Source organism: Brevibacillus sp. FSL K6-6036, from assembly GCF_037964015.1.
Lineage (GTDB): Bacteria > Bacillota > Bacilli > Brevibacillales > Brevibacillaceae > Brevibacillus > Brevibacillus borstelensis.
The window spans coordinates 87,501-143,873 of record NZ_CP150173.1 but is presented as its reverse complement, the minus strand read 5'-3'; the positions used below and the strand labels follow the sequence as shown (position 1 = coordinate 143,873).

The following is a 56,373-nucleotide window of genomic DNA, read 5'->3' as shown; positions in this document are numbered from 1 at the left end:
CGAACGGGTTTCCCGTTATCCACCACAGCAAAGAAAACAGCATCACTTTTCCCACGGTCTCATTCCTTTGCGTCTCAGATACTCTTTCTACCTACTAAACTATACGAAGTTTGCAAATAGGTTGTCAAATCATGGCAAAAAAGAGGACGACCTTCAGCCAGGTGTCCTCTTTTCCGATTCAAGAGAGCCGGGCTTTGGCCCGCTATCCCTTCAAATATTCGTTTTCTTCTTTTTCGTCACGCGGCACCGGTACTTCGCCGATTACGGAGTAGAGCGTAGCCGCCTCTTCCTTCCGCGGATTTTCCTTGATGTCTTCCACCTTTACCACCACGATCTTCTGTCCGAAGCGGATAGCCAGCTTGTCGCCGATTTTTACCGAGCTGGATGCCTTGGCCGGGCGGTCATTGATCTCCACACGCCCCTGGTCGCACACGTCTTTAGCCAGTGTCCGCCGTTTGATCAATCTCGATACCTTGAGGTATTTGTCCAGTCTCATTTCTATTTCTCCCCTCGTCCCATGCGTTTTGCTTCCTCCCACCACTTATCCATCTCTTCGAGGCTGGTGTCGTCGAAGCTGCGTCCCGCTTCTTGCAGCTTTTTCTCGATGTAGGCAAAACGGCTGGTAAATTTCCGGTTGGTCAGGGCCAGCGCTTCTTCCGGATCAAGCCCGAGGAAACGGGCCAGATTGACGACCGCAAACAACAGATCGCCCAGTTCACCGGCGCGCTCTTCTTCCGGCGCTGTCCGCAGCTCCTGATATTCCTCTTCGATCTTTTTGTACACATCAGCGATATCGTCCCAATCAAAGCCGACGTGGGCTGCTTTTTTCTGCAGCTTGTAGGCGTACATCAGGGCAGGCAAATCACGGGGGATACCAGCCAGCTTGGACTGTCGGTCCGGATCGATCCCTTTTGCCGCTTTTTCCTGTGCCTTGATTTCCTGCCAGTTGGCCAACGCCTCTCCGGCATCATCGGCGCTCTTGTCGCCAAAGACGTGCGGATGGCGGCGAATCAGCTTCTGGTTTAGGCCGGCCACGACGTCATCTACCGTGAAATCCCCCTCTTCGGCAGCCATCTGCGAATGGAGCATGATTTGCATCAAAAGGTCGCCCAGCTCCTCGCACATGGCGTCCGGATCTCCATCGTCAATCGTTTCCAAGACCTCGTAAGTCTCTTCGATCAAATTCTTGCGGATACTCTGGTGGGTCTGCTCCCGATCCCAAGGGCAGCCCTCTGGACTGCGCAGCGTGGCGACAATGTCCTTGAGGAAAGAGAATTGCCGGGACAATACAGCTTCATCCTTGGCCTGCGGTACGTAGACCAGCGTCAAATTGCCGAAGTGATCGAGCCGGTCGAGCTCGTACAGCGGCACCGTATCGATCCGCTCCATATCTTTGACGCCTACGGCCGTCGCTACCGTGACCGGATACTCGTCCGGCAGTACCTCCATCAGCGTAAGCTTGACCTCGGAGGCAACCAGCTTATCGTACACCTGTGCAATGATCGTATGTAAGCCGGGGTGCACCTGACCGGCTTGCAGAGCCGTACCATCCAGCAGGGCAAATCCCTCGATCGGATCGATGCGCAGCCGAGCGAATAGCGGGTCCAGAAAGCTCTGTCCGCCCCCAATTTCGATTTGAACGCCGCGGCCAGGCCCCTCTTCCAGCAGCAGTTGAACTGTCCGCTCCGCGACCAGCGGATGCCCGGGAACCGCATACACGATCTCTTTCTCCTCGACTGCTTTGGCCAGCAGTGTTTCTGCAATCTCTGCATATACCTGGTCAAAGCTGCCGTGCCGCTCGTATATATCGTCAAATGCAGTGTACGCAACCTCCCCCGCCAGCTGCGCTAAAACAGGATGCTCACTGGTCCGTACATACAGGTGGCCGGCTTCTTTGAGAGTGCGATACAGACCGTACGGCAGCTGGTCGAGATCGCCTGCGCCAAGGCCAACAACGTTAATCGTACCTTTTGGATTCATAAAGGCGCGTAGCCTCCTTCTTTCAAGTGAACTATTTGCGCAAAAGGTTGAAACGAACGAGCAAAGAGGCGATGCGCTCACCCTTTGGCAAGAAGCGGATGTCGGCCAACGTCAGACCGCCTGTTTTGAGCAAAGCGACTAGATAGACTGCGCCCCCCGCCGCAACAGCAACCAGGCCGACGATTGTATGGAGTATCCGATTGGATCCGACAACGCCCTCCAGCAGGAAAAGCATTCCCCACTCTACGACAAGTACGACAACGGCCATCGCCAAGACCGATAAAAACGGTCTCCACGCGATCCGCTTGAGTCCGATCCGGGCTCCGGTATATTTCCGCACAGCCAGTACATTCAATCCCATCGCCACAAAATACGCCAGCACTGTCGCGGCGGCAGCCCCGGAGATGCCCCAGAACGGCACCAGAGCCAGGTTGAGGACCAGCTTGACCATCACGCCGATAAACAGGTTGCGGGCAGGCCTCATGACTCGCCCGAGTCCTTGCAGGATGCCCGCGCTGGCAATGCTCAAGGTAGCAAACAGGATCGTAAAGGATTGAATCGCCAAGGCCTGAGTGCCTTTATCGTCACCGTACAGCATGACGTTGATCGGTTCGGCCAGCAGCGCCAAACCGAAGGAAGCCGGCAGACCGAGCAAAAAGGTCAAGCGGATGGCGACTTCCGACCTTCCTGCAATAACCCGCTGCTGCCGCTGGGCGACAGCTTCACTGATCGCAGGGACAAGCGCGAGCGACAGGGAGGTGGCAAAGAACGTTCCGAATTGAATCAGCGGTTGACTGCGGTCAAATGCCCCTTTTAAAAGCTTGGCCACATCTTCGTGCATGCCGCTCCACTGCAGCATATTGACGACGGTCAGTGAATCGACCAGGGGAACAAGCGGAAGCACCAATGCCCCCAGGCAAATTGGCAGAGCGTAATAGAGCAAGCTCCGAATCACCTGACGGTTGGACCAGCTTGATCGACTGGCCTGGTCCTCATCGGCCACGGATAACGGTCCCGTCTGCTTGTCCTTTTTCCAGTACCACAGCAGAACGAGAACAGCTGTAACCGCTCCGGGAAACGCCGCAAATACAGCCCCTGTCCCGGCCAGATACGCATCCTGGTATACATTCATCGCCCAGAATGCTGCAATCAGGATAAAGATGACCCGAACCAGCTGCTCCATCACTTGGGACACACCGGTTGGCATCATGTTTTGATGTCCTTGAAAATAACCGCGCAAAATAGCTACCATCGGTACGAGCGGAAGCGACCAGGCGACTGCCTGCAGCGGCTGAGTCAAATGTTCATCACCCATAAACCGCGCGATCAGGCCCGCTCCACCGTATAGCAACGCAAAGAAAAAGAGACCGAGAATCACCAGTGTTATACTGGCTACGCGAAACGCCTTGCGCGCACCCGCTGCATCACCGACAGCGATGCGCTCGGAAACGATTTTGGAAATGGCGATTGGAAAGCCCGCTGTAGCTAAAATCAACAAGGTCGTATATAACGGGTACACCTGCATATACACATACAAGCCGATGTCACCGGCAATGTTTTGGTACGGAATCCGGTACACCGCACCCAGCAGCTTGGAGACAAGACCGGCCGCTCCCAAAATCGCGGCGCCTTTCACAAATTGTACGGATGCCTTTTCTTGAGCCATGTGTGTGAACGTTCCCCTCTCCAAACACAAACTGCGTACATTATACCACAACCATCTCTCCACAAAAAAATCTCAATACACCCCGGACCTTTGCGGAATTAGCTTGTATCGACCCTCTTCTTCAGTGTTGCAAAACACTCGCACGCGCATAGAAAAAACAGCCCCGCATCGAGGCTGTTTTGGGTCAGGCTATTGCTCCATTTGCTTGGCCAGGAAACCTGCTGCGGTTTCAGCCATTTTTGTTTCCAGATCGCCCATTTTCGTCGTCTCGCTTTTGGTGAGGAGAATAACCGAGCCGATCGGGTCGCCGCCAGCTACGATCGGGGAGACCACGAAGGAACCGTAGTTCTCGCTGTAATCGCGACAGATTTCGTAAGTACCCGCGTTTTTCTCCAGACGCGTTTTTCTCTCCTCCAGGCATTTCTCCACAATGCTGCCGATTGCTTTCTCCATGTACTCTTTCTTGGATGCACCCGATACAGCAATGACGCTGTCGCGGTCGGAAATCAGCACGGTATGGTTCAAGCTCTCATACAGAGAGTCCGCATATTCCTTGGCGAAATCACCCAGTTCGCCGATCGGGGAGTACTTTTTCAGGATGACTTCCCCATCGCGATCCACGAAAATCTCAAGCGGATCACCTTCACGAATGCGCAGTGTACGGCGAATTTCCTTTGGTATCACGACCCGACCGAGGTCGTCAATTCGACGAACAATACCAGTTGCTTTCATGTCATGTTGCCTCGCTTTCCTGAGAAGTGGGTTGTGAATAAGTTGGTGGTTAGCTGTATTTTTTCCTCAGATTCTCATTTTAACTACGGACCTTTGGCTGCAACATTTTCCAGCTTGTTTCTGTACTCTCCCCCGGGCGGTAGCGAGTGACTATAGTATTCACCCGGACTTCAAATATATGCGAGAAAACGAAAAAACAGGGAACCCTGGGGGCCCCTGTTTTGCCGCTTAAGACGCTGGTTTTGGCTGTGGAATATTGTACTTCGTAATCAGCTTGTCCAGCTCTTCTTTGTTAAATTTGTCGTACTCCTGCTCCAGCATTTTATTTTGCAGCTCAGACTTCATTTCCTCGAATGTTCTTTCCTTGCGGCTTTCCACTTTCATGATGTGGTAACCGTAAGAAGTCTTGACCGGCTCACTGATCTGGTTGAGCGGCAGCTTCAGTGCCGCTTCTTTGAATTCCGGCACCCACTGGCTTACTTCGGCGTTTTCGTACAGACCGCCAGTTTCCTGGCTGCCTGGGTCGTCCGTGTTTTCCTTCGCCAGCTTCGCAAAGTCCTCGCCCTTTTTCAGGCGGGCCAAGAGGTCGTTGGCCACTTTCAAGGCTTCCTCTTGGTTGTTGTTGTGCTTTTCAAAGGAAACCAGAATGTGGCGGACGGAAGCAACGGTAATAGATTCTTTGTCCAGGCCTTGGTATTCCTTCTTCAGCTTGGCGTCATCAATGCCTTTTTTCAGCACAGCCATGGAATTGTTAATCAATGCCATTTGCTTGACGACTGTGTCCTTGTCGATAGCTTCCTTTTCCATCAGCTTGGCAAACTTGGACTCGTCTTTGCCGAGCAATCCCAAGTACTGTCCTTTGAGATTTTCAAAGGTCTTTTCCGCAAGCTCTTGAGACTCTTTTTCCATCGCTGCATCTGCCCGGGAAGCGAGAATCTTCGTAGCCGTATACTCACGGGCAAAGATTTTCAGCGACTCCTGATCGGCACTTTCGATCATAGCCCCTTGCATCGGGTTCAAGAAATTGATCACACGCAGGAATGTCTCGAATTCTTGCGCGGTCAACTTTCCACCCTGATACTCCACAATAGCGGTTTTGGGATCAACCGAATATGGCAGCGTAAGTTTTTTAAACTGGTCGAGCACATCATCAGACTGGGATGCCTGTTCGCCGTTGTTCGCAGGTTGCTGTGTTTGATCAGCCGGCTTCGCTGCGGAATCCTTTTCCGCTGCTGTACCACACCCGGTCAACAGAGATACAGCCAGTACCGCTGATGACAATAAAGCAACAGATCGTTTCATTTTGGTTCTCCCTTCTCAAGGAAAGCCCGTAAACCGTCAGGACACGGGTCTTTCCGTATTGGTGTCTTTACGCACCAAATGAAATTGTCGGAGCAGCTTTTCGACGAGCTGTATACCCTCGTCTTCTCGTAACCCCTTTACTTTAACAGTTATGGTGATCTGTTGTCCACCCGACAAGCCTACCCGTCTGCTCCAATTGCTGGCAAGAGCGAACAGCGCACCGCCGTCAATGTTGTTGTTCTGGCTCGGGTGAAAGACCAGTTTGATCTCGTCCGGATTTTTTTGGCTGATCTCGGTAATCCGATGCTCCAGGGCATATACCCGCAATCGGGAGATGGTCAGCAGGTTCTCAACCGGCTTGGTCAACGGTCCAAAGCGGTCCAACAGCTCTTCCGCCAAATCGTCCACATCCTCCAGTGACGAGACGGCGACGAATTTTTTGTACATCTCGATTTTTTGCCGGCTGTCGGTGATGTACATGGACGGGAGATACGCATCGATTTGCAGGTTGATCTCCACCGGAGAAGCCGCTTCCTGCTTCACTTCCCCTTTCAGCTCATCGATTGCGTCTTTCAGCATCTGACTGTACAGGTCAAACCCGACAGAGTTGATAAAGCCATGCTGCTCGGCCCCGAGCAGATTCCCCGCACCGCGAATGGACAGGTCGCGCATGGCAATTTTGAAACCGGAGCCCAATTCGGTAAATTCCTTGATGGCCTGCAGACGCTTTTCCGCCACCTCTGTCAGCACCTTATCCCGCTGGTAGGTGAAGTACGCGTAGGCGATCCGGTTGGAACGTCCGACACGTCCGCGAAGCTGGTACAACTGGGACAGACCCATCTTGTCCGCATTGTGAATAATCAGCGTGTTCACATTGGGGATGTCCACCCCTGTTTCAATAATCGTCGTACTTACCAGCACATCGTAGTTGCCTTCCAAAAAGTCGAGGATGACCGTTTCCAGCTCGCTTTCGTTCATCTGTCCGTGAGCTACCGCGATACGCGCATCGGGAACCAGCATGGAAATTTGCTCGGCCATCTGCTCGATCCCCTGGACCTGATTGTAGAGGAAAAATACTTGTCCGCCCCGGGCCATTTCCCGCTCGATCGCTTCCCGAACAAGCGCCGGGCTGTACTCCATGACATAGGTCTGTACCGGAAAGCGATTTTCCGGAGGTGTTTCGATGACAGACAAGTCGCGCACACCGAGCATCGACATGTGCAAAGTCCGCGGGATCGGTGTGGCCGTCAATGTCAGAACATCGACATTGGTCTTCATCTGCTTCAGCTTTTCTTTGTGGCTGACCCCAAAACGCTGTTCCTCGTCGACGATCAGCATGCCCAGCTCGCGGAACTGAATGTCCTTGGACAAGAGGCGATGCGTCCCGATGACGACATCGACCGTACCTTCCTTCAGCCCTTTCATCGTCGCGTTTTGTTCCTTGCGGGAACGGAACCGGCTCAATACCTCCACCCGTATCGGGTAGTCGGCAAAGCGTTCGCGGAAGGTTTCGTAATGCTGCTGAGCGAGGATCGTTGTAGGAACCAGCACGGCGACCTGCTTGCCGTCCATGACTGCCTTGAAGGCTGCACGAATGGCCACCTCTGTCTTTCCGTAGCCAACGTCTCCACAGACCAGACGATCCATCGGACGCCTTTTCTCCATGTCGGACTTGACCTCGGCAATGGCCCGAAGCTGGTCAGGCGTCTCCTGGTACGGAAACATTGCTTCAAACTCGCGCTGTTCCGCAGTATCGCGGGAAAAGGCATGGCCGACCGCTGCTTCGCGCGCGGCATACAACTTGATCAAATCCTCGGCGATGTCTTTTACGGATGACTGTACCTTTGTTTTGACGCGCTTCCATTCGCTGCCGCCCAGGCTGTAAATCTTCGGCTGGCTTTCCTCGCTGGCGACGTATTTTTGAACATGGTCAATCTGCTCGATCGGAACAAACAGACTGTCGCCGCCCGCGTATTGAATATGAAGGTAATCTTTATGAATTCCGAGTATTTCTTTCGTTTCTATCCCTAAATACTTTCCGATCCCGTGATTGACATGAACGACGTAGTCTCCCGGTTTCAGCTCCAGGTAGTTTTTGATCCGCTCCGCGTTGGTGATCGCCTTTTGCACCTTGCGCGCTTTCCGCTGCTTGGCAGTAAAGACCTCGCCCTCCGTGATGACGACCAGCTTGTTTAACGGAAGCTCAAAGCCCGTTTGCAGATTCCCCAAAATAATGGTCGGCCTGCCCGGCGGAACGGCTTCCACCTCATCCGTCAGCAGATCGGCTTCCATCTCGTAATCGTGCAGCACACGCTCCAGCCGCTTTGCCCGCTCCAGATCGGCAGCCACGAACACGATCTGGTCCTGCGACTTTTTCCAACGGGTCAGCTCTGTTTTCAGAACATTCATTTGCCCATGGAAATTTTGCATGGTGCGGCAGGTCAGGTTGACGATGTTTTGCGGCTGGGTCTTGGGGGACTGACGCAGAAACAGCGACAGATACACAATTTGGCGCTTCTTGGAGGCGACGGTCTCGTCATACGAACGGGACAAGGTCAAATTCGCCATGAACTCCCCTTCGGCAATTCGGCCAGTCAGCCACTCTCCTTCTTCCTTTTGCAGTTGTGCAGCTGTATCCAGCACACGCGACGGTTCGTCCACGATCAACAGCGTGTCGGACGGCATGTAGGAAAGCAGCGTATCGTTCGCCGGATAAATAACGGAGATGTACGAGTACAGATGGGCAAAGCGCTGTCCCTGCTTCAGGCGCTCAACGTCTCCGCCGATGTATTCCACCACTTTTTCTTTTGCAGCCCCATCCTTCAGCTTGGCGACAGTCTCTCCCAGCTTCTGCTCCAGGCGGACAGCCGATTCCTGCAGCAGTGCTGTGGAGGCGATCATTTCTTTCGCCGGGCCGATGGTATAGGATTGGATCGATTCCAGCGAGCGCTGTGTAGCCATATCAAAGGTACGGATCGAATCGATGTCCACGTCAAACAGCTCGATTCTCACCGGCCATTCCGAATCGATCGGGTACAGGTCGATAATTCCGCCGCGCACGCTTAACTCGCCTTTTCTCTCCACCATGTCCACTCGCTCATATCCGAGCTCGATGCATCGGAGCAAAAAGGCGTCAATGTCCAATTCTTCTCCTACGTTCAGTTCGATTTGCGCTTCCTTCCAGACATGAGGCGGAACAGCAAGACGGCGCAAACCGGCAAACGGCGCAACCAAAAAACCCGTAAAGCCTTTGGCCAAACGGTTGCATACATGAATGCGCTGTGCCAGGATATCGGGACTCGCGATCGCCAGCTCCGATCCGATCAACTCGTTTCCAGGGTAGAGCAAGACGTCATCTGGAGGAACGAGCTCGATCAAATCCTCGTACACCTTTTGCGCCTGAAACATGTTATGGGTAATGACGCAGACGGGACGGTCGCTCATTTGCTTCAAGGCGACCATTAGCGCTTGTCGCGCAGAGCCAGCCAGTCCGGAAACGAGCTGCTCGTGCAGCCCTCTTTCCAGACCAGCGACGATTGTCCCGACATTGGCGTCCTGTTTCATCGGGTTAATGATGACTTGCATTCACTAGTCCCCTCTCAGGTTTTTCTGTGTCGAAAATCTGGTTTCGCCAAAATCGGCAGTGCATTGGATTTTCCTTTTGCGGGCGGTCGGCGAGGCAGATCAGATGCTGACCATGCCGCCACCAGTCGACCATGCGAAAAGAAGCCTTAGCTCATCAAGCCAAGGCCTTGTATTTGCAAGCCTTCGAAAGCGTTTCCCCTTTATTGAAGCGGGTTGCCAACAAGTGAGAGCTCCGGGTTTAATTGCAGCGCGTCGCGGCAATACCCGCACGTGATGCTCACAACCGTGTCTCCCCCTAGTTCTTTGGATATTATAAGAGCACGCTCTTCTGCGGTCAAGGAGTTCAACCCCAGTTGTTCTTCCGTCACTCTGGTTTCGTCAAATTCCGCAATCCTCGCTCCACAGCAGCGGCACTCGTAACGAATGCTCATTCACGCATACCCCCCAGTCATTCCTAGGCTTAGTATGACCGGGGGAGTGGAAAAACATACTAACGTGTCAACTCTTGTAGAACAGGCGAGAAAAGCCTTGCCTACCCTTGTTTTTTGGAGACGTTGTACTGGTTCATCACTTTTACAAACGGTTCTTTTGTCCACATCGCCGCTGCCGCAGCAGCCAGATCTGCAGCTTCATCGATCAAGGGGCGCTCTGCCGTAGAAAACGGATGAAGGACATAATCGCTGACGCTCCGTCCCGGCTCCGGACGACCGATGCCGATTTTGATTCGTTTAAACTCTTGTGTACCCATATGCAAAATCAACGATTTGATTCCGTTGTGGCCGCCGGCGCTGCCTTTTTCCCGCAAGCGGAGTTGTCCGGGCGGCAGGTCCAGATCGTCGTAAATAACGACGACATCTTCCGGAGTGAGCTTGTAAAATTTCAAGATTTCCGCGATGGATTCGCCGGAGAGATTCATGTACGTCTGCGGCTTTACCAGGAGCACCTTTTCCCCTTCGATCCGTCCCTCGCCGATGAGTGCGCGGAACTTGTTTTGCACGACGGGAATGCCCCATTTGTCATTAATCTTATCTATGGCGATGAAACCGGCATTATGTCTTGTATCTTCATATTTTTTGCCGGGGTTGCCCAGTCCGACGATCACTTTCACGCTTGTTCCCTCCTCGTTCTTCTCTTCATTGTACTAAATTATAGGGCGGAACAAAAGGAACGGGGGTGCCTTTTCATTTGCGCTTTGGCCGGGACTTTGGGGGGAGGAGATGAAAAAGGGAGAAAAATGCTCGGGTTCGGTGGGACACGTGCATGGGGTCGGCCTGTCCGGCTTTCTTTCCCAAGCGGAACCGCGTCCAAAAGCAGCCTGTTCGGGGATGTTTCTCAGAGTTGGACGCGAAAAACGGTTCCGCTTGGAAAAGAAAGCCTGGGAGGTGTCCCAAAGACCCTCGCTTTTTTCTCCCTTTTTCATCTCTACGGCTATTCCTTTTACCGGAGCTTTATTAGCAAATTCAAAGGAGAAATAGAAGGATAGGAAAAGAAAACAAACCTTCAATCCCACTGCACAAGCGGGTCGAAGGCTTGTTTTCTTTGTTCATTGTTCACCGGTAATTTTTCATTATTCGTTGTTCTATACTTTCTTCGCTTCCTCGGTCTGGGCCTTGGCATCCTCAGAGACCGCTTCGGCAGCCTGCTCGGCGTCGATCGATTCATCTGATTTTGCTTTCACAGGCAGGACACTGATGACGACTTCCATCTCGTCCAATGCCAGATCGACTGTCGTAGGAATATCCAAGTCTTTTACGAGGACGACATCTCCGATCTGCAGTCCGTCGACATTGACTGTGAACGATTCGGGGATGTCGCCGGGGAGGCAGGATACCTCCACGCTGTGGCGCACCAGGGTAGCGACGCCCAGCTCGGGATCTCCCGTCATCAGAATCGGTACCGTCGTATGAACCTTCTCATTCATATTGATTTGCTTGAAGTCGGCGTGCAGGATGTTTCCCATCACAGGATGGCGCTGCAGCTCGTAAACCATCACGGTATGCTTGTTTCCGTTTATGACCAGTGTAAACGGTTTGTTTGTCGTCTGCTGGCGAAGGGCTTGGTCGAGGACACGTCCTTCTACCTGAATCGACAGGTTGGGGGTTTCCGAACCGTAGATCACCGCAGGAATCCATCCCTTTCGCCGCAATTCATTGTTCGTCTTCGCGGTCTCTCCCTTGCGACGGATCATCGCCTGAATTGCTTCCACAAAAAAACCTCCTCTGGCAGCTAGATTAGAAGTTTCTTCCTTCTAGCTTGTCCAGTGGAGGTCTTTTCCATCCCCATGCAGTGTTCAACGCCTAGATCACGTCAGGCTTCTAGTCAAACAGCTTGCTTACGGAAAGTTCTTCGTGAACGCGGATAATCGCTTCCCCAATGATAGGCGCAACCGACAGGACCTTGATTTTGTCAATCATTCGATCCTGGGTCAACGGAATCGAATTGGTTACGACCAGCTCGCTGATTTTGGAGTTGGCAATGCGTTCGATAGCCGGGCCGGACAAGACCGGATGCGTGCAGCATGCGTAAACATCTTTTGCACCCGCCTCGATCAAGGCACTTGCCGCCAGTGTAATCGTACCGGCCGTATCGATGATGTCATCGATGATGATCGCCGTTTTGCCTTCAATGTTACCGACAATGTTCATAACTTCCGCGACGTTTGGTTCCGGACGGCGCTTGTCAATAATCGCGATCGGAGCCTCCAGACGCTCTGCGAGTCTGCGGGCGCGCGTGACACCGCCGTGGTCAGGGGAGACGACAACAATGTCCTTCAGCCCCTTCTCGGAAAAATACTTGCCCAAAATGGGTACACCCAGCAAATGATCAACCGGAATATCAAAGAATCCCTGGATCTGGGTCGCGTGCAAATCCATCGTGATGACACGGTGAGCACCGGCTGTTTCGATCAGATTGGCTACCAGCTTGGCAGTAATCGGATCGCGGGCGCGCGCTTTGCGATCTTGGCGAGCGTAGCCGTAGTAAGGAATAACCACGTTGATGCTCTTTGCCGAAGCGCGTTTCAAGGCATCCACCATAACCAAAAGCTCCATCAGGTGCTCGTTTACAGGAGCAGATGTCGGCTGAATGACGAATACATCACAACCCCGAACACTTTCGTTCAATTTGATTTGACACTCGCCATCACTGAAGCGAATGGCCTCCGAATTGCCCAGAGGAACGCCAATATGCTCGGCAATCTCTCTTGCCAGCTCCCGATTTGCATTACACGTAAAGACCTTCAGTTTGGGGTCGCGGTAATTAGCCATTATCTTTCAAGAACCTCCCGTTGTTATTCCTTTTTGCTTTTTCGCGGCAGTTTGTTCGCGTATCCTGGTTTGTTCACCTGACGCTCGCGGGCAATCGCCAAGGCGTCGTCCGGCACATCCTGATTGATCGTCGAGCCGGCGGCTACGTATGCGTTTTTGCCCACGGTCACCGGCGCCACAAGATTGGTATTGCATCCGATAAAGGAACCGTCCTGCACGACAGTCTTGTGTTTGACAGCGCCGTCATAATTTACCGTAATCGTGCCGCAGCCAATGTTGACACCTTCGCCAATTTCCGCGTCGCCTACATAGCTGAGATGGGGGATTTTCGTTCCTTTGCCGATTTTTGCGTTTTTCAATTCGACAAAATCGCCGATCTTCGTCTGGGGACCAATTTCTGTTCCCGGCCGTACATAAGCAAACGGGCCGACTGTAGCCTGCTCATCCACTTTTGCGTCTACCAGCACCGAGTATGAAATGGTAACCCCGTCAGCCACTTTGGTATTGCTCAGGTCAGCTTGCGGGCCAATGACGCAATCGCTGCCGATGGTTGTCCCTCTGCGAAGATACGTACCAGGCTGGAGAATCGTATCGGAACCGATTGTCACATCCGCCTCGATGTACGTGGACAGAGGATCAATGATAGAAACGCCGTTTTTCATGTGCCGAACAGCGATTCGCTTGCGCATGTATGCTTCCGCTTCCGAAAGCTGTGCCCGGTCGTTGACGCCCATTGTCTCATCGGGGTCTGCGGCTTCGAAGGCAACAACCTTCTCGCCGGCTTGGCGCAGAATACCAATGCAATCTGTCACATAGTATTCTCCTTGCACGTTATCATTTTTCACCTGGGCCAGCGCATTCCATAATTTTTGGTTGTCAAAACAGTATATTCCCGTATTAATCTCTCTGATTGCCCGAACCTCGTCAGACGCATCCTTGTGTTCAACGATTTCCATCACTTCTCCGGAATCGTTGCGGACAATACGCCCGTAACCGGTTGGATCCGGAAGGACAGCGGTCAATACCGTTGCGGCTGCCTTCTGGTCTTCATGGAAATGCAAAAGAGCGGTCAACGTTTCCTCTGACAACAGAGGTACGTCTCCGTACAAAATAAACGTAGTTCCTTCTTTCGCCTGTAAAAACGACGCTGCTTGCTGCACAGCATGTGCCGTTCCCAACTGTTCTTTTTGCAATGCGTATGCGACACGCTCGCCTAAAGTGGCCTGAACGGTGTCGGCACCGTGACCAACGACGACAACGACATCCTCCACCCTCATGGAAGCCAGTGTATCCACTACATGCTGGACCATCGGCTTTCCGCAAACAGGGTGCAGAACCTTGTACAGCTTCGATTTCATCCGTGTTCCTTGGCCTGCCGCCAATACCACGGCATGGATCTTAGACATGTCAACCCTCCAGCGTAGAAGTTCCACAATGACTATATCTTAAATCATATAAGGATTTCAAGATAATAGGCGCAGTATTCTATTTTCGTAACAAATCAACGACTCGCTTTTGCCACGTTTGACGCCTGTTTGCACCTATCTTATGATGGAAAGGGAAAAGATGACAAATGAACGCAAGGCAAAGGAGGATGGATGCGATGAGTGCCGGCGTGTACATCTTGACGGGCTATCTTGGCAGCGGAAAAACGACGCTGCTGCAAAAGCTGCTAGCCTATCTGCGCAAGCAAGACGGACAGGTCGTCGTGCTGATGAACGAAATGGGCGAAGAAGATATCGACGGGGAACAACTGCAAGGCTACGGCTTTCCCGTAAAAAAGCTGCTGGACGGCTGCATCTGCTGCTCCATTCAAGGCGAGCTGACAGAAGGGCTGCAGGAAATTCTCTCCACGATCAACCCCGACCATATCCTGATCGAAACTACCGGGGTCGCTGATCCCGTAGATGTCGTCGATGCCCTGACGCACCCCGAGCTTTACGACAGGATGGAGCTGAAGGGCATTGTCAGCGTCGTGGACGCTTCCCGCTTCCGGGACCTGAACTCCCGCTTCCAATCGAAAAGCTCGCTCGTAAAAACAGTCCGCAATCAGGTGAAATACGCCGACTTGCTTCTATTAAATAAAAGCGATCTGGTCGCACCGGACGCTCTGGAAAAGGTAAAAGCGAAGTTGGTCGAGCTAAACCCATACGCTCCCATTCACGTCACCATACAGGGCGATATGGACCTGGATCAATTGCTGCAGGTAAAGAGAATCGCCGAGAAGGTCGCTTCCGAACGGGCCGACGACCGGACGAGAGGTCCTTTTGTGCAAAAAAGCATAGGCAAAATGTCTGCAATTGAAAAGGTCAAGCAATCGCTAGGACTTTCTGCTTCCGAACCTTCTTTGTACAACAGCATCGAAACATTTTCCTACCATTTTACCTATCCTGTAGATCCAGAAAAATTTGAAGATTTTCTCTGGGACCTGCCGAAAAATGTGTACCGGGCAAAAGGCTACGTGCTGTTTAAAGGGCGGGATGAGCTGATCTCGTTTCAGCATACCGATAATCAGGTCCATTTGTTCCCCTTTGAAAATTTTGGCCCCAAAATGGTAGCGGTCTTTATCGGCGAAGGATTGGACAAGGAAAAAATCATCCGGGATCTAGAAGCTTGTTATGAATAAAACAAGGCACCCTGTCATAGGACGGGGTGCCTGTTTTTCATTAGTTACGCGCCTGCTTCGATGGTGCTCTCTTCTTCCTGACCTACACGCTCGTACTCACTCAGTACAGCAGCTTGGATCTTTTCGCGTGTCGCCGAGGAAATCGGATGAGCGATATCGCGGAATTCCCCGTCTGGGGTACGCTTGCTCGGCATAGCTACGAACATGCCATTGTTTCCGTCAATTACACGGATATCATGAACCACGAATTCATGGTCGATGGTAATAGATGCAATGGCTTTCATGCGACCATCCGTATTCACGCGGCGAAGTCTGACGTCTGTTACTTCCATCAAGTTCACTCCCTTTATCTATAAAAAGCGTTTAGGAGTATTTCCACGCACTGGGTAAATATTCCTGCTACGTTTACCGAAATTTTGCAAAAAAAACTATAATTTTATCCAGCATACTCCAATTACTAGCAAAAAACAAGCCCGACACGCGAGTTGTGTCGGGCTGTCGTAGCTATTTTTGTCTTGTCTGTCCGTTATTCTCCCAGGTACGCAATCACTTCGATTTCCACCTGTACGTCGCGCGGGAGCCTTGCGACTTCTACTGTAGAGCGGGCTGGCTTGTGATCCCCAAAATATTCGCCATACACTTCATTCAGGCGTCCGAATTCGTTCATATCTTTGATGAACACCGTTGCCTTCACTACATCGGAAAGCGTCAATCCCGCCTCAGCCAAAACGCCTTTGATGTTGGCAAAAACCTGGTGAGTCTGCTCCACGATGTCGCCTTCCACCAAGGTACCGTCCGGACGAAGCGGAATCTGGCCGGAAGCAAACAGGAAGGAACCTGCCTTTACCGCCTGGCTGTACGGCCCGATCGCTGCCGGAGCCTGATTTGTCGAAACAAAAGAGATTGCCATGCCCTTCTACTCCTCTCTATTTTTGAAAATAACTGCCCAATTCCAGTTCGATCTGCTTGCCTTTGATGTCTACTTCCTGAAGCTTTGCCAGAGAGACGTATTCATCTACGAGTCTCTCGGATACGTCTGCCGTTTCCACAAGGACACCGCAGCCGACCACTGTAGCCCGGAACTCCTGCAAAAGATCGATCATGCCGCGAACCGTTCCTCCCGCCTTCATAAAGTCGTCCACGATCAAAACGCGGGACTGCTCAGGCAAGGCGCGGCGAGCCAGCGACATGGTTTGTATCCGCTTGCTGGAACCGGATACATAATTGATGCTCACAACCGAACCCTCGGTCACCTTGTTGTCTCTCCGGACGATGACAACCGGTACATTCAAATAGACGGCCGTCGCATACGCGAGTGGAATCCCCTTGGTCTCGACGGTCATGACCAGCTCGACGTTCTTGTCCGCAAAAGCGGAAGCGAACAGCTTGCCGATTTTCGACATGGTCGCGGGGTCGCCCAATATATCTGACATGTACAAGTATCCGCCGGGCAAGAGACGTTCCGGATTGCCCAAGTGGCCGATTAAATTGTTCATGAAGGCAAGCGCATCGTCCGTCTTGACCTTGGGAATGTACTTGACTCCGCCGGCCGCTCCCGCCACTGTTGTCAATACGCCTACACCCTGGCTTTCAAACGCTTCTTTAATGATCGACAGGTCCTCACTAATAGACGATTTCGCAGCCCCGTACTGCTCAGCGAACACGGTAAGCGGAATCAGCTTGTGGGGCTCGGCAAGCAAGTGCTGCGTCATATCGACAAGACGGGCACTTCTGCGCAATTTCTTCATGTTTCTTCCTCCAAAAAACCGAATATTATGGTGCTAATGTATCATTTCCATACGTGTTTGTGCAAGCATTTCCCCTTTCAGGGACACCTAACATACGGGCCACAAACACATCTTTTACAAATCCACGCAAGGCATTGTAGATGCGATGCACTTTTGCTTCCTTTTGGACAAGGGCGAAAACGGTAGGGCCGCTGCCTGACATCAAGACTCCGTCCGCTCCCGATGCCTCCATCAGGTCCTTGATCTGCCGTACCTGCGGGTGCATATTCAACGTTACTTCTTCCAGCACATTGCCCAAAGTGCGGCACATCAGGGAGAAATTCTGCTCCTGTATCGCACGCAGCATGTTTTCCGTGGAGGGATGGCGCTCAATCCCCTTCACGCGCAAATTGCCGTACACATCTGCCGTGGAAACGCCGATCGGCGGCTTCGCCAGGATGACCCAGCACGGGGGAGGCGGCGCCAGATGGGTAATCTGCTCTCCGCGTCCACGGGCCACTGCCGTCCCGCCATAGACGCAAAACGGTACGTCTGAGCCGATCTCCGCTCCCACCTCTGCAAGCTCGTCCAGGCTAAGCCCCAAATTCCAAAGAAGGTTTAGCCCTCTGAGCGTTGCCGCAGCATCGCTGCTTCCTCCTGCCAGCCCGGCAGCGACGGGAATTTGTTTATCTATGTACAAATGCACCCCATAGGGCACCTGATAGCGTTCCTTCAGCAACAGCGCCGCCTTGTAAGCGTGGTTGCGAATGTCATCCGGTACAAAGCTTGCCGAACAATCAAGTGAAATGCGCCCGTCATCGCGCAAGGTCAGATCAACCCGGTCCGCCAAGTCTACTGTCGTCATCACCATTTCCACTTCGTGATAGCCGTCAGGGCGTTTGGCCAGTACATCAAGAGTAAGATTAATTTTGGCGGGCGCTTTGACCGAGATACGCACGTTGTTCACCTCTGCCTACGATCTGTTTTCCTAGTCTCTTATTGTAGCACAGGGGTATTCTGCCTTGCCAGTAGAGGGGAAAATAACCATACTATTCGCACCAAATACAGTCCGGCAGAAAATAGTCTTTATCGGGCCAAGAGTTTGGCACAAAAGAAAAGCCGGGTCTCCCCGGCCTTCCCTGTCAACGAGTGTCTGTGGTATTTTGCTTCGCTAGCGCTTCTTCGGCAATCTGAATGGCGCGTTTCACCAGATTTCCGGCGTCACGCGTAGTGATGCCGCCCCATCCCTCGGTTTTCACTGTATCGTAAAACCCCAGTTCCTTGGCCAGCTCCAGCTTGAACTCATCAGACATAATGCCTCGTCTGCGACCCATAACACCCTCCCTTTCTCGTTGACAGGCTTAGTATGTACGGCGGAGAAATCGAGTAGGAGGGGGCGACTAACCCCCGTCCTCTCACACCACCGTACGTACCGTTCGGTATACGGCGGTTCACCAAGCTTGACGAATTTGAGAATATCGTTGCACTAAGCTTTTCAGCCCTTGTTGTTGCCAGTAGGCAATGCCGAGGGCTTTGTGTATATGCGGAGATTTTGTGGTACGCCATGCACCCTTGCGGGTATTTGCAATTTCAATGGCTTTTACGTGAGATATGCCAAGAGAACGAAGTTCTCGATATCTGGTTCTCACGCGTTTCCACTGCATCCACAAACAAAGACGGAGCCTGCGCCTTGTCCATTCCTCAATGGATTGTAGAATGCCCTTCGCGTCTGCAAGGGCGAAATATCCAATCCAGCCCATGAGGTACTGATTTATTCTTTCAATCCGCTTCTCCATCGAGATGCTCCACACCGGATTCGTGATCGTGCGGATTTTCTCTTTTAGCTTGAGGAGGGATTTGGGGTGGATGCGAATCCTTGTCTGTTTTGCAAAGGTAAAACTAAAGCCCAAGAATTTTCGTTTCCATGGTCGGTCTATCGCGCTTTTCTCCTCATTTACTTTTAGCCTTAGTACCTTCTCCAAGTGGTTTTGAATACTCTTCTTTACTCGTTCCCCTGCCCGTTTTGTTTTCACGTAGATATTACAATCGTCTGCGTAGCGGCAGAAACGGTGGCCTCTCTTTTCGAGTTCCTTGTCCAAATCATCAAGTAGGATATTTGCCAAAAGTGGGCTTAACGGCCCACCTTGCGGTGTTCCTTCACTTGATGTTGTACAGACGCCATTTATCATGATCCCCGCATTCAAGTAGGAACGAATCAGTCTTAAAATTCTCTTGTCCTGAACTTTTCGAGCCACACGGCTCATTAGAATATCATGATTTACGCGATCAAAGAATTTCTCTAGATCGATGTCCACCACGAAACGATATCCTTCGGAGATATACGCTTGCGCTTTCCTTACTGCCATGTGAGCGCTACGTTTTGGACGGAACCCATAGCTAGATTCCGAGAAGGTGGGGTCGAAGATCGGCGTTAACACTTGGAGGATGGCCTGCTGAATAAAGCGGTCTACCACGGTGGGAATGCCTAATAACCTTACACCACCGTCAGGTTTCGGGATTTCGACTCTGCGAACAGGTGAAGGTCTATAGGTTCCCCTTTCCATCTTCTCGCGGATGGCTTGCCAGTGTTCACGTAGATAATCGCGTAGTTGTTCGGTTGAAACACCATCGACTCCACCGACACCTTTGTTTTCCTCCACTCGTTGGAGTGCCATCCGTAAGTTTTCCCGTGATAAGACTTTTTCCAGCAAATCCATAATGATGTTCCTTCCTTCGCACATGCGGACTCCGTGCTTGCTGTACGATACTCAGCCCTCTTTTGTACCCTCGGGGCTTCACCCCTGCTCTTCAAAAGTAGTTCCTTGACAGAATTCTGCTTCGACGTACCGTATCAAAAGACATGGATCGCATGCTGACTTGATGTTCGGCCCTTCCCCATTCAAGCGTCCTCTACTCGGGTACTATGGCCTCTGCTGACTTCTGCATGTTCAGCGTCTCCTTACGGAGACGGTTACCAACAGTTGAAGGCGTTTCATGCAGACCTCCCCAGGTAAGAACGATAACTTTCATCCCATGTACCTGCCCAAGTTTACTACTGTATCCCTTGGCTGTATGGGGCTTTGTCTTGTTTGGCAGACTCGCCCGGATACAACAGCCTCAAATTGGGTTCGTGTACCTCAGGTCGGGATTTTGCCGCCGGCTTCCTTCAGATTCGACCTCGCGGTCGACACCCTTGCCTTGAGCTAACGGTTGGTACAGCCAACCCCCGTTCGGGACTTTCACCCTATAGCTATCGCCCATGCTGGGCGCACCAAAAAAAACAATAGAGCCGAAAATGGCTCTATTGTTGAACAAAAGTAATGCGAATGTGCTCGTTCTCTCTGCAGACAGTCAACTCAACGGTTTCCGTCAAGATGTCAGCATAGCTGTATGAAACTCGTTCGAACAATTGGTCGTCATCGAGCTTTACTACGAATACTGATGGGTATGTTTCTTCGAGGATGCCCGTCCGCTCGACGGTCTTGCGTCGACCGCCATTGGCTTTTAGTAGGATGCGTTCGCCAATGTGCCCGTCTAAACTGCGCTTAATGTCAAGTAACGCGTTTCTTGCCATTGTTCCATCCACCTCGCTTGATCCCATTATAACAGCATACGCTTATTTTGTCAAAGAAATAAAAAATTATAGCAATCCGGCCGAGTTTTTGTCAACGGCCTTTTTTTCGATAAATGCGTTGATATTTGTCGATTTTTCCTACATTCCCAATATAACACCAAAAATCCCCTGCTTTTGCTGATTTGTCGCAAATAGCAGGGGATTTTTCGCTTGTTATTTACCCAGCAATTGACGTCGAATAATCTCGTTTGCCAGGCTTGCATATTCATCGATCGACAAAGTTTCGCCTCGGCGGCTCGGTTCGATCCCAAGGTCGCTTAGCATCTGTATCACTTCGTCTTTTCGCTGTTTATCAAACAGCCCGCTCATTAAATTGTTCAGCAGCGTTTTACGGCGCTGGGCAAAACATGCCCGAACGACCCGGAAGAAGAAATTCTCATCGTCTACCTCCACGGGAGGACGGTCCCGGATTTTCAGTTTGATCACTGCCGAATCAACATTGGGTCGAGGAATAAAAACGCTGGCCGGAACGATCATCGCCACTTCCGTCTCCGCGTAAAACTGAGCAGCTACGCTCAGCGAGCCGTAATCCTTGCTCCCCGGCTTTGCCGCTATCCGCTCAGCCACTTCCTTTTGAATCATGACAACGATGTTCTCCAGCGGCAATCGGCTCTCCAAAAGCTTCATCAATATCGCCGTGGTCACATAGTAGGGCAGATTGGCTACTACGCTCACCTTTTCATACCCGCTTAGCTTGTCCCGCGCGAGAGCAGCAAGGTCCAGCTCCAGCACATCACCATGTACGACCTCTATGTTGTCATAGGGGGCCAGCGTATCCTCAAGGATCGGCAACAGCCGCTGGTCGATCTCGATGGCGAGGACATGCCCTGCGGCTCTCCCCAACTGCTCGGTCAGCGCACCGATACCGGGGCCGATTTCGATGGCAGCCTTCGAGCTGTCCAGATCGGCCGCTTCCACGATGTTATGGAGGATATTCGTGTCGATCAGAAAGTTTTGTCCCAAACTCTTTTTAAAAGAGAAGCCGTATTTCTCCAGAACCTCTTTCGTTCTGGTCGGTGTTGCGATATCTTTCCCTGAGGCGTGCATCACGACTTCCCCTCCTCCTGATCTAGTGCTTCTATCGCTTTGAGAAATTCCTCACGGCTTATCTGAAACGCATTGAGACGGGAGAGCATCTGTTTGGCATTGGCGTAGCCGATACCGAGGCTTTCCCCCAGCTTGATACGCCGTTCCTTGGAATCAGCCCCTGAGGTAAGTCTGTAGGCCAGCATGTCATCGGCAGTGATTTCTCCTGCACTTTCCGCCATCTCGGTCCGGACGTCGCTCAGCGCGCGGATAATCGTCTCTACCGACGCATTTTCCACGCCGATATCGTCTTTCTTTGTTCCGTCCGCTTGGGTGATAAAAGCATGCTTGCAGCCGGGTACTGCCTTGCTGATGATTTTGCGAATCCGCTCTCCCTGGTAATCAGGGTCGGTAAAGATAATAACGCCGCGCTTGGATTGAGCAAGGCGAATCTTTTCGATCGTTTTTTGATTGATGGCAGATCCGCCTGTTTCGATCGTATCTGCGTTGACTGCCCGCTTGATGGCAGCTGTATCGTCTCGTCCCTCTACGACGATGACTTCCTTGATCTTCATGTCGATGCTCCCGCTTTCATAAAATGTCGAAAACGACGGTTTTGAGGATAGTCAAAACAGTTATAGTTTGCGCCAAAAAAACAGGAATTCCTTCGTTTTTGGGTGAAACATTTTCGGCTCGCTTTCGTCTTACTTAATAACTCAGCTTAACACAACCCCGCCGGATTAGGAAACTCGGCTGCGAAAGCTTTCAACGAAGCTTTTTGCTATCTGCGATCAGGTCGATGATAAATAAAGAAGACAGGAGCATGGCTCCTGTCCTATGGCTTGTGCGGCCCGATGATATAGACAGTTCGGTTTCGCTTGCGTCCAAACTGAACCGCGTCCGCCTCGGTCCCGACGAAAACGTCGATTTTCGCGCCTTTGATCGCTCCACCTACGTCTTCTGCACGACGGTATCCGATGCCGTCAATAAACACCCACCACCCGAGCGGAATGACTTTCGGGTCAACCGCGATCGTGTGCCCTGCTTTTGCCTTTACGCCCGTAGCTGTACGCCCGTAGCCTGGCGAGCTTGGATGTTTGCCTCCACCTGCCGGTGAATAGGCGGTCAAAGTAACCCCGTTCAGGACCTGTTTTGGCCGGAACACTTTTCCGCCCCGGGAGACCATCCCCGCTGCGGACGCTACGACTCGATTCGATTTGTCATCGATTTGAACAGCAACGGCTGTTCCTACCGCTACAATTCGATCTTTCTTTGGTGTGATTACATCTCGCTTGATCAGCTCACGGGAAACTTCCTTTCCGTTTTCCGTGATGACTTTATAATGACCGATGGCTTTTCCCTCTTGGCCCTCTTGCATGACGCGCGTCGTCCCTTTTGACAATACGGGATCGTTTTTGCGCAGCTCCTGGAAGGCCAGGCGCTCCTCTTGCTGCACGACTTTCTCTTCGACTCGGGTAACGACGATTGTCGTCTGTTTGGAAAGTGAGTCTGTGAGAGCCGGTTTTACCCGGTCCTGCTTGCCTAATGCGATGCCAGCCTCCTGCAGAGCTCCAGCTACATCGCGCTTTAGCGTTTTTACTACTTTGGTCTGCCCGTCCACCTGGACCGGAATTGTCCAGCGTGTATGTAAGGTAATGGTTGTTCCGTCTTTTATTTTCGCGTGAATGTCTGGTTGTAGTAGATCATCTTCCGTTACCGTGATGTTTCGTTCTGCCAAAAACTGTTCGACGGTCGAGGCTTTGGTTCCCACTTTGCGGGTATCTCCGTCCATCGAAAACGTGATCTGTTTTGGCTGGGTTGCTTGGGCAGAGAAATAGCCAATCATGGGAACGAGCACCAGAGCCAGGCTGCCGAGAACGACAATCGCCCGGTTCTTTTGCCTTTCCCACACCGTGCGTAACTCCATTTCCCACACTCCTTTTTTGCTGAAAAGCGTAAAGCTTTTCGAGTCTAGCCAGGCAAGGGTTGATGAAATCGCACCAATATTTTGGAAATTGGCCAGTTCTGAACAAGGTCGGATTTGATTGTATTCTACTTTTTTCTCTTTGTCAAATTCCCCCTGCCGGACTGAGGATTTGATTGCTACCAGCCTAGCATTAACCGTTTGGCGAATGGAAGCGGGTTTCTGTCGAGGGTGCATGTCGATTCCGCAATAATCGTTCGACACATACTTTAATGCTATGCGGGATGTCCTTTGGAAGAACAGGTTTTTTGTTTCTGCTTCTAGCAAAAAGCGCACCTGGCTTTTGCAAAACCCGGTAGCAGCAAGCGTTTACGGCATCCGATTGCACGTGCCTTTTTCACGAAAAAACGAGCCTGCCCCCAGGGGACAAGCTCGTTTCATTTGTTTTTTGCCTCGACTGTCAATCCAGCCGGAACAGCCTCCGAGCATTCTCGGCAGTCTGTTTGGCCATCTCCTCGTACGTCATGCCATGGATGTTGGCCATCTCTTCGCAGACATAACGGACATAGCCGGATTCGTTTCGCTTTCCGCGGAACGGGTGCGGCGTCAGATACGGACAATCGGTCTCGATCAGCAGGCGGTCAAGCGGCACTTTCGCCGCCACTTCCTTTGGCTGCTTCGCGTTCTTAAACGTGAGCGGACCGCCAAAGGAGATGTAGAAGTTCATATCCAGTGCCATTTTTGCCGTTTCCCAGCTTCCGGAGAAACAGTGCATGATGCCGCCGACCTCAGCCGCCTTTTCCTCTCTCAGGATCGTGATCACATCCTGATGAGCGTCGCGGTTGTGGATGATGATCGGCAGGTTCACCTTCCTGGCCAAACGGATTTGCTTGCGGAACACCTCCGCCTGGACGTCCTTGGGTGAAGTGTCCCAATAGTAATCAAGTCCCATTTCCCCGAGACCGAGCACTTTGGGGTGACGGCTCAGCTCCTCCAGCCATTCCAGATGTTCGTCTGTCATGTCTTTGGCGTCCTGCGGGTGCCAGCCTACGACCGCATAAATGAAATCGTGCTTCTCAGCCAGCTGCAGGCAGGTGGGAATCGTTTCTGCATTGAACCCGATGTTGACGATCGTGCTTACGCCATTTTCCCGGGCACGTGCGATCACCTCTTCGCGATCTTCATCGAATTCCGGGGCGTTGAGGTGCGCGTGCGTTTCAAATAACACGTGTGCGTCCTCCCTTTCCTTATTTCACAATTGCTCCGTTTGGCATGGTCGGGTCTACAGTCGCCAGCGTCAGCTGATCTCCGACGGATGCCGCCAGAATCATGCCCTGGGACATTTCCCCACGCAGCTTGACCGGTTTGAGATTGGCCACGAGGATTACTTTTTTCCCAACCATCTCTTCCGGCGTGTAGTACTTGGCAATGCCGGAGACGACCTGACGTTTTTCGTAGCCCAGATCCAACTGGAGAATCAAGAGCTTATCCGCGTTTGGATGCTTCGCGCATTCGACTACCTGTGCAACGCGAAGCTCGACTTTGGAAAAGTCGTCGATGCCGATCTCTTCTTTTGCGTCCGCCGGTTTTTCTGCAGCTTGTGCCTCGGTTTGGTTCGTTGCTTCACTCACGGTTGGTTCTCCTTTCAATGCGTCCTGCTTCTTCTTGTTTTCTTCTGCCTGACGGCGGGCTTCTGCTGTCGACTCGTCGATGAAAGCCAGCTCCGCCTGTACATCCAGGCGCGGGAACAGCAGCTCTTTGCGGCTGACTTTGCTTCCAGCCGGAAGGCCTCCCCAGACGCCAGCCGACTCCCAGCTGCATGCCTCCGGTTTGTCGAGAATGCCCAATTGGTCCCAAATTTTCGCAGGTGTTTTGGTCATGTACGGCTGAATGAGGATAGAGCAAATCCGGATGCTTTCCACCAGGTTGTACATGACTGTCGCCAGCCGTCCTTTGGTTTCGTCAGACTTGGCCAGATTCCACGGCATGGTCTCGTCAATGTATTTGTTGGCACGTCCGACCAATTCCCAGATGTGGGCGAGAGCGTTGCTAAAGCGCATTTCATCCATATGCTCTTCCACCAGTGCTTTGGTCCTGGTCGCCAGACTGATCAGGCTGTCGTCAGGCTCTCCCTTGTCCTGCGGTGCGGGAACGACGCCGTCAAAGTATTTTTCAATCATCGTCGCCGTACGGCTGAGCAGGTTTCCGATGTCATTGGCCAGATCGTAGTTGAGTCGTTGAACAAAGCTTTCCGGGGTGAAGACGCCGTCCTGTCCGAATTGAATCTCGCGGAGCAGGAAGTAGCGAACACCGTCCGAACCATAGCGGTCGATCAGCAGCTTCGGATCGATCACGTTCCCTTTTGATTTGGACATTTTGCCATCGGGCATAAGCAGCCAACCGTGGCCGAACACTTTTTTCGGCAGCGGCAGGTCAAGCGCCATCAGCAGGATCGGCCAGTAGATGGTATGGAAACGAAGGATGTCCTTCCCAACCAGGTGAACATCAGCGGGCCAATAGCGCAAATATTTGCTGTCGTCATCGGACAGATAGCCGAGCGCGGAGATATAGTTGGTCAATGCGTCAATCCAGACGTAAATGACGTGCTTCGGATCGCTCGGAACCTTGATTCCCCAGTCAAATGTGCTGCGGGAAACGCTCAGATCCTGCAGACCCGGCTTGAGGAAGTTGTTGATCATCTCGTTGCGGCGGGTTTCCGGCTGGATGAAATCAGGATTGGCTTCGATGTGCTGCAGCAGTCTGTCTTGATACTTGGACAGGCGGAAGAAGTAGTTTTGCTCCTTCACTTTTTTGACCTCACGCCCACAGTCCGGACAGAAATACCCTTTGTCTGTCTTGCATTGTGTCTCCGTCCAGAAGGCTTCATCCGGCACACAGTAATAGCCCTCGTACTCTCCCAGATAGATGTCTCCCTGGTCAAGCAGGCGTTGGAAAATTTTCTGGACGACCTCTTTGTGGCGAGGCTGGGTGGTGCGAATGAAATCGTCATAGGAAATATCGAGCTTTTCCCATAGATCGCGAATCCAGTCGACGATCGGGTCGATGAACTCCAGCGGCTGTTTGCCGTCTTCTGCTGCTCTCTCCTGCAGCTTTTGCCCGTGCTCGTCCGTACCCGTCAAATAGTAGACATCATAACCGCGCAGTCTTTTGTAGCGGGCCATGGCATCTGCCGCAATGGTCGTGTAGGCGTTTCCGATGTGCAGCTTGTTGCTGGGATAATAGATCGGCGTCGTAATGTAATACGTCGGTTTCATAAGACAAGTGCCCCCCTTGATAAAATAGTAAAAGCCCGCCCCGGATTGGGACGAGCTTTGATCTCGTGGTACCACCCAAATGCTCCGCCTTCTCGCGAATGGCGGACTTGGCAAGTCAGTGCTGCTGACTTCACCTGTAACGTAGGCTTACGTCACGAACTACTGGTGCCAAGGTGCCCGTTCATCCGTGAAACTCAGGGTCCATGTTCGGCTTGGTCGCTTATACCGGTTCGCAGCTACCCCGGCTCTCTGTCATAAGTTTGCAAGCCTACTCTTCCCGTCATGGTCGATCATTTATGCTTCTTTACTATTCTATTGTACACATTGGGTTTTGTTTGTAAACCATTGCCTAGAAACAATCGCGCCTGCCTACTCTCTCGAAAATTTGCATCAGTTTGTCGAACAACAAATGGATATCATCGAAATTTGTCGAATAATATCCTTGGCATTCGACATTAACTGACTGCTTTCCCCCACAAAAATCCCAGTTAGTTTTTTCCATGCACACAGCCATATATACAAACATCACATGTAATTGATGCTCCTGTATGGATTTACAATGCCAAAAACACATTCATCTTCAATTAAATGTAAAATGAATGTTGACACCTTTGGGAATCGCTGGTATGATGAAAACACCGGAAATTGTCGAATATTGACGACTATAAATCCGTTTCAAACAATAAACGACATTTTGAAACATCTTGAGAGGAGAGGCTAGACATGATGAAATCTACAGGTATTGTTAGAAAAGTGGACGAGCTGGGTCGCGTCGTTATTCCAATTGAATTGCGTCGCACTTTGGGGATTGCTGAAAAAGATGCGCTGGAAATTTACGTGGACGGCGAGCGCATCATTCTGAAGAAGTACGAGCCTGCCTGTATCTTCTGTGGCAATGCGGACCGCGTATCCCATTTTAAAGGCAAGATTGTATGCCAAGATTGCCTGTCTGAGATGCCTGCAGTTAAGCGCTAGGCCCTCCTGATCGGAACAATTGCATCTATGATGATTGGATGAATAAAAAAGAGGCTGGTGCGAGAAACCAGTCTCTTTTTTATGTATGGCGGCTAGAGCGGCATCTCCCGGTGGTATTCGTTGTATACGTCCCTTTTTGACACGCCTCTGTCATCTGCCGCTTGTTTGATCGCTTCCTTCTTGCTAAAGCCCTGCTCACAATATCGGTCCACATGCTCCACGACACTGACCTGCATCCACCATTGATCTTCATCCGGATTTTTTTCGGCCTGCCCGGTGAACCCCTCAACGACCAGACAATATTCTCCGCGGGCTTCTCCTTCTCGAATATGCCGGATCAGCTCATCCAGCGTTCCGCGGGCAAACTCCTCATACCGCTTGGTCAGCTCGCGGGCCAAAACCGCCCGTCTGTCGCCCCACTCTTCCCGTATCGCTTCCAATGTTTTTGCGATCCGGTGCGGCGCTTCGTAAAACAGAAGCGTTTCCGGATAAAATTTGAGCCGCTCCAGTTCTTTCCGCCGATCCTTGTTTTCCCGCGGCAAAAATCCGCAAAACACAAACCGGTCCGTAGGCAGACCGGACGCAATCAGTGCTGTCAGCGCTGCATTCGCCCCAGGCACGGGCACGACCGGATACCCTGCCTCTACGGCATCCCTGACCAGATCCGCTCCCGGGTCGGAGATGGCCGGAAGCCCGGCGTCACTTACCAGAGCGATTTGCTTGCCTTCAGCCAACCACTGCAGCAGCCCGCTTCCGCTTGCCTCCTTGTTGTGTTCGTGGTAGCTGACCGTACGCTTCTCGATCTGAAAGTGGGTGAGCAGCTTTCTGGTCTGGCGTGTATCCTCGCAGGCGATTACATCCACAGAGCGGAGTGTCTCCAGGCAGCGGACGGAGATATCGTCCAGATTGCCAATCGGTGTCGCTACCAAATACAGCACACCCTTCTGTTCATCTGCAAAGCTTCGCTGGATGTTCACTCGCATCCTCCCTTCGCTTGACTGATAAGCGCTTCCTTTTGAAGGCGGGAAAGCCGCTTGATTGCTTCCTCCCGTTTCAGCCCCCACGAACGATCCACACCTTCTTCCATGTACATCAGCTCGACAGGGCCCCTTCCTCTCGTATATTTCGCTCCTTTTCCCTCGTTGTGCTCGCGGATTCTTCTCTCCAGCTCGGTTGTGTAACCGGTGTAGTACGTCCCGTCCGCACAACGCAGAATATAGACAAAGTGGCTTTTATGAGAGGGAATCGCGTTTTCCAAAGTAGATCTCCTGAAGTTCTTCACAGTATTCCTCCCCGTTCTCGTAAACAATCAGCGGGGGCTGGATGCGAAGCTCCGGTTTGCCGTTTCTGATTCCCTCGATCAACACCATATTGGGCTCGGCATCGCGTCTTGGATAGACGAGACGCATCCGTTTGGGCTCGATTCCGTACTGGCGCATCAAGGTCACGATGTCGATCAGACGTGTGGACCGATGGACCAAAGCCAATTTTCCGCCATTTTTCAACAGCTGGCTCCCTACCCGAATGACGTCCTCCAAGCATAACCGGATCTCGTGACGGGCAATTGCAAAATGCTCGCTCAAGTTGTGCTCTCCGCTTCCCGCCGGCATGTACGGCGGATTGCAGGTGATCAGGTCGAATTTCCCGTAGCCAAACAACTGCACCGCTTCTTTTACGTCGCCGAGATGCATAGTCAGCCGATCGCCCAGATTGTTTAATTGAACATTGCGACTGGCCATGTCGTACAAACGGGGCTGAAGCTCGATACCCTCAAATACAGCTTCCGGGGAACGCGTCGTCATAATCAGCGGAATCGCTCCGTTGCCGGTACACATGTCCAGCACTCTGCCGCGCTTGGGCACGGAGGCGAAACGTGCGAGCAGCACAGCATCCATCGAAAAACAAAACACTTCATGGCTTTGAATGATTTTCATTTCGTGAGTCAGCAGGTCATCGATCCGCTCCGACTCGTAAAGCGGCACGTTTTTCCCCGAATCCATTCGTCACTTTCTACTCCTTTGCTTTTGCAAGCCACGTCTTTTGCTCATACAGGTCTGAAAAAGCGACCTGTCATTTGGGCCCAGGTCGCTTTCCTTCCTTGTTCAGTTCTGTCGCATTGCTTCATGATTTCTGGTTTTATTTCTGTACCCCGCTGAGGAAAGAGAGGCAGAACAAGCAGTCCCCTTCCTTGCGCAAGCTGCCAAAATGCACATTGCAGATATGGAATCCTTCCGCGTATAAACGCGCTAGATTATCGTATCCTTCTCCGACTACTTTTTTCTTGGCTTCTTCGGTTTTGACCTGCTCGGACCGTTTTTGCTTCGGTGCGGGTTTGGTCGTCTTTTTGTCCAGTCGGTTGCGAAGGTGCTGGTTTTCAACGAGTAATTGGGCGTTCTCCTCCATCAAGACGACGATGACGTCCTTTAATTCGCCAATTTCTTGATACAGATCGCCGATTCGTTCCTCGATACTGGCCATCTTGACGAAGATTTCCCGTTTGTCCACTTGCTCACCTCATCCCCGCTACCTGTTCTTTTTCTATCGACTACTCAAACGTAGGCTGCCCCACGACGATTTCATCCAACGCAAATTCCATAATCCGTCTGTTCTCCGAAAGCTCCACCTGCATCGAGTGATCCAGGATGTTCAAGGAAACCACTCGTCCTACGCCCATCGGCGTCGTGACCGATGCTCCGATGTCAGGCATCTCGTCGCGCGTGCTTTCGTAGTTATCATTTTCATATTTCAGACAGCACATCAGCCGTCCGCACAACCCGGAGATCTTCGCCGGATTCAATGAAAGATTTTGGTCCTTGGCCATCTTGATCGACACGGGCTCGAAATCGCCCAAAAACGTGGAGCAGCAGAGAAGACGTCCACAGGGGCCAATCCCGCCGAGCATTTTGGCTTCGTCGCGAACGCCGATCTGGCGAAGCTCGATGCGCGTGCGAAAGACGGAAGCCAAATCCTTGACCAGCTCGCGGAAATCGACTCGTCCATCCGCTGTAAAATAAAAGATGATTTTATTGCGGTCGAAGGTGTATTCCACGTCGACCAGCTTCATCTCCAGCTTGTGTTCCTTGATTTTCGTCTGGCAAACGGAAAACGCGTTTTTGGCGGCTTGCTTGTTTTCCTCCACCTGCTTCGCATCCCGCTCATCTGCCATCCGGATGACTTTTTTCAACGGCAAAACCACGTCGGAGTCAGCCACTTGCTTGCGACCGATTACAACCTTGCCGTATTCTACCCCTCTCGCCGTCTCGACGATCACGGAAGAATCCCGCTCGATCGGCAGCTGGTCAGGGTCAAAGTAATATATTTTGCCCGCTTTTTTAAAACGGACACCTACAACCTCGTACAAGGTTATCCCTCCTGGATTTGAAGAACCAACCGCTCAAGGGCCAACTGTGCGTTGGCGTTTCGCTCTATCCGATTTTTCGTTTCCATGACCAGATCGATCCCATGCAAGAGCTCAGCTTTTGTCCAAATCAAGGCTTGTCCTTGCAGCACATCCTGTTGGTCGCTGTTGATGAGATGGGCATGTCTGTCTACTTGCACATACAGGATATCGCGCAGCCAAAGGATGAGCAAATCCAAAAAGAGGGGCAGTTCCTCCTTTAATTTGTCGCTCTTTTGCAACATATCGTGAATGGTATAGAGTGCTGAGGAGTTGTGTTGTTTGCATTCCTGCACCAATTGTATCATTACATTTCTTAGCTGTGCAAACCATTCTGCTTGACTGAGCACACGGGCTTCTTCCAAATTTGACGTAATGTGGGACGCGATCCTGGCCATTCCTGCGGAGACGCCCTCCAAGACCAATTTTTCGGCGATGGCTTCGGCAGAAAGTGGAGAGAAATGAATGATTTGACAGCGTGACAGGATGGTAGGCAAAATGGCGTGACTTTGCTCTGTCAAAAGCATGGCAATCACACCGGCAGGGGGTTCCTCCAAAAATTTCAGCAGACTGTTGGCTGCCTGCGTCGTCATTTTGTCTACATGCTCAAGAATGTACACCTTGTGAATCGATTCTACGGCGCGCATTGCCATTTCTTTTTGAAGATGGCGAATCTGATCGATTTTGATGGAAGCCCCATCCGGTGTGATGACCGTAATATCCGGATGGTTTCCGGCCTCAATGCGCCTGCATGAGAGACAGGCCCCGCAGGCATCCGCCTCTTTCTCTTGACAAAAGAGGGATTTTGCCAGATGCAGGGCCATCTGTTTTTTTCCCGCGCCCTTGGGTCCGGTAAACAGGTAGGCATGTGCCAGCCGGTCATTGCGCAGGCTATGATGGAGCAGCTCAGCCGCACGGGGCTGCTGCGAAAATGTTGTCCATGTCATGGTTTTCACCTAAAAATACATATTGATCAGCATCCCGCGAATTTCGCCGATCCGTCCCAGCATGTCGATAATGGGCGAATGGACATCTACGATTTCATCGGCAAGCCGAAGGAGCTGTGCATCTACTTCCTTGATCATTTTATACAGCTTGCTTTGTCCCCGGCGATTCGTCCCACTCCGGTCATCGAGGGCCATTCCGTATTTGACTGCCTCTTCCATGAACTCCTTGATCAGCTGTTTATAGCGGTAAAAATCGCGGATGGAGCGGGAACGAGCGAGAATTTGGCCTTGCTTGTCGATGTCGTTGAAAAGCTTGATCAGCTGGTCTCGGGACATGCGCTGCTCTTCTTCCCTGATCACTTCAGCAAAGGCTGCTTTCCCCGTCTCTGAAGTCTTCCGCATGTCTGAAGCTTTGCCCATATCCGCGATTGGTCTGAATCCTTCGCTGATTTTCATCCGGCACCTCCGACAAGTCTCCTTTGCCGCCTTGTTTCAGTATATACGAAAGCAGCCGCAAAAAGGAGATGCCTTGTACGCATCGTTGTTAAAATGAGTGAAACTGTTGGACATCCAAAACAAAGACCGCAGCGCCACCCACCTGAACCTCAAGCGGATAGGGCATAAACGAGTCGACGGCATTGCTCAAGGGTGAGACAGGGGTGACCATCTGTTTGCGTGATTTGCAGTTCTGTTGAATAATATCAATGACATCCGGCAGACTTTCGTCATTCGTACCAATCAAAAATGTCGTATTGCCTGCGCGCAAAAAGCTTCCGGTACTTGCCAATTTTGTGGCTCGGAAACCCTTCTTCACCAACTGCTGTGACAGACGACCACTGTCTTTGTCCTGAACGACAGCAACCACCATTTTCATACGGCGCTCACCCTTTCCGCGTAGTTTTGGTTTACAGTCGAATACCTGTCTTCCTTCTATAATATGAAGAAAGCTGGGGCAGTGTAACGATATTCTTCTTATTCATAGTATACAGCATGTACACGCAACTACGGTACCCCAACCTTACAAACGCGCCTCGAGCTGCGCTAATGCTTCCGCGAACACCTCATCTGCCGGCCGCTCCGCATCGATGACGATAAACCGATCGGCAAAACGGTCTTTGACAATCTGGTACCCTTCCCTGACTTTCTCATGGAACTCCAGCGCTTCCAGATCCAGTCGATTGACCTCCCGCCCTTTTGTGGCATTGATCCGGGCCAGCCCAACCTCGGGACGGACGTCAAAATACAGCGTCAAATCCGGCATGCAGTCTTCTACAGCAAACTGGTTGATGGCAAATACCTCGTCAATCCCCAGCCCTCTGGCGTATCCCTGGTAGGCAAGGCTGCTATCTATAAAACGATCGCATAGAACCAGTTTACCCTCTGCCAACGCAGGAAACACCTTTTCCGCCAAATGCTGCCTTCTCGCCGCTGCATAGAGCAGGGCTTCGGTCCGTTTGTCCATATTGACGTACTTTGGATCGAGGATGATCTCGCGAATTTTTTCAGCGATCTCAATGCCGCCCGGCTCCCGCGTCAGCATGACATCCCAGCCCTTTGTTCGCAGTTCGTCATACAGGCGGGCTGCCACGGTCGATTTTCCGGCCCCATCTGCTCCTTCTATGGTGATGAACCGACCAGTCTTTCTCGTTGTCACGACAATTGCTCCCTCCACATTTCAAATGAGCAGCCCGGAAGCTGCCTGCCCGGCGCTTCCGCATCAAAGTGCGGTTACCGGACGACTACTATCGAATCGAGCCGGGAATCCCGGACTCCCTGAAATCTGACCTGGCTTTTTCTCAGTTCTTTCAGCAAGGCAAGGAAGGATTCATCGATCCTCTCGCCCGGGGTCAACAACGGAATTCCCGGCGGGTAAGGAATGATCATTTCTCCCGCTATCCGCCCCAGCGACTGCTCCAGAGGCACACTGACCAGCGGGGCGTCCATCGCCTCGTGGATCGGCATCGCCTGCTCGCGCAAAAAGCTGGAGGAGACGATTCCCGGTTGCAGAATGCGTTTTGGCTGACGATCTGGCTTCTCCGGGATCGATGTCAGTGCATGCAGTAGCTGATCGATATCCGCCGGCCTGGTACCTGACGAGGCTGCCAGCAAAACATGCCCTGTGTCTGCAAGCTCGGGGTAAATCCGGAAATCCTCCAGAACCTGCTGCAGCCCGAACCCGTCCAAATCGGCAGCCCGCGGCATGAGCATCAGCTTTAGCGGATCCATCGTGCTATATACACTCGTGGACTCGATTCCCGCAAGCTCCAGCCATGACATTTCGCGGACAGCCTCCCTCAGCTCGTCCAGTAACGGGAGAAGCTCATCCCACTCCTGGGCCGCTTCCATAACGAGATGGCGTCTGGCGAGATCCAGCGAGGCCATCAACAGGTAGGACGGGCTGGATGACTGCAGCAGCGCGAGGCTGCGGGCCAAACGCTCCCGGTCGATCCGGTTGCCCTGTACATGCAGCATGGACGACATCGTGAGTGCCGTCGTCATTTTATGCGTGGACTGCACCGCAGCATCCGCCCCGCTTTCCATGGCCGACTGCGGAAAAGCCGGGTGAAAGCCGTAATGCGAGCCATGCGCCTCATCGACCAGCAGCGGCACGCCAAAGCGGTGAACCGTGGCGGCCATCTTGGCAAGGTCGATGCCCATGCCGTAATAGGTTGGATTGGTTAAAAAGACGGCTTTCGCATCCGGATGGGCAATCAGAGCCCGCTCTACGTCCTCCCGGCGCAAGCCTGCAGCAACCCCGCTGGCCGGATCGACCGCAGGCACAATATAGACCGGATTGGCTCTAGCCAGCATCATGCCGTGAAAAACGGATTTGTGGCAATTGCGCTGCACCAGAATTTTCTCACCGGGGCGACAAACCGCCATAATTAACGCCATATTTCCGACTGTGCTGCCCCCGATCAAAAACCGGGTTTCCTCGGCACCGAATGCTTCCGCCGCCAACTCCTGGGCTTCCGCAATCACGCCTTCGGGATGGTGCAGATCGTCCATCCCGGTTATTTCCGTCATATCCAGCTCCAGTAAGGGACCGAATGTTTCCCTGCCGATCTGGTCAAAGCTGTGTCCCATTTTATGTCCAGGCACATGAAAAGGATGCGGATGCCTGCTTGCGTGTTTGACTAACTGTTCGTACAAGGGAGCGCGCCGCTGCCTCTCCCCGTAGCCAGGGCTTTTTTCCCGCACGAGCTTCACGTCCTTTTTTTCAACTTTTTTCATTGTAGCATGATTTTACCCGCAAGTCGGCGAAAACGGAAAAAGGCACGGGCCCTTTGGCCAATGCCTTTTTTGAACGTAGCTACGCGTCTTTTGTGAGCCAGATGCGTCTCATCTGATGAATAAAAAATGGATATTTGGCATCTTGTACGTCAGTGTGCACCATTTCCTGCTCGCAATGTTGGCAGATAAACTGCTCACAGATCGCGATCCCGTCCAATCGTTCTTCCTCACAGACGATGCATCGCTGAGCAACTCTTTCCATAGTAAACGCCTGCCCTTTTCCCTCAATCTACCAACCATTATACCCCATTATAATCGGCTCCATTCCCAAACGTTCGTGTTTTCGCCGATAGCTCGGTAGATTATCCGGCATGATTCTGCTTCTTCTATAGGAAAGCATGAACAAGCATCGATGACAATCGGTTTGGCCATCTCCCTGGCGAGCACAGGCAGCGGCATCTCCGAAATAACTGGATCGGCGGTCCCAATCATCAGCAGATCCGACTGGGACAGGGCTGAACGCCAATCCTCGTATACAGACCATTCGGCGGGTACGGTTTCGGCTTTGGCGTGATCGACTGCGGAGGAGAACAGCCGAACTTCCTTTCCAAGCAACCCGCTTGCAGGAAATTGCAGCCAAAACGAAATATTTCCCCACAGTGTAATCCTATGTACATTTGTTCTTTTTAACACTTGCTGAAGCTGCTGGTCCAACCAGCGGCAGAGCCGTGTCTGGCTCTTCCGCTCCGGGTACAGCCAGCCTTGTCCGACTCGTTTGTCCATGCCGAGTGCACGCGCCAGCACCTGGATTCGCAGCTGCGAGCCTTCTTCGTCACATACCTCGCCAAGGCGCATAAAAAACCGTTCTTTCCACGTCAAATAAAGTCCCAGCTGACGGACAGCCTCGTCAACCTCACCTCTGCGGCATAGGAGCGAAATTATGTTTCGCCGGGCGAGCTGCCGACTCAGCTTTCGCATCCATTTGCCAGACGGCTCTCCGCCCAGCAGCACTTTGTCTCCGTCCGAAAAACGGAACATCCGGATCACTTCCCACCCGGGATGGGCAGCCGACCATTCATCTGCCAGCCCCGCCCGGATTTTGTCCCCATAGACGAGCAATAGACGGGGACCATCCCCCGCCTCAACAATTTGGATCCGATCCTCTACATAATTGTCCGGCTGACCGCCCACCAGAATGCCGTCCGCTTGAATGCTTGCTCCGCTTTCCTCCCCGGAGCATATCTCCAGCCCGAGCTTGCGCAGTTCGGCCTTCCGCGATTCCGAAAGAGTCACACCGGAGATTTCCCTGAGTGTGATCATATCCTCTGGCAATATCGTTCTCCGCCTCCTGTTTCGTCGTCCTCTGCCAAGACATGCCCGTCTTCCTCGCAAAGAGAGGCTATGCCATAATAGGGATGTACCCCGTGCAGCCAGCACGTAAAGTGACGGGCATTTTTGAATAATTTTCCCGGTTTACGGCTGGATTATCCGAGGGTAGTAGTAAATGATGACACTTGAGTACGTAGAACGAATGGATGTGGCATATGGAAAACCAAACCATTTATAGCTATAAACTGGTGCGCCGTTTTCGCTGGCGCTTGGCCGGATCACTGTTACAGCTCTTGCTTTTCGGACTGGTTTTTGCGGCTGCTGCACGCCTGCTGGCAATCCCGGCTCCAGCCCTGGTTGTCTCATTGGCTGTGTTGCCGGGAATAGCGATCATCCATCTCTGTTTATTTCGCATGTACGTTCACTTGCGGGGGCATGCTCCTCAGACGACTCCAGACATGCTGTTCTCACCCTGGTGGGGAGCCGGCTATCGACTGCCTGTCCCGCTCTCGGCCTATCGTGGTGCGGAAGCGACCGTTCTGGCAGGAAGCCTGTTTCTGACCGCATTCCTGTACGTCTGGCTGCCCGTTCCCTATGGCATTACACTTTTTGCCGGTGCGATTATTGCTGCGCTGCCAAGGCTGTTGGCCCTGCTTGTTTCCCTCCGCCTGCCTAAGCATTGCCGCGTCAAATACGAAAATCGCAGTGTCGCCTTTCTGCTGACCGACGGCTGACTTTGTCAGCTTTTAGATCATCCACATTTTGATCACGATCAGAGCGGCCAGACCCGGCAATCGCAACAACCCGGTCAGTAGAGCCGTAACAGGGTTGATCGGAATGTGAAAGTCGGCCAGTTCCCCGACGAGGTTGGCGAAAAACAGCAAAACGGCGCCAATGACCAGCTGCATGACACCGAATCCAAGCCAGCGGATCGGCCCCCATACTGATTTGCTGGCCGCAATCAACAGCAACATCCCCGCAACGAGCAGGGCAATCAACCACCCTGATGTCATGGAAATCCCCCTTACGCTTGTTGGTGTTCCCGCTCCCTTTTCGCATGGGAGAGCAGATACATGTAGCGTTTTTCAGTTAGCTGCAGGTAGTAAATAGCATCTTCCAGCCCGTTGTCCGGCTCGCTGATTTCCATCAGATGGCTGGCGTGCTGCCAGTCGAGCCGAGCGCGGTTGACCGCTTCCTCAATTCCGTTGCTTCCCCATGTAACTGATGGTTTTTCCTGCCTCCAAAAGCCCATTGCCCATCCTCCCTATTGGAAGTAATAAAGAACACCGGCCATATTATTGAGTGCATGCAGGAGTACGGCCCCCCATATTGATTGGAAACGATGGCGCAGATACCCGAGGAATACGCCCATCGCAAACAGCGGTGCAAGCAAAGCGATATCCACATGTATCAACGCAAACCACAGACTGCTGATAAAAATGCCGATCACGGCACCGAGCCGGCTCACGAGGAACGTTTGCACCACACCGCGGAACAGCAATTCCTCCGCAAGCGGAACCAGCCCCCCGATCATCACTAGCGAGGTCAAGACAGCCCATCCGTTGCGTTCGCGCGCATGGACGATTTCCTGTTCGATCTGCTTTTCTCTCTCCGAGTCGAGTGCCAGTCCAAACCATTCAGCGACCGGTTTGGTCACTGCCACATCAAGCAGCAGCATGACAGCCAAAAACAACAGGATCAAACTGACGATCATCCATCCCAACTGACGCGGCCTGCAAACGCCTATCTGATCCAGGCGCCCTCGCAGCAGCAGCGGCACAAGCACCAAAATAAAAAGCTGAAAGGATGCAGATTCAACAAAACTGCCAATCGACCCTGCGGGAAAAAGCGTGGCAGGCACCACCAATCCATACAACACCAGCGTACATGTCTGAAACACGTGAAGCCATGCGACTACGTGCAGCACATCACTGCCCGTCACTTCGGACGGGGTCCACAGCCAGTCCCCTCTCCCCCGGTTTCTCGCCGCTTGCACCGCATACACGATGGAAACCAGCAGACTTATCCCTGTGACACTCAATATGAGAATAACGAGCCACGCTGCCGGCTCCTCAGCAGTTGTCGCCACCCATAAGCCGTCAGTTCCCCGCTGAAAGCGGACCATGAACAACTCCGCTGCAAACATGACCCAATAGCCGATAAACAGGACGATCGCCCAGCTCTTCGTCCGGTCTTTCTGTGTCCTTTCCGAGAGCAGCAGCCCCGGTCCATTCAGCATTGTCTCACTCTCCCCGTTACACTTTATGTCTCGTCCTAGCAAAAAAGTAGTTTTTTGAAAAAAAAAGACAGGCAAGCCTGTCTGGGTTTGAGGTATTGCATTTTCTCTTATAATTCCCGTCGCCCTTCCAATGCCTTGGTCAGCGTAACCTCGTCTGCGTACTCCAAATCACCGCCAACCGGCAATCCGTGGGCGATCCGCGTGACCCGAATACCGAACGGCTTGATCAGACGGGAAATGTACATCGCCGTCGCTTCTCCTTCGATATTGGGATTCGTCGCCAAAATGACTTCCTTCACCTGCTCGTCTCCCAGCCGCTTGAGCAGATCAGGGATGCGAATGTCCTCCGGCCCAATCCCATCCATAGGGGAGATGGCTCCGTGCAGCACATGGTAATACCCCTCGAACTCCCGGGTCTTTTCCATCGCCACCACGTCTTTCGGCTCCTGTACGACGCAGATGATCGAGCCGTCCCGACGTTTGTCGCGGCAAATATGGCACGGATCGAGATCGGTGATGTTGTTGCAAACAGAGCAATACTGCAATTGGCGCTTGGCATTGACCAGCGCCTTGGCCAAGTCCAGGACATCGTCCTCTTTCATATTGAGTACAAAAAAGGCCAGGCGTCCTGCCGTTTTCGGACCGATGCCTGGCAGTTTCATAAAGCCTTCGATCAGTTTTGAGACCGGTTCGGGATAAAACATCGCTTCTACTCCTTCAAAAGGCTCCGACGTGCGCGACTAGAACAATCCCGGAATGTTCATCCCTCCGGTAAAGCGTCCCATTTCTTTGCCGACCAATTCATCGACTTTGCGCAGAGCATCGTTGACAGCGGTCAAAACGAGGTCCTGCAGCATTTCCACATCATCGGCGTCCACTACTTCCGGCTTGATCGTAATGTCGATAATTTCCTTATGACCATTGGCCTTTACCATTACGGCGCCGCCGCCAGCAGAGCTTTCCACTACCTTTTCCTTCAGGCCTTCCTGGGCTTTTTGCATCTCTTCCTGCATTTTCTTTACTTGACGCATCATTTGTTGCATGTTTTTCACGTGGGTGTCCTCCTTAATCGGATGTGTGGTTATCTATTCTTTCACTTCAACAAGTCCCTCGCCCACCAGACGGATGGCCTCGGCCACAAACGGGTCCTGCTCCTCTTGCGTCTGAGCCTCTCCCTGCGCCGCTTGCTGGTGAACCGACTGCCACTCTTCTTCCATGACGGAGAGAAGCTGCAGCTGCTTGCCAATTACAGCGAAAATGGCCCGCTCGATCACGCTTTTCAATTCCGGCTCCATCGTCTTGTCGCAGTGAATCGGGCTGGTAAAGGTAACGATGATCGAATCGCCGCCAACTGCAGCGGGCTGCCCGTTAACCAACCAGGCTTGATACTGGATTTTGACCTTTTTGACCTCGGCCAATATCTGGCTCCACTGGCCACGGACCTGACGGGACATCGCTTCATCGATGGCCATTGCCGCTTCCCGCACCTTGTTCATCGGTGTCCGCGAACCCCCACCGGCAGCAGCCGGACGGCGCGCTTCACTTTTTCGCGGTTCCTCTGCTCTCGGTTGACCGGCTTCCATGGCCTGCCCCTGGGCGAGCTGCGCAAGCTTCTCTTCCAGCACTCTGACGCGATTGACAAGTGCAGCCAGGTCGTCATTCCCCACAGCACTTTGTACGGGTGCTGCCGGAGCTTTCCCCTGCACTTGGCATAATTTCACCAGCGTCAGTTCCACCAGTACGCGAGAGTAGGTAGACCATTTCAATTGGGTAAGTGCCTGATTGCATGTCTCAATGGCCTCGTAGAGGTCGGCTATCTCGTACAGCTTTGCCACTTGGGCGAACTGTTCGTCGATCGTTGTCCGTTCCACGATTTCTTCCAAGTGAGGTGCTGTCTTCAGGAGCAGCATATCTCGATAGTAGTGGAGAAAATCGTTTAAAAATTGCTCAGGGTCTTTCCCTTGCACCATCACCTTGTCAAACTGCTCCATGACCGGAGCTACATCGCGTTCGGCGATATGTTTGGCCAATACGGAAAAGTACCCCTGTGAAACCGTTCCCGTTATCTGCATAATGTCAGCAGCTGTTACCTGATCCTTGGAGTAGCTGATCGCTTGATCCAGCAGGCTCAGCGCATCACGCATGCCGCCCTCCGCCAGTTTTGCCACCAGCGTCAAGGCTTGCTCTTCTACCCGCACCTGCTGCGCTTCACAAATATATGACAAACGCCTGACCATCTCCCTCAGCGGGATGCGGTGAAAATCGAAGCGCTGGCAGCGAGAGATAATCGTAGCAGGCAGTTTGTGCGGTTCAGTCGTCGCTAAAATAAAAATGACGTGGGGAGGAGGTTCCTCCAGCGTTTTTAACAGCGCATTAAACGCTTCCGTCGTCAGCATATGCACTTCGTCAATAATGTACACCTTGTACCTGACATCGCTGGGAGCAAATTTTACCTTGTCGCGAATGTCTCGTATCTCCTCAACCCCCCGGTTGGAGGCGGCGTCGATTTCCAGTACATCGGTGACGGAGCCGTCGGTGATTGCCTTGCAGGTATCGCACTGATTGCACGGCTCGCCATCCTGCGGCTGCTCGCAGTTTACAGCCTTGGCCATAATTTTGGCTGCACTGGTCTTGCCTGTACCTCGGGGACCGTTGAACAAATAGGCGTGAGACAGCCTTTGCTCGCGCAACGCATTGCGCAAGGTGACGGTCACATGCTCTTGTCCTACCACGTCTTGAAAGGCTTGCGGTCGGTAAACGCGATACAGCGCGGTGTAAGCCATGGTTGTGTGACACTCCAATCTGCACAGTCCTCTTCCGAATCTCATCTATTATACAACATCTGCTCCGCATCGTACAAAGAAAACGCCCCGTACTGCTTGCGGGACGCCTCGTAGAAGGTCTTGTTTACAAATAGGGGAGCAGGATGTGGAAGGTCGTGCCATATCCTTTGGTGGAAACGCGAATCTGTCCACCGATATCGTGAATGATCTTTTGGCAAACAGACAGGCCCAGGCCGGTCCCCTCTTCTTTTGTGGTAAAGAAAGGGTCGAATATTTTGTCAATAATGTACAACGGTATTCCCGGTCCGGAATCTCTGATATCAATGCTGACCTTGTCGCCGTCTGGATCGATGTGGTGGGAGATGTTCAAGGTCCCCTGTTCTCCCATGGCCTCAATCCCGTTTTTGCAAATATTGATGAAAACCTGTTTCAATAGTTCGGTATCCCCCACGACAAGCGGCAATTTGCCTCGGGACGAAAACTGGACTTCAACGCCGTAGAGCAAAGCCTGCGATTCCACGATCGGCAGGATTTCCTCAAAAACGGTATTCAAATCGACGATCGCGTACTGCACATCACGGGGCTTGCTCAGCAGTAAAAACTCGCTGACAAGAGAGTTGATCCGGTTGATCTCCGTCAACATGATTTCGGTATAGGTTCGTTCGCGATCCATCCCGTTTTCGCTAAACGATTGCAAAAACATTTGCAAAAAACCTTTTATGGACGTGAGCGGATTGCGGATTTCGTGTGCGGTGCCGGCAGCGATCTGCCCGATCATGGCCAGCCTTTCGTTCCGCTCTATTTTTTGCTCGAAGGAGCGCAGATTTGTTATATCTTTAAAGAGAAAGAAAGCCCCTACGGTTTTTCCCGATTCATCCTGAAGCGTGTTGGCGTCGACAATGAGTTCGTAGCGTTGGTTGTCATTGCTCCATGACGTCGCCATGTTGTAGAGCTTGACACCGTCCAACAGCTCGCGCCTGATGAGTCGATGGTCCTCCGGTATCCCGGCGAAGATTTGGTCTACGTGCTTATTGATGACCTCCATGCGGTTTTTTCCCAGCAGTTTGCAAGCCATTTGACTCGCTTCTACGATACGTCCTTGCTCATCCAGCACAAACAAACCCAGGCTGCTGTCATTCGTAAGTTTGTCAATCAGCCTCTGGGAGAGCGTGTTCTCCGTTTCTTTGCCCAGCTCAAACAAGTGGACCACATAAGACGGATGTTCTCCGGGCTGCATCATAATTATCGCTGGCGTTTTGCCAGTTCTGCCCTGACTGTCCTGCCAGAGCACATCCAGCGTTTGGTCAGCTTCCTGGCCCATTAGTTCCAAATACAACTGCTCTATCGTACCGTCGTACGGCAAAAGAAGGTGAAAGGGCTTGTTGATCAGCTCTTCGTATCGATAGCCTGTGACACGCAACAGCTGTTCATTCACCTCTACGATACATCCCGCTTGATCTACCAGGAAAATAGCAGTTGGCAACTGTTGGACAAACTGTTGCAATCTTTTGGACGAGCCGACGAGATGTAACGACATTGATTCTCCCACAGCTTGTCCCCCCTGACCTTAGCATTTTTCAAGCGTCTGCCGTTCACATACAATTTCGTCAAAAAAATGGGAATAACCTTCCGAAACAACCGATTTTTACCGGAAATGTTTTCGCTAGAGATCGCCAGAAAGCAACAAAAATTGTCATGAACGGCTCATGGCAGTCTATGGCTAAATAAAAAACGGTACGATCCGCTCAGGAACATACCGTCTGTTCTTCATTATTTATATTATATACCGTGCACCTATCGTCGATCGTCCCCATCCAAGCGTTACTTATGACTACAGCTCAGAACAGGCTACCCTGCGGCACACGCGATGATCCACTTATGGCTGCTTCCTTCCGGACCTGACCAGGTTCATGGGTTCACGTTGCACAGGACCCGCTCCTCAACACCGCCATCATAAGGCAGCCTCACATGAGAAGACCTCTGATAGGAATTCAACCCTGCTATTGCGGATTGCAGGTTACAGGGCACCGCAACCTCCCCGTCTAGCACGGTAGCATAAGCATACCAAAGATAAGGTGTAATCGCAAGGCGTAAAGCCAACCAAAAGAGGGAATCTCCCCCTCAGGCTTGTGCAGCTGCCGGCAGATCGCTTTGGTTGGTGTAGGATGGAAGCTTGTTTCTATGGAAACAACCTGCTTTGTAAGCCTTGCTGAACACCTGAACGATTTCCGGATCAAACTGGGTGCTGGCGCAGCGGAGGATCTCGGCATGAGCTTCCTCCATGGAAAGCGCTTTTCGGTAAGAACGAGTTGAAGTCATCGCATCAAAGGTATCGGCAACTGCCAAAATTCTCCCCATCAGCGGGATATCCTTTTCCGCCAGCCTGTCCGGGTACCCCCTGCCGTCCCACCTCTCATGATGATGGCGGACACCAGGGCTCACGTGGGCAAGACTTACGATTTGATTGACGATATTCGCGCCGATCGAGGCATGCAGCTTGATCAATTCATACTCCTCGTCCGTCAGCTTTCCGTCTTTGAGCAGGACGCGATCAGGTATCGCCACCTTGCCAATATCGTGCATCAACCCTGCAAAACGAAGGTCATCACGGGAAAATTCCGCTTTTTTTCGTTCGTCCATATGATCGTAGATAATCAGCGCATATTCCGTGACGCGTTCACTGTGCCCCGCGGTATATGGGTCCTTCATTTCAACGGCCAGATAGAAGCTCCGGACGATTTGATCGAGCCCTGTCTGCATGTAATCCCGCTCGCGTTGGATCAGCGTCTGAAGCTGTGAGGCCATTTGATTAAATTTATCCTCAAGCTGAGATATCTCCTGCAGCCCGTGTTTTTTTACCCGTATGGAGAAATCGCCCTGCTGCAAGGCTTCCGTCGCCTCGACCAGGGAACGGATCGGTCTGTTAATCCACTTGGCCACCCGCCGGGTAATGATCACCGCCAACAACACCACCAGAATCGTGACCACCCAAAAGATCTCTTTCAGCGGATTTAGCTGTTGGTCAATCGCACTGTTCGGAAGGAGCTCTACGTAGGTGTATCCCGATACAGGCGACATGTAGTGAAACAGGTGCATTTCTTCATTTCCATGAATGAACGAAATGACTTCTTTTCCGGTACCTTCCTGCAGCGCTTGGAGCACCGAAGAATATTCCTGACCCGTCCAGTCTTCCCTGTCGGTTCCGTCCTTGTCTCCAAAAAGCAGCATATTGCCTCTGGAAAAGATGAGCAGCGTCGTATTGGTCGGTCGGATATCTTTCTGCAGCCATTTGTTGATTTGTTTGGCATTCCACTCTATCGCCAGAACCCCAAAAAGCCTGCCCTGGTCATCCTTTATCAGACGGGAGGTCCACCAGCTCTCTCCTTCCCGACCGTCGCTCTTCATAATATGAAAATGGCCCTGCCCGTCCCTCAACGTATGATGGTAAACATCCCATCCTCGCGGGTCGCTTTCACTTCCCCCGTTTTTCGGCAGCAAGAAGAGGGAGGTCCCATCAATGCCGATCAGACAAATATTTCGCGAGTTTGCGTGTTTTTTCTGAATTTCGGTAAAAGCTTCAAGTACGGCCGCTGTCTCAGCAGTCGGAGTGGAGGGGGGATGGCCTCTGCCTGGAGGCATGATGAGCTTGCCGGAATTGATCGGGGCTGACAATTTTTCCGCCAGCTTGTCCAGTTCCCGTTGCCCTACCATCGAGTAGAGGGAAAGTTGGTCGTCAAGGCGGCGCATGTGTTCCCGGATGTTTGTCGAGTACTGTTCAAACAGCGCCTTTTTCGCCGCATGATAGTTGACCAGGCTGACGAGGATGATGGGGATCAGGCACAAAAACAGCAAGGCTGCAAATATTCGATCTTTTGCTTTAGAAAACATGAGCCTCCCCCTTCTCAGTCAGTTTTTTGGCTGCGACGACACTTTGGCAAAAGGATATCTCCTGTCCTCCAAGCATACGCTATGAAAAGGAGATGCCCGCTCTGTTTGACAAACTGAATCTGGTTTGCTGCCAATATTCGGTGACACTTCAATACCTTCCACCTTGGAGTGGACAATAAACCTGTTATTTGTTGATTGAACGGATTTTTTTGCCATCAAATTTTCCATACATAGACAAAAGGAAATATTCGTATTATCCTAGCAAAGTACAAACACACTGTAAGGAGTTACATACCTATGCGATACATTCTGCTTGTCTTTTTGGGCGCATGCAGCTATGGAATTTTGTCGACGATTGTCAAGCTGGCCTACGGACAAGGATATTCACCGGCGGAAGTAGTAGGCGGGCAGATCTTTTTTGGTTTCGTACTAACGTGGATACCGGCCCTCTTTGCCCTGCGCCATAAGCCGCCTCTCAAGCGTATTCTGCTGCTTTTGGCTGCTGGACTTCCGGTCGGCTCCACCGGTTTGCTCTACTACAACGCCTTGCAGCATATACCCGCTTCTATTGCGATTGTTCTGCTGTTTCAGTTTACCTGGATGGGCGTCTTGCTGGAGACCATCCTCACACGCAAAAAACCTTCTGCGCCCACCTTGTTTTCACTCGTTCTGCTGCTCGCGGGCACGCTTTTGGCCGGGGGTGTGCTGGACAAAGGAATCAGCGAATTTTCGCTCGTCGGTGTCATCTTTGGGCTTTTGGCTGCCGTTTCGTACACCTTGTTTATCTTTTTTAGCGGAAAAGCGGCTGCCGACGTGAATCCCTGGATTCGTACATCTTTTATGTCGACTGGCTCTATGCTGCTCATATTTCTTATCTACCCGCCAGCCTTTCTCACCAGCGGCGTGCTGTGGGAAGGCCTGTTTGGATATGTGTTTCTGCTCGCCTTGTTCGGCGTGTTTGTCCCGACTGTTTGCTTTACTTTCGGAGTCCCGCACACCGGTCCGGGGATGGCCGGAATCCTGGGAGCTGCGGAGCTGCCGACGGCCGTCTTTTCTTCCTACATCATCCTGCAGGAGTCTGTCAGCCTGCTGCAATGGCTTGGCGTGGTCGTCATCCTGCTCGGAATGGTGCTGCCTGAGTGGGCACGCCACCGCGGAAAAAGCAAAGCGCCCTCTCCCCTGTCTTGAGCAGGAAGAGGGCGCTTTTCGCATCTGCCTTAATGCGGCAAGAATGCAAGCTGATAAATAAACAGGATAGCAAAAATATAAACAAGGAGATGCACTTCTCTCCATTTCCCTTTCAACACCTTCATCAGCGGGTAGGAAATAAACCCGAGCGCGATCCCCGTCGCGATGCTGGAGGTGAGCGGCATGCTGACGATGACGAGAAAGGCGGGGAAAGACTCGTCCATCGCATCCCAATCGATATAGCGGACATTGCCCAGCATCATGGAGCCTACCACGACGAGCGCCGGAGAAGTAATCGCAGAAATCCCTGATACGGCACCCACCAGAGGGCCAAAAAACGCTGCGATTCCAAACAGGAGCGCCACCACTACCGCTGTGACTCCCGTGCGTCCTCCTGCCGCTACCCCTGAGGCCGACTCGATGTAGGCGGACGTCGGACTGGTTCCGAATACGGAGCCGATCAGTGTAGCAGCGGAATCCGCAACCAGCGCCCTCTCTGCCCGGGGAAGCTTGTTGTCCACCAGTAATCCCGCTTGCCTGCTCACTCCGAGCACAGTTCCAGTCGTATCAAACAAGGTAACCAGCAAAAAGGAGAAAACGACAGCGTACAATCCGTAGCTGGCCACATCAGAAAAAGCCTGAATCGGGCTTAAAACGATCAAACCATTCGGCAGTGAAGGAGTGGAAATGAGTCCTTTTTCAAAAGTTAGCTGCCCATTCAGGCAAGCCAGCAGTCCGGTGACCACCATTCCGAAAAAAAGCGCACCGTTCAGATTGAGCGATAAAAATACAAGCGTGACACCGAGCCCGATCAAGGCCAGGACAACTTGCGGAGAGTGAAGGTCGCCCAACGCGACCAGATTGGTCGGGTGATCAGTGACAAGCCCTGTTAAGCGCAGACCGATAAAAGTAATAAACAAACCGATCCCGGCCGTAATGGCGTATTTGAGATTATCGGGGATCACTTCGATCAGCTTGGAGCGAAGCGGCGTCAAAGACAACAGGACAAACACCACTCCGGCGACAAAGACAGCCGAAAAGGCGACAGTGTACGTCAGGGCGCCCTCCGCTTTCACAACCGAGTAGGCGAAATACGCATTAAGCCCCATAGCCGGCGCGATAGCGATCGGGTAATTGGCCCACAGGCCCATGATCAAGGTTCCCGCCACAGTGGCTATGATCGTTGCGGTGAAGCCCTGTTCAAACGGCAAACCGGCATCGGCCAAAATAAGCGGGTTTACCACCATAATGTAAGCCATCGTAAAAAAAGTCGTAAGACCTGCGATCACTTCCTGCTTCCAGGTCCACTTGCGCTGGTTGATCATGTGCAGAGCTGCTCCTGTATATCCGATTTTTCAAAGCTCCAGATAAAAACGGCAAAAATTGCGCTTTGTCTCCCTCCGATAAAGGATGGATACACGTATTTTGATCAAATGCGGTCCACTTCATCCGCCTTTTCCTTGTGGTCTGACAGCTCCGTCACGTAGATTCCCGCAAGCATGAGAGCCACCCCGATCACTACGACAGTGGTCAGCGGTTCTCCCCACAGGAGCCAGGAGAAAAGAAAGGCAAAAACCGCTTCCAAGGAGAGCAGGATGCTCACGTGAACCGGCGGAGAAAATTGTTGTGCCTTGATTTGAACGACATAGGCCAAAAGCGTCCCGATCAGGCAGTCAAACCAGAAAGCAAACCAGCCGTACCCGCTGAGCTGATGAGGAATCGGCTCGCTGACGGCAGCAATCGCCGTATCGATCACGCCCACAACCATCAGCTGAATCATCACAAAGGCAAGCGTATCGATGTCCTGGTGCTTTTCATAGGCTCGGTCGACCATCAGGATGTGCAGCGCAAAAAAGACGGCACAGAGGAACACGAGCAGATCGCCCGACGACAGCCCGGCCCATTCCCCTTCCCCCGACAAACAAAGCAGACCTGCGAAAGCGAGCAGAGAGCCTATGACTGCCCCCTTTTTTACCGGCAGCCTTCTCCACAGGAAATACAAAAATGGAACGAGAATCACATTGGTTCCTGTAATAACTCCGGCCTTGCCCGGTGTCGTCCTCTCGATCCCCAGGATTTGCAAGGTGTAGGCGGCACACAAGGCAATTCCGCAAACCGCTCCTTGTATCCACACCTCCCGGCTAACGGACCTCAGACGTTTCCAAACAAACGGCAACAGGATCAAAGCCGCGACGAGGAAGCGCGTTCCGGTGAAAACGAAGGGTGTCAGCTCCGTCAGCAGATCCTTGGACAGGATAAACGTATAGCCCCAGGCAAGAGCTATAAAAAGTAACGACAAGTCTGCCCAAAGAAGTTGTTTTTTTGTATGCACACTATCACGCCTCCCATAATCATCCATTATAAGTGAGAGATGAGAGAGCAAGCTTGCATTGCAAGAAAAAAAATACCTCCGCTTTGCAGCGGAGGGCGAAAAGACAATGGACATTTTATTTATACTAAAAATTATTCATTCAAGCTACCCATTGGACCAAAAAACTCGTAGTGGATGCGTTCATGCGGTACTCCCCATTCCTGCAGCGCGCGATAGACGGTTTTCATAAACGGAACGGGGCCGCAGAAATAAAAATCAGCCCGGTTATCGGGGAGCAGTGACTGCAGCAATGGCAGATCGACATGGCCTTCCTTGTCAAAGCCGCCGAGCTTGCGGTCTTCCTCAGTCGGCTCAGAGTAAAGAACATATGACCGTACATTTTCATGACGACGTGCAAGCTGAGTTACCTGCTCCTTCATCGCATGAGTCAGACTGTTGCGAGCCGCATGAATGAACATGACCGGCCTTTTCGGTTGACGCTGCGCTAGTGTTTGAAGCATGCTCACCAGCGGCGTAAGCCCAACGCCGCCACTTAACAGCACCACAGGCGTGTCGGCTTCCGTATCCAGAATGAAATCGCCGGCAGGTGCGCTGATTTGCAGGATATCGCCTTCCTGCACATGACTGTGAAGATAGCAGGAGACGATTCCAGCCGGTTTCTCCTCTCCTCCGTCTTCACGCTTGACGCTGATGCGGTAATATTCCTTGCCGGGACTGTCGGACAGGCTGTACTGGCGAATATGCGTATGAGTCTCACCGGGTACTGTCATTTTCACGCTGATGTACTGGCCAGGCTGGAAGGGAGGAAGCGGTCCGCCATCCTTTGGCTTCAGGTAGAAAGATGTTACGACAGCGCTCTCTTTCTCCTTTTTGACCACGACGAAATCGCGAAAATCTCTCCAGCCCCCCTCTGCTGCCTCGGCTTCCCGGTACATGCCTTCTTCCACGCTGATAAAGGCATCGGCGATGACACCATATGCTTCGGCCCAGGCATTGATGATTTCATCGGTCGCCGCATCGCCCAGGACATCCTTGATAGCGGCAAGCAGATTCTCCCCGACGATGGGATAATGCTCCGGCTTGATGCCCAGACTCCGATGCTTATGGGCGATTTGCTTCACTGCCGGCAGGATCGCTTCCAGATTGTCGATATGGGCAGCCGCCGCATAAACGGCATTGGCAAGGGCTGTTTGCTGACGGCCTTGCTTTTGATTGGCGTGATTGAATATGTTCAAAAGTTCGGGATGGCTTGCAAACATCATTTCGTAAAATCTGGTTGTAATGGCTTTGCCGTGCACCTCGAGGACAGGCACAGTCGATTTGATGATCGCAATGGTTTGTGGACTAAGCATGCTAGGCCCTCCTTCTTTCCTGAGGTCAATTTCTTTGACAACTCTCAGTATAAAGGGGGGCATTTTCCGCATCTGTGACTGGAATCACATCAAACGTGGAAGGTTTGTGAACGGCAGGGCGGGTCTTCGTTTCTATTGGACCGGCTGGGGCTCTTCTTTTTCCGGCCGCCAGTCGCGGACGTCGTTGTCCTCCAGAATGCCCAGCGTGACATCCGTAATGTCCGGGTCCTTCAACAGCTCGTCCCGCACCCGGAATTTGATATCGTCTGCATCCGCAAGCGTCAGACCTTTTACCAGCTCCAGATAAACCTCAACATGATAAAAGCGCCCTTCTTGCATAATTCTCATCCGATTGATATCCGTTACAGAAGGGTCCTGAAAAATAATGCGCGCCACCCGATCCTCCACCTCGCGAGGAGCGGCCACGCCGATCAAGCCCACCATATTGTCGTAGCCAACCTTAAACGCCACCAAGACCATCAGGATTCCGATCAGAATCGTCGCAATGCCGTCCAGTGCCTTCACAGGGGTCAACTGGGTGACGATGACCGCTAGCAACGCGAGCAAAGCCCCTGATGTCGCAACCAGATCTTCGTAAAACACCAGCCGGGTCGGAGGCGCCGCACGCCCAACATTTTGAAATGCGACTTTTATAACAGCCATTCCTTTTGCTTCCGTTCTCGTCTCTCGGGCGATTTCCTTCATCGCTTTCACCAGGATAAAGCCGTCTACGCCAACAGCCAGGAGCAATACGACAAGATTGAGTATAAAATGTCCGGCCTGTACGGGGTGGGCCAGCAGATGGAAGCCCTCCAGGATCGTCTCATACGCCATGATCGTAACCACAATTACAGCCACCATGCAAAAGATGTTGATGACCCGGCCAAACCCGGACGGAAATCGACGAGTTGGCTCCTTTTCCGCAAGCACACTTCCCGCATAGACAAATCCTTGGTTGACGGCATCGGCGACAGAATGCATGGCCGAAGCAAACATCGCCCCGCTGCCGCTCAAAGCAGCCGCGATGCCTTTTATGATCGCCAGGCCCGTGTTACCCAGTGCTGCCGCCGCAGAAGATTTATTACCTTTTTTCATCAATTGCCACAAGGTCAATTTCCCCAACGTTATCCCCCTCTTAACAAGCCCTTTCATGATTAAATGGATAAGCGAAACAAGTGATGTTCATGATAACGGATGTGACTGATTTTTCCAATCAATTTCTCCGTCTCAAGGTGGATCTCCTGTTCAAGCTTTTGGCTGTTACGAAAGCAGGTGCTGTTTCGTATTATAAGGACATAGACATTATTATTTCGTTATCTGGGAGGATCTATCATGGATCATAAGGGAGTAAAAGCTATCACGCACGCCAGCGCTTTTTTCGCACCTGTATTGGTGCCGCTGCTCGTCTGGCTGCTCATGGCCGATCGAGAGGTTAAGAATACAGCGCTTCAGGCATTGCTGTTTCACGTGATTATCGGGGTTCTGATTGCAATATCCTGGCCGTTTGTCTTCATCCTGATCGGCATTCCATTCTTTGTCGTTTTTGGCCTGATGGCGCTGTACTACCCGATCAAAGGTATTTTGTATTCGCTCGGCGGACGTCCTTTCTCCTATCCGATCATTGGCGCTTTGGTCGGGTAACGCAGGGCGAACGATAGCCTTCATTAAAAAAATTTGATTTTATGGATTGCCAAAAACATCCGTTTCGCATATGATTGCCTATATCAAAAGTTTTTGATGAAAGGAACGGACCATGAAAGAAATCAGCACAGTTTCTGAAACAGCTCCGTCGGACACAGCATCTACAGAACCAGCTTTTGATCTCTTTGAAAGTAAATTCAAGGCTTTGGCAGATAAAAAACGACTGCAGATCATGCACGAGCTGACCAAGCACGGCCGGGTCTGCGTTTGCGACCTGGCGGAAGTGCTGGAGATGGCGCAGTCAAAGCTTTCCTATCACCTGAAAATTTTGCTCGATGCCGGGTTGATCCAGAAGGAAAGCGACGGCGTCTGGAACTACTATTGGCTGAATCACGCAGAGGTCAACCGCTTGTTATCCGAAGAGCTGTGCTGTGTATTTCGCTGCAGCAGCGATTGCTGCTGATTTCTTTTTCGTCTATTCATCAATTTTTTTTGATATATCCATCAAATATTTTTGATATAGGAGGTTGTTTTCATGAAACATGCACATGTCGGAATCAATTGCACACGGCTTGATCAATCGGTTGACTTTTATACCCGTCTTTTCGGTGTTGACCCGGTCAAGACAAAGGACGACTACGCCAAGTTTCTGGTCGAGGCTGTCCGCCTGAATTTTACACTCAATGCCCGGTCCAAGGTAGGCGGCAATCAGGTCAACCATTTCGGCTTTCAAGTGGACAGCGCGAGGGAAGTGGCCGAACATCGCGAGCGCCTGCAAGCAGCCGGACTCACCATCGAAAAGGAAGAGGTCGATACCACCTGCTGTTATGCGGTACAGGACAAATTTTGGGTAGTAGACCCCGACGGCAATGAGTGGGAGTTCTTTTATACAAAAGAGGACGCCGATGTTCATTCCAAAGATGCGACTGTTTGCTGCAATCAAAAATAAACAAGGGAGACGAGATAGGATGGACAATATTTATGTAGCGGAGATGCAGGTTATGGAAAGGCAGCGGGAGCTTGATTTCATTTCTCGGCATGCATTGAAGTATCTCAAGCAGAAATCTATCAGGCGGATTGCCGTTTCTGCGCTTTGGCAAAAGGCGCGTTTACTTGCGGGAAAAAGCGGCGCCACTATCGCTTCGGCACCGCAAACCTGCTGTTGTTCCTGCGCTTGATGCTCCCTGTAGCCAGTCCCAGTTTCCCTTACCAATCCCACTTTCCTTTTTGAATGCCCAGTTTTTCTTGCAGCCAGGCGGAAAGCGTTATTTGAATCGGCTGCAAGGACTGCTCGGTACAGGCTGACTCTGGGCTGTAGGAATGCGTCCGAGCCTCTCCAAGCGTAGATTCGGCGATATGATTGGTCTTTTGCGCCTGTTCGTAGCATGGCGGAGAGATATAGGTGCGATGAGTATGCTCCAGGATCATTCGGGTATCGTCGGGAGGGGCTGCTGTTATTTTGGTAAAATTGGCTGCCAGGACAACCGCGGCCAGTGCTGCTGCCCCTCCGAACAGGAAACGGAAGAAAATCCTTTTGTTATTCATCATGCTGCTCATTCTCACGCTTTCTGATTGTAATTTTTACTGGCGAGGCAGACCTGTCCTCTTCGCCATCGGAAGGCTTTCGGCTAACCAGACTGGCGAAGGCCCCCTGCAAGCCGGATGTTCCGTACTGGGCGCGGTACTCCTCAATCGTTCCCGTACTGACCATCTTTCCGTCCATCAGAAAAATGGCCCGGTCGGCCGCTTCCTCAGCCACCTGCAGCTGATGCGTCGAGAAGATGACGGCTTGCCCTGCCTGTTTCACTTCCTTGACCAGACTGACAAACGTATCCATCCAATACGGGTCCAAACCGTTTGTAGGCTCGTCCAAAACAACCAATGCAGGTTTGTCCAGAATAGCTTGAGCAAAGAGCAGTCTCTGCTGCATCCCTTTGGAAAACACCGAGACCCGTTTGTTGCGGGCTTCCTCCAGACCGACAGCTCTTAGCGCGGCCTCTGCCTCTTGTGCAGTACGCCCCTTGAGGGAGGCAAAAAAACGGATTGTCTCGCTGGCGGTCAAGCCCGCACCAAAGTTGAAGTGATCAGGCATGTAGCCGATTTGCCGCAAATAATACTCGCGGTCAAGCTTCCGGTCCAGTCTATTCAGCTCAATGGTGCCAGAGGTCGGCTGGGTTAGTCCCGCAATCATTCGCAAAATCGTGCTTTTTCCTGCCCCGTTGCCGCCGCAAAGCGCAACGACCTGCCCTGGCCTGATGGTAAGATCAAACGGGTGGACAATCGTTTTTCCCTTTATTTTTTTCGTCACTTGCACCATTTCCAACCCGATATTAATCACGGTATCTCCCTCTTTCCCAGATGAATGTGGCAATCCCCATCGTACAGACAATCCACCCGATACTGAGAGCGATAAACCCGACAATGCCAAACGGAGACTGCATCCAGGTGACCCAGTTATAATATTCCGGACCAAAGATGGAGCCGCCCCCCATTCTGACTACCGAGAAAATCCGTACAAACTCGGCCGGATTGAGGCAGGTGGCGATTTGCAGGATTGGCTTGATCCATGTATAAGGCAAAAAGCTTACTACCGAGATGAGTATCGTCGGCCATGCGAGAATAAAGAAGAACCAGATGCTCACCCCGAACGTGAGCGCCTGCCAGCGGTTTTTGCTCAATGTACCGACGACGATCGCGATTCCCAAAAACAGCAAAACAATGCAAACGGAGAAGAACAGGAAAAAAAGCAGGGCGGAAAGTGTAAAGCCAGTCCCTAAAAACGACCCGAGCAGCCCGGATACGCCGTAACCGAAGCAGACGATCGAAACGAGCACCACCGCCAATCCAAAATACTTGCCCCATAAAAAAGCGGGCGTGGTGATCGCGTATGTAGAAAGCAGCTGCCAGCTCCCCTCCTCCTTTTCTGCGGTAAGAGAAAAGGAGGCGAGCAGCATCGTCATCAGGGGAAGGAGGTACAGAATCAGGTTCAGCATAGTCCCTGTCGTGTACGTGTACCCTTCCATAAACGATTGGGATTGGATGATCAGCAAGGCTAGGCTGAACAGAGAAAAAAGAGCCATAAAGGAATATGCCCACGGATTGCGAAAACCGATCTTGATCTCCCGTTTGGCGATTTTATCGATGTGCACTTCTGCCACTTCCCCTGATCAATTGTGTTTGCCTTGCGTTTCGGCGCTTGGCGTGTGCGAGCCATTTGCGTCCGCATTCGCGCCGTGGGTACCGGATTGGCCGTCACCATTGTGGCCTCCCCCATGCTCTTCCTTATGCTTCTTCATACTGGATTCCCAGCTGTGGCTGCTCAAATCTTGCGCACTCATCACTTTGCCTGTTTGCTGCTCCTGTACGAATACCTCTGCAGCCGTTTTCTCTTTGAAGGAGTACACGCCATAGCCCATCGGCGTTTTATAGCTCTCGTCATAAGCGTAGCTGGCCTGATCGGATTTCACCCATTCCTTGGAAAGGTAGTCGCGAACAAATTGGACATCCACTTGCTCTGTTCCGTTTTCATTCGTCCAGCGGTACATGCAGCCGATGTCATCAAATTTCAAAGCTTTTCCGTCCTTGAGCACAATTTCGGTCGCGTGCTGGTTATTGGCGACCTCCATATGGCAAATATCGCACTTGTCCACGCCCTCCACAATCTCTACCGGCTGTGCCTCCTCTTTGCCACAGCCCATCATCAGTACAGAAGCTACCATCATCGCGCCTGCTGCAATTGTCCATTTCTTCATTTTTGTCTCACTCCCATATAGATTCCCAAACTCGTCAGCGCCAGTAAGCATGCACTGATACTCATCACCCAGGTACGCTCCTCGGGTTGCTCCTCGGTCTGCTCTGCGGGCAGAATCCCGTCGGTAGCCACCAGTACCGTTTTAGCAGGTGCCATCAGTGGACGAGGATCCCGGATGGCCGTACCTGTACCGGATGTAAACAATCCTTCTAAAAAGACAAACCCTGGCGCTTGAAAAAACAGCTGATACGGCGGGACAGCTCCCGTCAACGCAAGAAAAAACGGGTTCATCTCGTACGGGATATCACTGTGTTGATCCCCATCAAGGTCAATTCCCTGCATCGTATCCCAGTAGTTCCCCTCCAAAAGATTCTCTTTGCTTGCCTGCGCCTGACCCTGAATGACATTGGAGATGAACTGGTTGGCTGTTACCTCGTTGTAGGCCGCCTCTTTTAGCTGCATGCCGATAAAGTTTTTCTCAAGCTGATTTCCCTTAAAAAGATTTTCGCTGGATTGTTCCATGAACAGTCCGACGCGATTTCCCTCGATCAAGTTGTTCTCGATTTGTGACTGG

At 52.0% G+C, this 56,373-nt stretch carries 61 protein-coding genes, 1 other RNA gene and 1 other annotated feature (2 of these 63 running past the window's edge); of the genes, 8 read left to right on the top strand and 54 right to left on the bottom strand.

The window, feature by feature from the left end:
* The 12 genes from NST37_RS00860 to glmU form a co-directional block, all read right to left on the bottom strand.
* Positions 1-55 carry the start of a tetratricopeptide repeat protein gene (locus tag NST37_RS00860; protein WP_003390240.1) on the bottom strand. The gene continues 620 nt to the left of window position 1, outside the view, so the window shows 55 of its 675 coding nt (coding positions 1-55); the start codon lies at positions 53-55; its stop codon lies off the left edge, out of view.
* Positions 56-202: 147 nt separating this feature from the next.
* A complete protein-coding gene (locus NST37_RS00855) occupies positions 203-496 on the bottom strand; it encodes an RNA-binding S4 domain-containing protein (protein ID WP_003390239.1) in 294 nt (97 codons plus the stop codon).
* A gap of 2 nt (positions 497-498) precedes the next feature.
* The gene (gene mazG, locus NST37_RS00850; RefSeq protein ID WP_339186101.1) at positions 499-1,980 is read right to left on the bottom strand and encodes a nucleoside triphosphate pyrophosphohydrolase; all 1,482 of its coding nucleotides are present in this window, start codon (positions 1,978-1,980) and stop codon (positions 499-501) included.
* A gap of 31 nt (positions 1,981-2,011) precedes the next feature.
* Positions 2,012-3,646: a polysaccharide biosynthesis protein gene (locus tag NST37_RS00845; RefSeq protein ID WP_339186099.1), complete on the bottom strand. Its 1,635-nt coding sequence runs from the start codon at positions 3,644-3,646 to the stop codon at positions 2,012-2,014.
* A 189-nt stretch (positions 3,647-3,835) separates the two neighbouring features.
* A complete protein-coding gene (gene spoVT, locus NST37_RS00840; RefSeq protein ID WP_003390235.1) occupies positions 3,836-4,378 on the bottom strand; it encodes a stage V sporulation protein T in 543 nt (180 codons plus the stop codon).
* Positions 4,379-4,606: 228 nt separating this feature from the next.
* Positions 4,607-5,680, bottom strand: coding sequence for a peptidylprolyl isomerase (locus NST37_RS00835; protein ID WP_339186097.1), 1,074 nt, complete (start codon positions 5,678-5,680; stop codon positions 4,607-4,609).
* Positions 5,681-5,716: 36 nt separating this feature from the next.
* Positions 5,717-9,265 carry a transcription-repair coupling factor gene (gene mfd / locus NST37_RS00830; protein ID WP_024983374.1) on the bottom strand — a complete coding sequence of 1,183 codons (3,549 nt, stop codon included), beginning with the start codon at positions 9,263-9,265 and terminating at the stop codon, positions 5,717-5,719.
* 200 nt (positions 9,266-9,465) lie between these two features.
* Positions 9,466-9,696: an anti-sigma-F factor Fin gene (locus NST37_RS00825; RefSeq protein WP_003390232.1), complete on the bottom strand. Its 231-nt coding sequence runs from the start codon at positions 9,694-9,696 to the stop codon at positions 9,466-9,468.
* A 101-nt stretch (positions 9,697-9,797) separates the two neighbouring features.
* Entirely contained in the window at positions 9,798-10,373 is a 576-nt protein-coding gene (gene pth / locus NST37_RS00820; RefSeq protein WP_003390231.1) for an aminoacyl-tRNA hydrolase, read from the bottom strand.
* 471 nt (positions 10,374-10,844) lie between these two features.
* Positions 10,845-11,471 (bottom strand): 50S ribosomal protein L25, encoded by a 627-nt coding sequence (locus NST37_RS00815; RefSeq protein ID WP_327926387.1) that lies wholly within the window; start codon positions 11,469-11,471, stop codon positions 10,845-10,847.
* Between the two features lie 109 nt (positions 11,472-11,580).
* Positions 11,581-12,531, bottom strand: a complete 951-nt coding sequence (locus NST37_RS00810; RefSeq protein ID WP_003390228.1) for a ribose-phosphate diphosphokinase — start codon at positions 12,529-12,531, stop codon at positions 11,581-11,583.
* A gap of 23 nt (positions 12,532-12,554) precedes the next feature.
* A complete protein-coding gene (gene glmU, locus NST37_RS00805) occupies positions 12,555-13,937 on the bottom strand; it encodes a bifunctional UDP-N-acetylglucosamine diphosphorylase/glucosamine-1-phosphate N-acetyltransferase GlmU (RefSeq protein ID WP_339186094.1) in 1,383 nt (460 codons plus the stop codon).
* 197 nt (positions 13,938-14,134) lie between these two features.
* Here glmU and NST37_RS00800 point away from each other — a divergent pair, with 197 nt between their 5' ends.
* Entirely contained in the window at positions 14,135-15,157 is a 1,023-nt protein-coding gene (locus tag NST37_RS00800; RefSeq protein ID WP_039070471.1) for a GTP-binding protein, read from the top strand.
* A gap of 44 nt (positions 15,158-15,201) precedes the next feature.
* Here NST37_RS00800 and spoVG read toward each other — a convergent pair whose 3' ends face one another.
* The 12 genes from spoVG to metG form a co-directional block, all read right to left on the bottom strand.
* Positions 15,202-15,489 (bottom strand): septation regulator SpoVG, encoded by a 288-nt coding sequence (spoVG, locus tag NST37_RS00795; RefSeq protein WP_003390224.1) that lies wholly within the window; start codon positions 15,487-15,489, stop codon positions 15,202-15,204.
* 194 nt (positions 15,490-15,683) lie between these two features.
* Positions 15,684-16,067, bottom strand: coding sequence for a RidA family protein (locus NST37_RS00790; RefSeq protein WP_003390223.1), 384 nt, complete (start codon positions 16,065-16,067; stop codon positions 15,684-15,686).
* 16 nt (positions 16,068-16,083) lie between these two features.
* Complete coding sequence (gene purR / locus NST37_RS00785; protein ID WP_003390221.1) at positions 16,084-16,905, bottom strand: pur operon repressor; 822 nt, start codon at positions 16,903-16,905, stop codon at positions 16,084-16,086.
* Between the two features lie 25 nt (positions 16,906-16,930).
* Positions 16,931-17,842 (bottom strand): 4-(cytidine 5'-diphospho)-2-C-methyl-D-erythritol kinase, encoded by a 912-nt coding sequence (ispE, locus tag NST37_RS00780; RefSeq protein WP_024983380.1) that lies wholly within the window; start codon positions 17,840-17,842, stop codon positions 16,931-16,933.
* 184 nt (positions 17,843-18,026) lie between these two features.
* Positions 18,027-18,218: a small, acid-soluble spore protein, alpha/beta type gene (locus NST37_RS00775; RefSeq protein WP_003390219.1), complete on the bottom strand. Its 192-nt coding sequence runs from the start codon at positions 18,216-18,218 to the stop codon at positions 18,027-18,029.
* A 117-nt stretch (positions 18,219-18,335) separates the two neighbouring features.
* Positions 18,336-19,601, bottom strand: coding sequence for a group II intron reverse transcriptase/maturase (gene ltrA, locus NST37_RS00770; RefSeq protein ID WP_024985202.1), 1,266 nt, complete (start codon positions 19,599-19,601; stop codon positions 18,336-18,338).
* Positions 19,602-20,185: 584 nt separating this feature from the next.
* The gene (locus tag NST37_RS00765; protein WP_003390218.1) at positions 20,186-20,458 is read right to left on the bottom strand and encodes a Veg family protein; all 273 of its coding nucleotides are present in this window, start codon (positions 20,456-20,458) and stop codon (positions 20,186-20,188) included.
* A 213-nt stretch (positions 20,459-20,671) separates the two neighbouring features.
* Positions 20,672-21,568, bottom strand: coding sequence for a 16S rRNA (adenine(1518)-N(6)/adenine(1519)-N(6))-dimethyltransferase RsmA (rsmA, locus tag NST37_RS00760; RefSeq protein ID WP_339186091.1), 897 nt, complete (start codon positions 21,566-21,568; stop codon positions 20,672-20,674).
* Positions 21,565-22,119, bottom strand: coding sequence for a ribonuclease M5 (rnmV, locus tag NST37_RS00755; RefSeq protein WP_003390216.1), 555 nt, complete (start codon positions 22,117-22,119; stop codon positions 21,565-21,567). The genes rsmA and rnmV overlap by 4 nt, the downstream gene beginning before the upstream one ends.
* A 260-nt stretch (positions 22,120-22,379) precedes the next feature.
* The gene (locus NST37_RS00750) at positions 22,380-23,471 is read right to left on the bottom strand and encodes a 3D domain-containing protein (protein ID WP_031933416.1); all 1,092 of its coding nucleotides are present in this window, start codon (positions 23,469-23,471) and stop codon (positions 22,380-22,382) included.
* Between the two features lie 457 nt (positions 23,472-23,928).
* Complete coding sequence (locus NST37_RS00745; RefSeq protein WP_003390214.1) at positions 23,929-24,696, bottom strand: TatD family hydrolase; 768 nt, start codon at positions 24,694-24,696, stop codon at positions 23,929-23,931.
* A 19-nt stretch (positions 24,697-24,715) separates the two neighbouring features.
* Positions 24,716-26,743 (bottom strand): methionine--tRNA ligase, encoded by a 2,028-nt coding sequence (metG, locus tag NST37_RS00740; protein ID WP_024984327.1) that lies wholly within the window; start codon positions 26,741-26,743, stop codon positions 24,716-24,718.
* Between the two features lie 43 nt (positions 26,744-26,786).
* Positions 26,787-27,036, bottom strand: a binding site (T-box leader).
* Between the two features lie 430 nt (positions 27,037-27,466).
* Here metG and NST37_RS00735 point away from each other — a divergent pair.
* Positions 27,467-27,718 carry an AbrB/MazE/SpoVT family DNA-binding domain-containing protein gene (locus NST37_RS00735; protein WP_003390211.1) on the top strand — a complete coding sequence of 84 codons (252 nt, stop codon included), beginning with the start codon at positions 27,467-27,469 and terminating at the stop codon, positions 27,716-27,718.
* A 92-nt stretch (positions 27,719-27,810) separates the two neighbouring features.
* Here NST37_RS00735 and rsmI read toward each other — a convergent pair whose 3' ends face one another.
* The 12 genes from rsmI to NST37_RS00675 all read right to left on the bottom strand — a co-directional run bounded on the left by rsmI (position 27,811) and on the right by NST37_RS00675 (position 36,628).
* Positions 27,811-28,695: a 16S rRNA (cytidine(1402)-2'-O)-methyltransferase gene (gene rsmI / locus NST37_RS00730; protein WP_003390209.1), complete on the bottom strand. Its 885-nt coding sequence runs from the start codon at positions 28,693-28,695 to the stop codon at positions 27,811-27,813.
* Positions 28,692-28,976: a GIY-YIG nuclease family protein gene (locus NST37_RS00725; RefSeq protein WP_003390207.1), complete on the bottom strand. Its 285-nt coding sequence runs from the start codon at positions 28,974-28,976 to the stop codon at positions 28,692-28,694. The genes rsmI and NST37_RS00725 overlap by 4 nt, the downstream gene beginning before the upstream one ends.
* Positions 28,951-29,718: a tRNA1(Val) (adenine(37)-N6)-methyltransferase gene (locus tag NST37_RS00720; protein ID WP_003390206.1), complete on the bottom strand. Its 768-nt coding sequence runs from the start codon at positions 29,716-29,718 to the stop codon at positions 28,951-28,953. The genes NST37_RS00725 and NST37_RS00720 overlap by 26 nt, the downstream gene beginning before the upstream one ends.
* A 136-nt stretch (positions 29,719-29,854) precedes the next feature.
* Positions 29,855-30,223 (bottom strand): DNA replication initiation control protein YabA, encoded by a 369-nt coding sequence (yabA, locus tag NST37_RS00715; protein WP_003390205.1) that lies wholly within the window; start codon positions 30,221-30,223, stop codon positions 29,855-29,857.
* Positions 30,224-30,263: 40 nt separating this feature from the next.
* Positions 30,264-31,079, bottom strand: coding sequence for a stage 0 sporulation family protein (locus NST37_RS00710; protein ID WP_003390204.1), 816 nt, complete (start codon positions 31,077-31,079; stop codon positions 30,264-30,266).
* A 2-nt stretch (positions 31,080-31,081) separates the two neighbouring features.
* Positions 31,082-32,062 (bottom strand): DNA polymerase III subunit delta', encoded by a 981-nt coding sequence (holB, locus tag NST37_RS00705; protein ID WP_024984326.1) that lies wholly within the window; start codon positions 32,060-32,062, stop codon positions 31,082-31,084.
* A 9-nt stretch (positions 32,063-32,071) separates the two neighbouring features.
* Positions 32,072-32,518 carry a YaaR family protein gene (locus NST37_RS00700; RefSeq protein ID WP_003390202.1) on the bottom strand — a complete coding sequence of 149 codons (447 nt, stop codon included), beginning with the start codon at positions 32,516-32,518 and terminating at the stop codon, positions 32,072-32,074.
* Between the two features lie 88 nt (positions 32,519-32,606).
* Positions 32,607-32,936: a cyclic-di-AMP receptor gene (locus tag NST37_RS00695; RefSeq protein ID WP_003390201.1), complete on the bottom strand. Its 330-nt coding sequence runs from the start codon at positions 32,934-32,936 to the stop codon at positions 32,607-32,609.
* 144 nt (positions 32,937-33,080) lie between these two features.
* Positions 33,081-33,722, bottom strand: coding sequence for a dTMP kinase (tmk, locus tag NST37_RS00690; RefSeq protein ID WP_031933413.1), 642 nt, complete (start codon positions 33,720-33,722; stop codon positions 33,081-33,083).
* Positions 33,723-33,790: 68 nt separating this feature from the next.
* A complete protein-coding gene (locus tag NST37_RS00685; RefSeq protein ID WP_152562266.1) occupies positions 33,791-35,296 on the bottom strand; it encodes an aminotransferase class I/II-fold pyridoxal phosphate-dependent enzyme in 1,506 nt (501 codons plus the stop codon).
* Between the two features lie 79 nt (positions 35,297-35,375).
* Complete coding sequence (locus NST37_RS00680) at positions 35,376-35,558, bottom strand: sigma factor G inhibitor Gin (RefSeq protein ID WP_003390198.1); 183 nt, start codon at positions 35,556-35,558, stop codon at positions 35,376-35,378.
* 47 nt (positions 35,559-35,605) lie between these two features.
* Positions 35,606-36,628 (bottom strand): hypothetical protein, encoded by a 1,023-nt coding sequence (locus NST37_RS00675; RefSeq protein WP_051925624.1) that lies wholly within the window; start codon positions 36,626-36,628, stop codon positions 35,606-35,608.
* A 212-nt stretch (positions 36,629-36,840) separates the two neighbouring features.
* Between NST37_RS00675 and NST37_RS00670 the strand changes: the two genes are divergently transcribed.
* On the top strand, positions 36,841-37,359 hold the full coding sequence (locus NST37_RS00670; RefSeq protein WP_003390196.1) for a hypothetical protein: 519 nt from the start codon (positions 36,841-36,843) through the stop codon (positions 37,357-37,359).
* 12 nt (positions 37,360-37,371) lie between these two features.
* Here NST37_RS00670 and NST37_RS00665 read toward each other — a convergent pair whose 3' ends face one another.
* The 9 genes from NST37_RS00665 to NST37_RS00625 form a co-directional block, all read right to left on the bottom strand.
* Complete coding sequence (locus tag NST37_RS00665) at positions 37,372-37,638, bottom strand: pro-sigmaK processing inhibitor BofA family protein (RefSeq protein WP_003390195.1); 267 nt, start codon at positions 37,636-37,638, stop codon at positions 37,372-37,374.
* An 11-nt stretch (positions 37,639-37,649) separates the two neighbouring features.
* Positions 37,650-37,877 (bottom strand): DUF2508 family protein, encoded by a 228-nt coding sequence (locus tag NST37_RS00660; RefSeq protein ID WP_003390194.1) that lies wholly within the window; start codon positions 37,875-37,877, stop codon positions 37,650-37,652.
* A 12-nt stretch (positions 37,878-37,889) separates the two neighbouring features.
* A complete protein-coding gene (locus NST37_RS00655; RefSeq protein ID WP_172920818.1) occupies positions 37,890-38,864 on the bottom strand; it encodes a CPBP family intramembrane glutamic endopeptidase in 975 nt (324 codons plus the stop codon).
* Between the two features lie 107 nt (positions 38,865-38,971).
* Complete coding sequence (gene recR, locus NST37_RS00650; RefSeq protein WP_003390192.1) at positions 38,972-39,568, bottom strand: recombination mediator RecR; 597 nt, start codon at positions 39,566-39,568, stop codon at positions 38,972-38,974.
* A gap of 36 nt (positions 39,569-39,604) precedes the next feature.
* The gene (locus tag NST37_RS00645; RefSeq protein ID WP_003390191.1) at positions 39,605-39,916 is read right to left on the bottom strand and encodes a YbaB/EbfC family nucleoid-associated protein; all 312 of its coding nucleotides are present in this window, start codon (positions 39,914-39,916) and stop codon (positions 39,605-39,607) included.
* A 33-nt stretch (positions 39,917-39,949) separates the two neighbouring features.
* Positions 39,950-41,647 carry a DNA polymerase III subunit gamma/tau gene (dnaX, locus tag NST37_RS00640; protein ID WP_024984318.1) on the bottom strand — a complete coding sequence of 566 codons (1,698 nt, stop codon included), beginning with the start codon at positions 41,645-41,647 and terminating at the stop codon, positions 39,950-39,952.
* 124 nt (positions 41,648-41,771) lie between these two features.
* A complete protein-coding gene (locus NST37_RS00635) occupies positions 41,772-43,184 on the bottom strand; it encodes an ATP-binding protein (RefSeq protein ID WP_031933409.1) in 1,413 nt (470 codons plus the stop codon).
* Between the two features lie 249 nt (positions 43,185-43,433).
* An RNA gene (ffs, locus tag NST37_RS00630) (signal recognition particle sRNA large type) lies at positions 43,434-43,698 on the bottom strand.
* Between the two features lie 70 nt (positions 43,699-43,768).
* Positions 43,769-45,535 carry an HD domain-containing phosphohydrolase gene (locus NST37_RS00625; protein WP_243014917.1) on the bottom strand — a complete coding sequence of 589 codons (1,767 nt, stop codon included), beginning with the start codon at positions 45,533-45,535 and terminating at the stop codon, positions 43,769-43,771.
* 297 nt (positions 45,536-45,832) lie between these two features.
* Between NST37_RS00625 and NST37_RS00620 the strand changes: the two genes are divergently transcribed.
* The gene (locus NST37_RS00620; RefSeq protein ID WP_003390187.1) at positions 45,833-46,723 is read left to right on the top strand and encodes a DMT family transporter; all 891 of its coding nucleotides are present in this window, start codon (positions 45,833-45,835) and stop codon (positions 46,721-46,723) included.
* Positions 46,724-46,752: 29 nt separating this feature from the next.
* Here NST37_RS00620 and NST37_RS00615 read toward each other — a convergent pair whose 3' ends face one another.
* The 4 genes from NST37_RS00615 to NST37_RS00600 all read right to left on the bottom strand — a co-directional run bounded on the left by NST37_RS00615 (position 46,753) and on the right by NST37_RS00600 (position 51,502).
* Positions 46,753-48,048 carry an NCS2 family permease gene (locus tag NST37_RS00615; protein WP_003390186.1) on the bottom strand — a complete coding sequence of 432 codons (1,296 nt, stop codon included), beginning with the start codon at positions 48,046-48,048 and terminating at the stop codon, positions 46,753-46,755.
* A 104-nt stretch (positions 48,049-48,152) separates the two neighbouring features.
* Positions 48,153-49,055: a DMT family transporter gene (locus NST37_RS00610; protein WP_003390185.1), complete on the bottom strand. Its 903-nt coding sequence runs from the start codon at positions 49,053-49,055 to the stop codon at positions 48,153-48,155.
* A gap of 131 nt (positions 49,056-49,186) precedes the next feature.
* A complete protein-coding gene (gene hmpA, locus NST37_RS00605; protein ID WP_031933407.1) occupies positions 49,187-50,407 on the bottom strand; it encodes an NO-inducible flavohemoprotein in 1,221 nt (406 codons plus the stop codon).
* Positions 50,408-50,539: 132 nt separating this feature from the next.
* Complete coding sequence (locus NST37_RS00600; protein WP_085974964.1) at positions 50,540-51,502, bottom strand: cation diffusion facilitator family transporter; 963 nt, start codon at positions 51,500-51,502, stop codon at positions 50,540-50,542.
* Positions 51,503-51,739: 237 nt separating this feature from the next.
* Here NST37_RS00600 and NST37_RS00595 point away from each other — a divergent pair, with 237 nt between their 5' ends.
* The 4 genes from NST37_RS00595 (at position 51,740) to NST37_RS00580 (ending at position 53,226) form a co-directional block, all read left to right on the top strand.
* Positions 51,740-52,048 (top strand): DUF4870 domain-containing protein, encoded by a 309-nt coding sequence (locus tag NST37_RS00595; protein WP_003390180.1) that lies wholly within the window; start codon positions 51,740-51,742, stop codon positions 52,046-52,048.
* A 112-nt stretch (positions 52,049-52,160) separates the two neighbouring features.
* Positions 52,161-52,511 (top strand): metalloregulator ArsR/SmtB family transcription factor, encoded by a 351-nt coding sequence (locus NST37_RS00590; RefSeq protein ID WP_003390179.1) that lies wholly within the window; start codon positions 52,161-52,163, stop codon positions 52,509-52,511.
* Between the two features lie 72 nt (positions 52,512-52,583).
* A complete protein-coding gene (locus NST37_RS00585; RefSeq protein ID WP_003390178.1) occupies positions 52,584-52,997 on the top strand; it encodes an ArsI/CadI family heavy metal resistance metalloenzyme in 414 nt (137 codons plus the stop codon).
* A 19-nt stretch (positions 52,998-53,016) separates the two neighbouring features.
* Positions 53,017-53,226, top strand: a complete 210-nt coding sequence (locus tag NST37_RS00580; RefSeq protein ID WP_003390177.1) for a hypothetical protein — start codon at positions 53,017-53,019, stop codon at positions 53,224-53,226.
* A 28-nt stretch (positions 53,227-53,254) separates the two neighbouring features.
* On the opposite strand, the gene NST37_RS00575 is transcribed toward NST37_RS00580, so the two are convergent.
* The 5 genes in view from NST37_RS00575 to NST37_RS00555 are tightly spaced (at most 18 nt apart) and all read right to left on the bottom strand, a layout consistent with a single transcriptional unit that may run on beyond the window.
* A complete protein-coding gene (locus tag NST37_RS00575) occupies positions 53,255-53,596 on the bottom strand; it encodes a hypothetical protein (RefSeq protein ID WP_227278100.1) in 342 nt (113 codons plus the stop codon).
* Positions 53,586-54,386 carry an ABC transporter ATP-binding protein gene (locus tag NST37_RS00570; RefSeq protein ID WP_024982956.1) on the bottom strand — a complete coding sequence of 267 codons (801 nt, stop codon included), beginning with the start codon at positions 54,384-54,386 and terminating at the stop codon, positions 53,586-53,588. The genes NST37_RS00575 and NST37_RS00570 overlap by 11 nt, the downstream gene beginning before the upstream one ends.
* Positions 54,379-55,197: an ABC transporter permease gene (locus tag NST37_RS00565; RefSeq protein WP_003390174.1), complete on the bottom strand. Its 819-nt coding sequence runs from the start codon at positions 55,195-55,197 to the stop codon at positions 54,379-54,381. The genes NST37_RS00570 and NST37_RS00565 overlap by 8 nt, the downstream gene beginning before the upstream one ends.
* Positions 55,198-55,215: 18 nt before the next feature.
* Positions 55,216-55,800: a nitrous oxide reductase accessory protein NosL gene (locus NST37_RS00560; RefSeq protein ID WP_024982955.1), complete on the bottom strand. Its 585-nt coding sequence runs from the start codon at positions 55,798-55,800 to the stop codon at positions 55,216-55,218.
* Positions 55,797-56,373, bottom strand: partial view of a NosD domain-containing protein gene (locus tag NST37_RS00555; protein WP_003390172.1) — the end only. Its footprint extends 845 nt past the window's final position; 577 of the gene's 1,422 nt are visible here — the last part of the coding sequence; the start codon falls outside the window, past its right edge; the stop codon is at positions 55,797-55,799. Before NST37_RS00555 ends, NST37_RS00560 begins: the two co-directional genes overlap by 4 nt.

What these genes read in the sequence shown, in the direction of transcription:
- purR (WP_003390221.1), bottom strand. Translation starts at nt 16,905, where the DNA reads ATGAAGAAATTGCGCAGAAGTGCCCGTCTTGTCGATATGACGCAGCAC.
- NST37_RS00635 (WP_031933409.1), bottom strand. Translation starts at nt 43,184, where the DNA reads ATGTCGTTACATCTCGTCGGCTCGTCCAAAAGATTGCAACAGTTTGTC.
- NST37_RS00685 (WP_152562266.1), bottom strand. Translation starts at nt 35,296, where the DNA reads ATGAAAAAAGTTGAAAAAAAGGACGTGAAGCTCGTGCGGGAAAAAAGC.
- NST37_RS00665 (WP_003390195.1), bottom strand. Translation starts at nt 37,638, where the DNA reads ATGACATCAGGGTGGTTGATTGCCCTGCTCGTTGCGGGGATGTTGCTG.
- NST37_RS00845 (WP_339186099.1), bottom strand. Translation starts at nt 3,646, where the DNA reads ATGGCTCAAGAAAAGGCATCCGTACAATTTGTGAAAGGCGCCGCGATT.
- NST37_RS00670 (WP_003390196.1), top strand. Translation starts at nt 36,841, where the DNA reads ATGGAAAACCAAACCATTTATAGCTATAAACTGGTGCGCCGTTTTCGC.
- NST37_RS00775 (WP_003390219.1), bottom strand. Translation starts at nt 18,218, where the DNA reads ATGGGTCGCAGACGAGGCATTATGTCTGATGAGTTCAAGCTGGAGCTG.
- dnaX (WP_024984318.1), bottom strand. Translation starts at nt 41,647, where the DNA reads ATGGCTTACACCGCGCTGTATCGCGTTTACCGACCGCAAGCCTTTCAA.
- NST37_RS00810 (WP_003390228.1), bottom strand. Translation starts at nt 12,531, where the DNA reads ATGGCTAATTACCGCGACCCCAAACTGAAGGTCTTTACGTGTAATGCA.
- NST37_RS00560 (WP_024982955.1), bottom strand. Translation starts at nt 55,800, where the DNA reads ATGAAGAAATGGACAATTGCAGCAGGCGCGATGATGGTAGCTTCTGTA.
- NST37_RS00580 (WP_003390177.1), top strand. Translation starts at nt 53,017, where the DNA reads ATGGACAATATTTATGTAGCGGAGATGCAGGTTATGGAAAGGCAGCGG.
- NST37_RS00700 (WP_003390202.1), bottom strand. Translation starts at nt 32,518, where the DNA reads ATGAAAATCAGCGAAGGATTCAGACCAATCGCGGATATGGGCAAAGCT.
- recR (WP_003390192.1), bottom strand. Translation starts at nt 39,568, where the DNA reads ATGTTTTATCCCGAACCGGTCTCAAAACTGATCGAAGGCTTTATGAAA.
- NST37_RS00695 (WP_003390201.1), bottom strand. Translation starts at nt 32,936, where the DNA reads ATGAAAATGGTGGTTGCTGTCGTTCAGGACAAAGACAGTGGTCGTCTG.
- spoVG (WP_003390224.1), bottom strand. Translation starts at nt 15,489, where the DNA reads ATGGAAGTAACAGACGTCAGACTTCGCCGCGTGAATACGGATGGTCGC.
- NST37_RS00835 (WP_339186097.1), bottom strand. Translation starts at nt 5,680, where the DNA reads ATGAAACGATCTGTTGCTTTATTGTCATCAGCGGTACTGGCTGTATCT.
- NST37_RS00615 (WP_003390186.1), bottom strand. Translation starts at nt 48,048, where the DNA reads ATGATCAACCAGCGCAAGTGGACCTGGAAGCAGGAAGTGATCGCAGGT.
- NST37_RS00620 (WP_003390187.1), top strand. Translation starts at nt 45,833, where the DNA reads ATGCGATACATTCTGCTTGTCTTTTTGGGCGCATGCAGCTATGGAATT.
- NST37_RS00600 (WP_085974964.1), bottom strand. Translation starts at nt 51,502, where the DNA reads ATGAAAAAAGGTAATAAATCTTCTGCGGCGGCAGCACTGGGTAACACG.
- mazG (WP_339186101.1), bottom strand. Translation starts at nt 1,980, where the DNA reads ATGAATCCAAAAGGTACGATTAACGTTGTTGGCCTTGGCGCAGGCGAT.
- holB (WP_024984326.1), bottom strand. Translation starts at nt 32,062, where the DNA reads ATGACATGGACAACATTTTCGCAGCAGCCCCGTGCGGCTGAGCTGCTC.
- NST37_RS00625 (WP_243014917.1), bottom strand. Translation starts at nt 45,535, where the DNA reads ATGTTTTCTAAAGCAAAAGATCGAATATTTGCAGCCTTGCTGTTTTTG.
- rnmV (WP_003390216.1), bottom strand. Translation starts at nt 22,119, where the DNA reads ATGAAGATCAAGGAAGTCATCGTCGTAGAGGGACGAGACGATACAGCT.
- NST37_RS00595 (WP_003390180.1), top strand. Translation starts at nt 51,740, where the DNA reads ATGGATCATAAGGGAGTAAAAGCTATCACGCACGCCAGCGCTTTTTTC.
- NST37_RS00790 (WP_003390223.1), bottom strand. Translation starts at nt 16,067, where the DNA reads ATGGCAATCTCTTTTGTTTCGACAAATCAGGCTCCGGCAGCGATCGGG.
- NST37_RS00720 (WP_003390206.1), bottom strand. Translation starts at nt 29,718, where the DNA reads ATGGATTCGGGGAAAAACGTGCCGCTTTACGAGTCGGAGCGGATCGAT.
- NST37_RS00680 (WP_003390198.1), bottom strand. Translation starts at nt 35,558, where the DNA reads ATGGAAAGAGTTGCTCAGCGATGCATCGTCTGTGAGGAAGAACGATTG.
- NST37_RS00585 (WP_003390178.1), top strand. Translation starts at nt 52,584, where the DNA reads ATGAAACATGCACATGTCGGAATCAATTGCACACGGCTTGATCAATCG.
- NST37_RS00750 (WP_031933416.1), bottom strand. Translation starts at nt 23,471, where the DNA reads ATGGAGTTACGCACGGTGTGGGAAAGGCAAAAGAACCGGGCGATTGTC.
- NST37_RS00855 (WP_003390239.1), bottom strand. Translation starts at nt 496, where the DNA reads ATGAGACTGGACAAATACCTCAAGGTATCGAGATTGATCAAACGGCGG.
- mfd (WP_024983374.1), bottom strand. Translation starts at nt 9,265, where the DNA reads ATGCAAGTCATCATTAACCCGATGAAACAGGACGCCAATGTCGGGACA.
- hmpA (WP_031933407.1), bottom strand. Translation starts at nt 50,407, where the DNA reads ATGCTTAGTCCACAAACCATTGCGATCATCAAATCGACTGTGCCTGTC.
- NST37_RS00765 (WP_003390218.1), bottom strand. Translation starts at nt 20,458, where the DNA reads ATGGCAAGAAACGCGTTACTTGACATTAAGCGCAGTTTAGACGGGCAC.
- NST37_RS00735 (WP_003390211.1), top strand. Translation starts at nt 27,467, where the DNA reads ATGATGAAATCTACAGGTATTGTTAGAAAAGTGGACGAGCTGGGTCGC.
- spoVT (WP_003390235.1), bottom strand. Translation starts at nt 4,378, where the DNA reads ATGAAAGCAACTGGTATTGTTCGTCGAATTGACGACCTCGGTCGGGTC.
- NST37_RS00590 (WP_003390179.1), top strand. Translation starts at nt 52,161, where the DNA reads ATGAAAGAAATCAGCACAGTTTCTGAAACAGCTCCGTCGGACACAGCA.
- NST37_RS00660 (WP_003390194.1), bottom strand. Translation starts at nt 37,877, where the DNA reads ATGGGCTTTTGGAGGCAGGAAAAACCATCAGTTACATGGGGAAGCAAC.
- ltrA (WP_024985202.1), bottom strand. Translation starts at nt 19,601, where the DNA reads ATGGATTTGCTGGAAAAAGTCTTATCACGGGAAAACTTACGGATGGCA.
- NST37_RS00575 (WP_227278100.1), bottom strand. Translation starts at nt 53,596, where the DNA reads ATGATGAATAACAAAAGGATTTTCTTCCGTTTCCTGTTCGGAGGGGCA.
- NST37_RS00655 (WP_172920818.1), bottom strand. Translation starts at nt 38,864, where the DNA reads ATGCTGAATGGACCGGGGCTGCTGCTCTCGGAAAGGACACAGAAAGAC.
- glmU (WP_339186094.1), bottom strand. Translation starts at nt 13,937, where the DNA reads ATGTCTAAGATCCATGCCGTGGTATTGGCGGCAGGCCAAGGAACACGG.
- NST37_RS00825 (WP_003390232.1), bottom strand. Translation starts at nt 9,696, where the DNA reads ATGAGCATTCGTTACGAGTGCCGCTGCTGTGGAGCGAGGATTGCGGAA.
- NST37_RS00800 (WP_039070471.1), top strand. Translation starts at nt 14,135, where the DNA reads ATGAGTGCCGGCGTGTACATCTTGACGGGCTATCTTGGCAGCGGAAAA.
- metG (WP_024984327.1), bottom strand. Translation starts at nt 26,743, where the DNA reads ATGAAACCGACGTATTACATTACGACGCCGATCTATTATCCCAGCAAC.